Consider the following 55,924-nt stretch of genomic DNA (forward strand, 5'->3'; position numbering starts at 1 on the left):
GCCCGCGCCCGGGGGCGGCTGCCGGCAGGCGGCCGGGCGCTGATCCTGTGCGGACCGGGCAACAACGGCGGTGACGGCTTCGTGGCCGCCCGGCTGCTGGCCGAGACCGGCCACGTGGTCGACCTTGTTCTCCTCGGGGACCGGGCGGCGCTGACGGGGGATGCCGCCCTGGCGGCCCAGGCCTGGACGGGAGCGGTCCAGCGGGCCGCCCCCGGCGCGCTGCCGTCCTGCGACCTCGTGATCGACGCCTTGTTCGGGGCGGGACTGTCGCGCGACCTCGACGGGGAGGCCCGTGCGCTCGTCGAAGCGGTGAATGCCGCCGGGATCCCGGTACTGGCGATCGACGTGCCGAGCGGGGTCGACGGCGATACCGGCGCGGTTCGCGGCACGGCGATCCGGGCCGTGGAGACCGTGACGTTCGTGGCGTTGAAGCCCGGGCACCTCCTGCAACCCGGGCGCGGCCTCTGCGGCCAGCTTAGCCTCGCTGAGATCGGGACGGGACCGGAGGCGCTCGAGGCCGGCCTCGCCACCGGCGCACCGCTCCACCGAAACGGACCGGACCTGTGGGCCGCGGCCTTCCCACGCCTCGATGGGGCCAGCCACAAATATACCCGCGGCCACGCCCTCGTGCTGTCGGGACCGGCGACCAAGACCGGTGCCGCCCGGCTCGCCGCCCGCGGCGCCCTGCGGGTCGGCGCCGGGCTCGTGACCGTCGCCTCGCCGACCGCGGCGCTCGCCGAGAACGCCGCGCACCTCACGGCGATCATGCTGCGGCCATGCGAGAGCGCCGACGATCTCGACGACCTGCTCACCGACGAGCGCCTCAACGTGATCCTGGCCGGCCCCGGTCTCGGCACCGGCGCGCCGACCCGGGAGCGCGTCGCCGTGGCGGCGGCGGCCGGGCGCAACCTCGTCCTCGATGCTGACGCGCTGACGAGCTTTTCCGGACAGGCGCCGCTCCTGGCCGCGCATCTCGCCGACGGCGATGCGCGCGCCGTGCTGACCCCCCATGCCGGGGAATTCGCGCGCCTGTTCGACGGCACGGACGCCATGGCGGAGACGGCCGACAAGGTCGCCCGAACACGCGCGGCAGCCGAACTCGCCGGCGCGGTGGTGGTCCTGAAAGGGGCCGACACCGTCATCGCGAGTCCCGACGGGCGTGCGGCGATCAACGACCACGGCAGCCCCTATCTCGGCACGGCCGGCTCGGGCGACGTGCTCGCTGGCCTGATCGCGGGCCTGCTGGCGCAGGGCATGGAGCCCTTCGCGGCCGCCGCCGCCGGCGTCTGGCTCCACGGGGATGCCGGCCTGCGGCACGGCCCCGGGCTGATCGCCGAGGACATTCCCGAGCTGATGCCGGCGGTGCTGCGGGACCTCGCGGCGGCCGATTTCAGGTGACCTCGAACACCGTCCACAGGCCGGTGTCGAACCGCTCCAGCACCGTGGCGCTGATCAGCCAGCGGCCGGGATTATCGGCCAGGAAGCCGATCCGGGCGGTCCGGCCTTCCAGCAGTTGGAACGTGTCGAGCCAGTAGGGCTCCCAGCCGTCGTCCAGGGGATGGAGCAGGCGGAAGCAGTGCCCGTGGAGGTGCAGCGCCTGGGGGAAGGCGGTCTCGTTGCGCAGGGCCAGGACCACAACCTGGCCCCGCTTTACCGAAAAGATCGGCTGGAGGCCCGCGACCCCGGCGGCCCCGTTCACCGACCAGATCTTCTGCGGATCGCCCGTATAGACCGGATCGGGCGTGGCGGTCTCTCTGGCGGCGTCTTTGGCGCCCGCCTTGTCCTTGGGCACAAAGGCACCGCCGGAGATCACGACATCCCGGCGCAGGGCGTTCTGGAGCTTGATCTCGGCCGGGAGGCGCTTGTTCTCGCCGATCGGGCCGATCGGCGGCCGCTTCTCGGTGATCCGGGCGCCCTTCGTGGTCACGCTCGCCAGCGTCAGGCCCTTCCCGACCAGCGCCTCGATCGTGCATCGGGCGCCCTCTTCCTCGGGGAGGTCGACCAGGAGGTCGTAGCGGGTGCCCGGCGGGAAGGGGAGGGTGGCGCGCAGGGGCTCGAACGTGTCGGTCGGCTGTCCGTCGACCGCCGCCACGTAGACCTTCACGCCCTCGAACCGGAGCCGCGTCGCCCGGGCGTTGCAGGCGTTCCCGAGACGCAGGCGGACCCGTGCCCCCGGGCGCGCCTCGATGGTCCCCGGCACGGGCTGGCCGTTGACCGTGACGAGGTTGCCGAGCCGGCCGTGGGCGGCGGCGAGGGCCGTCTGCCCGAACGGCATCAGGCTGCCGTCGTCCTGAAGGCGCCAGTCCTGCAGCACGACGCTGACATCGGCGTCGACGGAGGGCGGGTTCGTCTCCTCGACGACCAGCATGCCCGCGAGCCCGCGGCCCGACGGCTCGCTCGCTCCGCCGACGACCAGGGGGCGGATCAGGTAGGATCCGGCATCGGGCGGGGTGAACGCGTAGAGAAAGTCGCCCCCCGGCGGGATCGGCGCCTGGGTGACCCCGCCGACGCCGTCCATGGCGTTGACGATGCGCACGCCGTGCCAGTGCAGCGACAGGGGCTTGTCGGTTCGGTTCTCCACCTTCAGCCGCACCGGCTGGCCGAGCTTCACCCGGATGACGGGGGGCAGGGCCTTGCCGTCGAAACACCAGACCGCCGTGTCCGGCGCCGGCTCGGGCCTGAACCGCGCCCGGCCGGGGGCCGCCGCCAGGGAAGCGGGTTCCGGCTGCGCCGGCGCGGGCGGCGTCGTCCCGGGTGCAGACCCCGGCGGGGTTCCCGGCCCCTGAGCCCACGCCGCGCCCGGCGCGAGCCCGAAGGCCGGCACGAGCCCGAAGGCCGGCACGAGCCCGAAGGCGGCCGCGGCGGTGAGCAGGGTCCGGCGCGAGGGCGCGCCGTCGCGCGATTCGGTCGGCGGCACGGGGCGGGATGGCGGCATGGTCACTCGGCTGCGGCTCGCGACGGGTCCGCTCCTTAGCGGCGCGCGGGCTCCCGCGCCACAGGGGCAAGTTTTTTGCTGCGGGCCGTCCGGCCCATGCTATAGGGCGCGCTTCCGGCGGCCGGCGATGCGCCGGATGTCGGCGCGCGCGGGCGTGGCGGAACTGGTAGACGCGCTGGATTTAGGTTCCAGTGTCGCAAGACGTGGGGGTTCGAGCCCCTCCGCCCGCACCAGGAATTCTGCTGCGGTTGCGGTCCCCCCGGGACCCTCCGTCTCGTACCCGACATCTCGGCATCCCGGTCCGCGCGAGCACGACGCCGGCCCGGCCGGCGACCACAGGTTCTTTGAAGAGCGACGACGACGATGCAGGTGACCGAGATCAACGCCCAAGGGACTGCCACCCCTGGGCTGAAGCGCGAGTTTCAGGTTCTGCTGGCCGCCCAGGAGCTCGAAGAGCGCCTGACCAACGAGCTGTCCGGCATGAAGGACAAGGTGCAGCTCAAGGGCTTCCGCCCCGGTAAGGTGCCGGTGGCGCACCTGCGCAAGGTCTACGGCCGCTCCGTGATGGCCGAGGTGGTTCAGAACGCCGTCAACGAGGCCAACCGTCAGATCGTCACCGATAACGGCCTCAAGCTGGCCCTCGAGCCGCAGGTCGAGTTCCCGAGTGATCAGGCCGAGGTCGAGAAGGCGCTGGACGCCAAGGGCGATCTCGCCTTCAAGGTCGCCCTCGAGGTGATGCCGAGCTTCGAGCTGGCCGACCTCTCCGACGTCAGCCTGACTAAGCGCGTCGCTAAGCCCTCCGACGCAGAGGTCGACGAGGCCCTGGCGCGCATGGCCGGCCAGAGCCGTCCCTTCGCCGAGCGCGAGGAGGGCGCCGAGGCCCAGAGCGGCGACCGTGTCACCATCGACTTCGTCGGTCGCATCGACGGCGAGGAGTTCCAGGGTGGCAAGGGCGACGGCATCGATCTGGAGCTCGGGTCCGGCTCGTTCATTCCGGGGTTCGAGGAGCAGCTCGTCGGCGCCAAAGTCGGCGACAAGCGCCTCGTGAAGGTCACCTTCCCGGAATCCTACGGGGCCGAGCACCTCGCCGGCAAGGACGCCGAGTTCGACGTCACGGTCACGAAGATCCAGGCCGCCGGCGAGGCCAAAGTCGACGACGAACTCGCCAAGTCCATGGGCATGGAATCGCTGGAGAAGCTCCGCGAGGCCGTGTCGGAGGCGATCGGCCGGGATTTCGAGACCGCCTCGCGCCGACTCCTCAAGAAGGACCTCCTCGACGCCCTCGACGGCAAGTACGCCTTCGAGCTGCCCCCGTCCCTGGTGGCGCAGGAATTCGCCGCCGTGTGGGCGCAGGTGGAGCARGACCTCAAGACCCGCGGCAAGACCTTCGCCGACGAGGACACCACCGAGGAGAAGGCCCAGGCCGAGTACAGGAAGATCGCCGAACGGCGCGTCCGTCTCGGTCTCGTGCTTGCGCAGGTCGGCGAGAGCGCCGATATCAAGGTCTCGGACGAGGAGGTGAACCAGGCCCTCATCGCCCGGGTCCGGCAGTTCCCGGGCCAGGAGCAGCAGGTCTGGGACTTCTACCGGAAGAATGCGCAGGCGCTCGCGGAACTCCGCGCGCCCCTGTTCGAGGAGAAGGTGGTCGACCACGTCCTCGGGCAGATCAAGCTCGTCGAGGAGCCCGTCTCGAAAGAGGCGCTTTTCGCAGACGAGGATGACGACGACACGACCGGCGCAAAGCCGGCAGACAAGGCCGAGGCCAAGGACGAGTCCAAGACCGAAGCCAAGGCCGACTGAGTCCCGCACTGTCCGAGCGACGGCGGGCAAGGGTTAGGCGGTGGTTAAGCATCGCCGATGTTCGCTGACATGCCCGGGGCTGCCCTGATTCGCGGCAGCCCCGGGCCTCACTCCGGGGCAGGACGAGATGAGAGATCCGATCGACGTCTATAACAACGCGCTCGTGCCGATGGTCGTCGAGCAGTCGAGCCGCGGCGAGCGCGCCTTCGACATCTACTCCCGCCTTCTCCGCGAGCGCATCATCTTCCTCACCGGCCCCGTGGAGGATTACGGCGCGTCGCTGATCGTGGCGCAGCTGCTGTTCCTCGAGGCGGAGAACCCGAAGAAGGAAATTTCCTTCTACATCAACTCCCCCGGCGGCGTGGTCACCTCCGGCCTGTCGATCTACGACACGATGCAGTTCATCCGCTGCCCGGTGACGACTCTCTGCGTCGGCCAGGCCGCCTCCATGGGCTCGCTCCTGCTCACCGCCGGCGAGCCGGGTCACCGCTTCGCCCTGCCGAACGCCCGGATCATGGTTCACCAGCCGTCGGGCGGCTTCCAGGGCCAAGCGACCGACATCCTGATCCACGCCCGCGAGATCGAGGCGCTGAAGCGGCGCCTGAACGAGATCTACGTGAAGCACACGGGTCGCGACTACGACACGATCCATACGGCGCTGGAGCGCGACAACTTCATGACCGCGGACGCGGCCAAGGAGTTCGGGCTCATCGACGAGGTGATCGAGAAGCGTCCCGAGCCGGCGGCCGCCTGATCGGATCCGCGACGCCTGACTGCCGCGGCGCGGCCTTGATCCCGCCGCGGCAGCGTGTTTGCATCCGGGATCGGGTCCGTCGGTCAAAGGCGCGCAGCACACTGTTTCTTTAAACGGACCCCCTACATTCAAACGATGCGCGTTCGCCCCTTGCCGGCTGCGGACGCGAGGAATCGGAGACCGATATGAGCAAGACTGGCGGCAACGACTCCAAGAGCACGCTGTATTGCTCGTTCTGCGGCAAGAGCCAGCACGAGGTCCGCAAGCTGATTGCCGGACCGACGGTGTTCATCTGCGACGAGTGCGTCGAGCTGTGCATGGACATCATCCGCGAGGAGTCGAAATCCTCGCTCGTGAAGAGCCGCGACGGGGTGCCGACCCCGAAGGAAATCCGCCGCGTCCTCGACGACTACGTCATCGGCCAGGACTTCGCCAAGAAGGTCCTCTCGGTCGCGGTCCACAACCATTATAAGCGGCTCGCCCACGCGACGAAGCACAACGACGTCGAGCTGGCCAAGTCCAACATCATGCTGATCGGGCCGACCGGCTCGGGCAAGACGCTGCTCGCGCAGACGCTGGCCCGGATCCTCGACGTGCCGTTCACCATGGCGGATGCCACGACGCTCACCGAAGCCGGCTATGTCGGTGAGGACGTCGAGAACATCATCCTCAAGCTGCTCCAGGCGTCGGACTACAACGTCGAGCGGGCACAGCGCGGCATCGTCTACATCGACGAGATCGACAAGATCTCCCGTAAGTCCGACAACCCGTCGATCACCCGCGACGTGTCGGGCGAGGGCGTTCAGCAGGCCCTCCTCAAGATCATGGAGGGCACGGTCGCCTCCGTCCCGCCCCAGGGCGGCCGGAAGCACCCGCAGCAGGAATTCCTGCAGGTCGACACGACCAACATCCTGTTCATCTGCGGCGGCGCCTTCGCGGGGCTGGAGCGGATCATCTCCCAGCGCGGCAAGGGCACCTCGATCGGCTTCGGCGCGACCGTGCAGGCCCCGGACGACCGTCGCACCGGCGAGATCTTCCGCTCGGTCGAGCCCGAGGATCTGCTGAAGTTCGGCCTCATCCCGGAGTTCGTCGGCCGTCTGCCGGTCCTGGCGACGCTGGAGGACCTCGACGAGGCGGCCCTCAAGAAGATCCTGCAGGAGCCGAAGAACGCCCTGGTCAAGCAGTACCAGCGCCTGTTCGAGATGGAGAACGTCGACCTGACGTTCCAGGACGACGCGCTGTCGCTCGTCGCCCGCAAGGCGATCGAGCGCAAGACCGGCGCCCGCGGCCTGCGCTCGATCCTGGAGACGATCCTGCTCGACACGATGTACGACCTGCCGGGCCTGGAATCCGTCGAGCAGGTGGTCATCGGCCCGGAGGTAGTCGAGGGCAAGTCGCGCCCCCTCTACATCCACGGCGACCGCAACAAGGAAGCGCCCGCCAGCGTCAGCGCGTAAGCGCTTGGTAGGGTTGCATTAAGCGCCCGGCTCCGGCCGGGCGCGCTGCGGGGAACATCTTGAAAACGCTGCCCCCCGCAGCCACCTCAGGCTCAGCGCGGAGGCCGTACGCTCCTTCGAGGTGCGGTCCGCGTTACCAGCCGCAAAGTCCCAAAAAGCCCCGACCCTCGCGGCCCGGTCGGCCCCTGGCTGTAGGCGCGCTCCATGCATGGAGGCGTCGAACCCGGGCGTCCCTGAGAGGAAGTCAGCATGTCACAGTCGAAATCGCGCCAGCCGGTGGTCCCGGGTTCGACAGGCTCATACGCCGTCCTCCCCCTGCGCGACATCGTCGTCTTCCCGCACATGATCGTGCCCCTGTTCGTGGGCCGCGAGAAGTCGATCCGCGCCCTCGAGGAGGCCGTCCGCACCGATCGCCACATCCTGCTCGCCACCCAGATCAACGCGGGCGACGACGATCCGGCGACCGACGCGATCTACAAGATCGGCACCCTTGCCTCGGTGCTCCAACTCCTGAAGCTGCCCGACGGGACCGTAAAGGTTCTGGTCGAGGGCGTCGGCCGCGCCAAGGTCACGGGCTTCACCCGTTCGGACGAGTACTACGAGGCGACGGCGGAAGCCCTCCATGACGAACTCGGCGACCGCGTCGAGGCCGAAGCCCTCGCGCGCTCGGTGCTCTCGGAGTTCGAGAACTACGTCAAGCTGAACAAGAAGATCTCGCCCGAGGTCGTCTCTGCCGTGACCCAGATCGACGAGCCCTCCAAGCTCGCCGACACGATCGGCTCGCACCTGCTCGTCAAGATCTCCGACAAGCAGGGCATCCTGGAGACGCCCACGGTTGCGCAGCGCCTCGAGCGCGTGCTGTCGCTGATGGAGAGCGAGATCTCCGTGCTCCAGGTGGAGAAGCGCATCCGGACCCGCGTCAAGCGGCAGATGGAGAAGACCCAGCGCGAGTACTACTTGAACGAGCAGATGAAGGCGATCCAGAAGGAGCTGGGTGACTCCGAGGATGGCCGCGACGAGCTGGCCGAGCTGGAAGAGAAGATCGAGAAGACCAAGCTCTCCAAGGAGGCCCGCGACAAGGCGACGGCCGAGCTGAAGAAGCTGCGCCAGATGTCGCCGATGTCGGCCGAGGCGACCGTCGTGCGCAACTACCTCGACTGGATGCTTGGCATCCCGTGGGGCAAGCGCTCGAAGATCAAGAAGGATCTGCTCGGCGCCCAGGCGCTGCTCGACGACGATCATTTCGGCCTCGACAAGGTCAAGGAGCGGATCGTCGAGTACCTCGCGGTGCAACAGCGCGCGAACAAGCTCACCGGCCCGATCCTGTGCCTCGTCGGTCCCCCCGGCGTCGGCAAGACCTCTCTCGGCAAGTCCATCGCCAAGGCGACGGGTCGCGAGTTCGTCCGCATGTCGCTCGGCGGCGTGCGCGACGAGGCCGAGATCCGCGGTCACCGCCGGACCTATATCGGCTCGATGCCCGGCAAGATCGTGCAGTCGATGCGCAAGGCGAAGACCTCGAACCCGCTCATCCTGCTCGACGAGATCGACAAGATGGGCATGGACTTCCGTGGCGATCCTTCCGCGGCGCTCCTCGAGGTTCTGGATCCCGAGCAGAACAGCACCTTCAACGACCACTACCTGGAGGTGGATTACGACCTCTCGAACGTGATGTTCGTGACCACGGCCAACACCCTCAACATCCCGGGCCCGCTCATGGACCGGATGGAGGTGATCCGCATCGCCGGATACACCGAGGAGGAGAAGGTCGAGATCGCGCGCAAACACCTGATCCCGAACGCCCTGAAGAAGCACGGCCTCGGGACGCAGGAGTGGTCGATCGACGATGACGGGCTGATGATGCTGGTCCGCCGCTACACGCGGGAGGCCGGCGTCCGCAACCTGGAGCGGGAGCTGTCGAACCTGATCCGCAAGGCGGTGAAGGAGATCCTGATCACCAAGACCAAGTCGGTCGCGGTGAACGTGGAGACCTTGCCGGTCTTCCTCGGCCCGCCGAAGTTCCGCTACGGCGAGATCGATGCGGACGATCAGGTCGGCGTCGTGACGGGTCTGGCCTGGACCGAGGTCGGCGGCGAGTTGCTGACGATCGAGGGCGTCATGATGCCTGGCAAGGGCAAGATGACGGTCACCGGCAACCTGAAGGACGTGATGAAGGAGTCGATCTCGGCGGCCGCATCCTACGTGCGCTCCCGGGCCATCGACTTCGGCATCGAGCCGCCGCTGTTCGAGCGGCGCGACATCCACGTTCACGTTCCCGAGGGCGCGACCCCGAAGGACGGTCCGTCGGCCGGCATCGCCATGGCCACCGCGATCATCTCGACGCTGACCGGCATCCCGGTCCGCCGCGACGTCGCGATGACCGGCGAGGTGACGCTCCGCGGTCGGGTGCTTCCGATCGGCGGCCTCAAAGAGAAGCTGCTCGCCGCGCTCCGCGGCGGCATCAAGACGGTGCTGATCCCCGAGGAGAACGCCAAGGACATCGCCGAGGTGCCCGACAGCGTGAAGAACGGTCTGGAGATCGTGCCCGTCTCCCGGATGGATCAGGTGCTGGAGAAGGCGCTGGTCCGGCAGCCGGTCGCGATCGAGTGGGAAGAGCCCCTGCCGGTGGCCAAGCCTGCCCGGTCCGAGGAGGACGGGGCCGCCTTCGTGGCACACTGACCCGATGCGCGAGTGACGCGAGCCCCCGGAGCGAGAGCCCCGGGGGCTTTTTCATGCGCGGAGGGCTGGATGCGCATCCTTCTGATCAATCCCAATACCAGCACGGCCGTGACCGACCTCGTCGCGGGCTATGTTCGGGCTCAACTCGCGGGCCGGGCTGCGTTGCGCGCGGTCACGGGTCGTTTCGGCGCCCGCTACATCGCGAGCCGCTCGGCCGCCGCCATCGCGGGCCATGCCGCCCTGGACGCCCTCGCGGAGCACGGTTCGGATTGCGATGCGGTCTATCTGGCCTGTTTCGGCGATCCCGGCCTTCTGGCCCTGCGGGAGCTCTCGCGGGTGCCGGTGGTCGGCATGGCGGAAGCCGCCTGCCGCGAGGCCGCCGCGCAGGGCCGCTTCGGTATCGTAACCGGCGGTCCGGCCTGGGAACCGATGCTGCGCGAGTTCGTCGGCACGCTCGGTCTGTCGGGGCCGCTTGCGGCGATCCGCACCGTTGCGCCGAGCGGCGGTGCGATCGCCGAGAACCCCGATGCCGCACTCTCGGCCCTGGCCGAAGCCTGCATCGCCTGCGCCGAACGCGGTGCTGACTCCGTGATCCTCGGTGGTGCCGGGCTGGCGGGACTTACCGCGCGCATCGCGGGCCGGGTACCGTGTCGGCTGATCTGCTCCGTGGAGGCCGGCACCCGCGCCGTCCTGGCGGCCGCGCACGGATCCATGTCGCCCCGGAGTGGGCCAGAAGCGGTGGAGAGCATCGGGCTTGGCCCCGCCCTCGCTGCCCGGCTCGTCGGCTCCTGACACCTGGGCGCACCGGGCGCCCTTGCACGGGACCGGCGCCATGCCGTAACGGTCCACGACCGGGCGGTTAGCTCAGTCGGTAGAGCGTCTCCTTTACACGGAGAGGGTCGGGGGTTCGAGTCCCTCACCGCCCACCATCCGTCCGGACCTGCCGCGCCACGCACCGTCTGCTTGCCGCGACGGGCGCGTTACGGGCTCGCATGCGCCGCGAGGGCCGCGCGCACCACCGCGTCGGGCCGCACATGATGCAGCATGTGTCCGACGCCGGCCAAACGCTCGAACCGCGCGCCGGGGATCATGCTGGCCGCGCGCTGCCCGTGCAGGGTTGTATTCACCACCAGATCGGCGCTGCCGCCTAGTATATGGACAGGCCGGCGCAGCGACGGATAGCCGAGGACGCTGCGCGAGAGCGCCGGCCAGAGCCAGCCGGCATCCTCGCCGTCGGCCGTGATCTGCGCGGCGCCGCCGGCGAGGGCGAAGGGAAATTGACGGGCGAAGTGTGGCGGCATCGCCTCGGGAAGGAACATGGCGTTCCACAACAGGGGCAGGAGCACCCGGTCGCTGCTCCCGCCCAGCAGGGCTGACAGAGCATCGCCGCCGAATGGCAGCGCCCGTGGCCAGAACAGCACCTGCTCGAGGCGGAGTTCCGGGAAGCAGATCGGCGCCAGGGCGACGATACCGGCGATTTCGTCCGGATGGAGCATCCCGTAGGCGAGGGCGACGGCCGCGCCGAACGAGTGACCGAGGATCACCGGCCGCTCCAGACCGAGGCGGCGCACCGCCTCGCGGATCTGCGCAGCCTGATCCCATATGTCGGCGGCGCGCCCGCGGGGCCGGCGGCTGAAGCCGTGGCCGGGACGGTCGACGGCGACGACGCGGAAATGCTCGGACAGCGCCGGCACCGGGCCGAGCCAGACGTCCTCCAGGCACATCAGCGTGCCGTGAATCACCACGAGATCCGGGCCAGTGCCGGTCTCCGCGTAGGCGATCGTCCGATCCTCGGCCAAGGACAGGATCCGGCGCGGTACGATCCGGGGATCCGTCCCGGCTTCCTGTGCGGGCCGGTCGAGGCCCGGCACGGTTAGCGACACGATAGACACTTACAGGCGCCGCCGGCGACCGGGCGAGGTGCCGATCACGGCGAGGGCGGTGGCGGCACCAACCCCGAGGAGGCCGGCTGCTGCGGCCAGGGGATGCAGGGTCGCGCGGGTGTAGGCGCTGGTCCGCATGACCGGCACGGGCGGATCGCCCCGCGTGTCGCCGGCCGCCACCGGCCCGTGCAGGGCGCCGTCGGGGTGGCGCGGCGGGCTTCCCCGCTTCTGAAGGGCTATGATCGCCGGCGCGAGGTGATCGTAGGCACCCGGCGCCAACTCCTTGCCGGCCACGAAGGCCTTGCCGGCGCCGCCGACGAAGATGTCGCGCTGCGGGCGCACGGCCGCGTGCAGGATGGCGTTCGCGACCTCTTCGGGCGGGTAGATCGGCGGCGGCAGGCTCGGCTCGCGGTCCATGTAGTTGCGTGCGCGCTGGGGCAGGGGCGTGTCGATCGAGGCCGGCTTGATCAGCGTCACCGAGACCGGCGCGTTCTCGTCCATCAGCTCCATGCGCAGGGCGTCGGTGAAGCCCTTCACAGCGTGTTTCGAGGCCGCGTACATGCCCTGGTACGGGAAGGCGAGATCCGAGGCGATGCTGCCGACGTTGACGAGGGCGCCGCCGTGCCGGCGCAGGTGGTCCGCCGCCACCAGGGACCCGTACACCGTGCCCCAGAAATTGGTCTGGATCAGGCGCTCATGGTCGGCGTCGCTGATCTCGCGCAGCCGGCCGTAGATCGTGCCGCCCGCAACGTTCACCCAGGTGTCGAAGCCGCCGAATGTGGCTGCGGCCCGATCGGCGACCGCCTGCACGTCGGCCCGCCGGCCGACATCGGCGACGACGTCGATCGCTTTGCCGCCGACGCCCTCGATCTCGGTCCGGATGCGCGCCAGGGCGTCGCCGCTGCGCGCCGCCAGCACAACCCGGGCGCCGCGCCCGGCGGCCATCCGGGCGGTGGCGAGGCCGATGCCGGACGATGCGCCTGTGATTACGATGACCTGCTCGCGGAGCGGCTTGTGCTTCATGCTCTGTCCCGGGGTCTCGATGTGCGGCGGGCTGCGGTGCCCCTACGTCCCGCTATCCACCGGGCGGACAGCATTGTTCCTGGGAAGGGGCCGGTCTTCGAGTCGCAGGCGCGCTCCGATCAGGGTTGATCCAAATGCCTGAAGGCGAACGGCCGGCTGGTGGGATGTCCGAGGCGGGCGGCCGGCGGATCTCGGTCCGTGATCCGGAAGTGGACGCTCCGCCTGCAACCCGACGTCACCTTGGATGCCGATACAGGCCGTTCCAGAACGGGGCCCAGGCCGCTTTCCGGCAGGACCGGCGGGCGATTCGATTTTACACCTAGAAGGTGCAGTTTAGGTTGTATCAAATACAATTGAAATTGCTTTCGGCCTGTACTGTCGGACCATGCATCCTGCAGTCACCGGACGGAAGGCGGCTTCGTCGGCGATCGACATCTGCCACGTGTCCCTGGACCAGGAAGCTCACAGCATGCTCGCACGCATCGGCGATTCGCTTTATCTTCGGGCTCTGCGTTCGCCGGCCTGCGGATGGCTGGTGCGCACAGCCATCGTTCTGGCGTCACGTGGCGCATCATCGCCCTGCGGCGCAGCCGCGACGATGGTCCCGGTCCGGTAGCCGAACTACGCGCGGAGGGGCGGCGCGCCTTATGCCGCCCGAGCGAGATCGCCCTCGATCGCGGCGAGCGCCCGCTCCAGCGCCGCGAAGCAGGTGGGATCGAACGCCGTGCCGAGGTCCGCGCGCATGATGCCGAGCGCCTTCTCGAGCGACATGGCCGCCCGGTAGGGGCGGTCGGCGGTCAGCGCGTCGAACACGTCTGCGACCGAGACGATGCGGATCTCGGGTGCGATCGCATCGCCTTTCAGCCCACGGGGATAGCCCTTGCCGTCCAGCCGCTCGTGGTGACTGCCTCCGATGCAGGCCATCTCGTGAAACACCGCCGCGCGGGACAGGATGGTCTCGGACAGGGCGGCGTGATTGCGCATGTCCCGCCACTCCGCATCGTCCAGCTTGCCGTTCTTGTCGAGGATCGCGTTCGAGACCCCGAGCTTGCCGACATCGTGCAGGAGCGCGGCCCGTTTGAGCCAGCGGCGGCGTTCCGCGGAAAACCCGAGTTCGGCCGCGATCATATCGGCGTAGACCGCGACCCGCTCCGAGTGACCGGACGTGAACGGGCTCTTGGCATCGATGATCTGCGCGAAGGCACGGGCGACGTCGTCGAGATAGTCCTCGTCTACGACGATCGGGCTGGCCGGTGCCAGCGCGAAGACCGCCGCCTCGACCGCGTCCGATCCCAGCGTCTCCCAGAAGCCGGGTTCGACCGCGACCGCCTCGAAGCAGGCGACGACCTGAGGATCGAACCACGTGCCCGAGCGCGCCCGCACTTCAGCGATCGCGGCCGCAGAACCGGCTGCGGTGTGAAAGACGTCGACGACCTGCGCGAGCAGCGCCACGCGTGCGTAGATCGGGATCGCGGGGCCGGCGAGACGGTCCGGTCGGCCGCTGCCGTTCCAGTGTTCGTCCAGCGCGTGGATGGCGTCGCAGACGCTCGCCGGGAAGCGGAGCTGACGGGCGATCTGTGCCCCGCGCTGACAGCGGGTCTGAATGAGATCATCGGCAATCGCGCCGCCGTTCTGCAAGATGTTGAGCACCGCGCGGAAACGTTCGGCCAAGCCTGCCTTGAGGCCCGTGTGCGAGAAGACGAAGCCCAGGACTTTTGGCAGGCTGTCGCTCACGGTCTTGAAATCACGCTTGAAGCTGAGATCGTCGGACAGGTAGAGTTCGCAGATGCGCGCGGCGTTGCTGGAGCATCCGAGATCCTTCAGCATGACCGTGTGATAGAGTTCCCAGAGCTGCAGCTCGGGGAGGCCCATGGCCCGACCTATGTGGACGCCGATCCAAGTCGCGCGCACGCAATGGCCCACGGGCTGACCCTCCGTCAGGTCGAGGGCGTGGCTCATCGCTCCGAGGACTTCCGATAGCTGAACCGTCCTGGCTCCTTCTTCGCCGCCTGACACGATCCGCATCGTTCTCGTCCAATCTCTTGCCTTATAGGCGTCGAGACTGCCTGTAGAACCTGATCAAAACGTTGCGTTGCCGTCGTGTTCAAGCCGGACGGAGACCGAGCCGACGGTACGGCAGGACCATCCGCAGCGCGGCTCGAACCGAGACGACGGCGATGGCCAGTTCGACGCCATGGCTGCTCGGCAACGGATTGGCGCGGATCCAGCCGTTGCGGCTTTCGGTCTCGCCCTCACCGATCCGCCTGCGAGCGGGCGTGCCCGACTTCTGCAAGAGATCCGAGGCGGGCGCCCTGGCTCGCGCGCTCAGTCGTCCAGGCCTCAGCGTCCGTAGATATCCTCGACGCGGATGATGTCGTCCTCGCCGGTGTAGGATCCGACCTGGACCTCGATCAGCTCCAGGGGGATCTTGCCCGGATTGGCCAGGCGATGCATCGAGCCGATCGGCAGGTAGACCGCCTCGTTCTCGTGGACCAGCACGATCCGGTCGTCGATCGTCACCTCGGCGGTGCCGCGCACCACCACCCAGTGCTCGGCCCGGTGGTAGTGCTTCTGCAGCGACAGGCGCCCACCCGGCACCACCTGGATCCGCTTCACCTGGAACCGCTCGCCGAGGTCGATCCGCTGGTACCAGCCCCACGGCCGGTACATCCGCAGATGCGCGTCCGCCTCCGGCGCGCCTGCGGCCCGCAGCGCCGTGACCAGCTCCTTGACCTGGCCCGAATGCGCCTTGGACGCCACCAGCACCGCGTCGGGGGTCGAGACCACCACGACGTCCTCCAGGCCGACCACCGCGGTCAGGCCCTCGCCCTGGCTGTGCACGAGGCTGTTCTTCGTGTCGATCAGCGACACCCGGCCGCGCACGGCGTTGCCTTCCGCGTCGTGGTCCAGCACCTGCCAGACCGCGTCCCAGGTGCCGACATCCGACCACGCAAACGACACCGGCAGCACCCCGGCCCGGGCGGTGCGCTCCATCACCGCGTAGTCGATCGAGATCCTGGGCGCCCGCGCGAAGGCCGCCGCGTCCAGGCGCACGAAGTCGAGGTCGGTCACCGCCGCCGCGTACGCCGCCTGCGCGGCGGACAGCACCTCGGGCACGAACGCCTCCAGCTCGGCCAGCATCAGGTCGGCGCGGAACAGGAAGTAGCCCGAGTTCCACAGGGCGCCGTCGGTGATCAGCGCCTCGGCGCCGGACCGGTCGGGCTTCTCGACGAACTTCTCCACCCGGGCCGCGCCCGGCGCCTCGGGGATCGGCGTGCCGCGGCGGATGTAGCCGTAATCGGTGGCCGGGCGGTCGGGCTCGATGCCGAGCGTCATCGTGTAGCCGGCCCGGGCACCTTCGGCCGCGCGCCGCACCGCGTCCACGAAGGCGTCCGTGTCGGGCACGACGTGGTCGGCCGCCAGGATCAGCACCACGGCCTGCGGGTCGCTGGCCGCGGCGTGCAGCGCCGCCACCGCCACGGCGGCGGCGGAGTCCCGGCCCTGCGGCTCGAGCAGGATGTCGGCCGACAGACCCAGCTGGTCGCGCTGCTCGGCGACGATGAAGCGGGCCTCCGCCGAGGCGATCACGGTCGCCTTCGCGAACACGGAAGCGTCCGACACCCGCGCCAGCGTCGCCTGGAAGGTCGAGGTCGTCGCGTCCACCAGCCGGGCGAACTGCTTCGGCATGCTCTCCCGAGACGCCGGCCACAGACGCGTCCCCGTCCCYCCRCACAGGATCATCGGGTGGATCAGGATCGAAGGTCGGGACATGGCGGGGTCTCCCGAGAAGTCTGGGCGGTGTGGCGCGGCCAAGCCCGCTCCGCGCGCATGCGGATGGATGTCGGCCGGTTTCCGGCTCTGCCCTTACCGTCGGGCCGGTAGCTGAACAACCTGCGCGGATTATCCGCGCGTGGACGGACTGGCCCCATCGCGGGGGATGGTTATGTCTGGCCTGTCATGAATGCGCCCGTCCCCACCCGCCCGGCCGATGATCCGGCGCCGTCGCAGCGCCGGATCCCCGCGGTGGAGCGCCTCGTCGGCGCCGCGCCGCCGGAGGTTCTCGACGTCTACGGGCGGACGGCGTTCACCGGGGCGATACGGGATATCCTCTCGGAGATCCGGGCCGGAGGCGCTCCCGTGCCGGACGCGGCGGCGATCCGGGCCGACGCGGCCGCACGGCTTGCCGCCGCGCGCCGCCCGTCGCTGCGGCCGGTCTTCAACCTGACCGGAACGGTGCTGCACACCAATCTCGGCCGCGCCCTGCTGCCCCGCTCGGCCGCCGAGGCGGTGGCCGCCGTGATGGTGCAGGCGAGCAACCTCGAATTCGACCTCGCGACCGGCGCCCGCGGCGAGCGGGACGACCACGTCGAAGGCCTGATCTGCCGCCTGACCGGGGCCGAGGCCGCGGTGGTCGTCAACAATAACGCGGCTGCGGTCCTGCTGGTGCTGAACGCCCTGGCCATGCGCAAGGAGGTGGTGGTCTCCCGGGGCGAGCTCGTGGAGATCGGCGGCTCGTTCCGCGTGCCGGATGTGATGGTGCGAGCAGGCTGCCGGCTCCGTGAGGTCGGCACCACCAATCGCACGCATCTGCGCGACTACGCGGAGGCGATCGGCCCGCGCACCGGCCTCGTGATGAAGGTGCATCCGAGCAACTACGCCATCGCGGGTTTCACGGCCGCGGCGGATCCGGCCGCCCTGCATGCCCTCTGCCGCGAGCGGGGCGTGCCGCTCGCGGACGATCTCGGCAGCGGCAGCCTCGTCGACCTCGCCGCCTACGGTCTGCCTCCCGAACCGACGATCCGGGCGGCCCTGGAGCGGGCGGACGTTGTCACCTTCAGCGGGGACAAGCTCCTCGGCGCGGTCCAGTGCGGCATCGTCGCCGGCCGGAAGGACCTGATCGCCCGGGTGCGCAAGAATCCGCTGAAGCGGGCACTGCGCGTCGACAAGATGACCTACGCGGCGCTCGAAGCGGTGCTGCGGCTCTATCTCCATCCCGAGCGGCTACGGGAGGAGTTGCCGACCCTGCGGCTGCTGACCCGCGGTCGCGACGCAATCGCCGCGCAGGCCGCGCGTCTCGCCCCCGCGGTAGCGGAGCGGCTCGCCGGCCGGGCTGTGGTTTCGGTCGCCGACTGCATCAGCCAGATCGGATCGGGCGCCCTGCCGGTGGAGACGTTGCCGAGCGCGGCCCTGGTCCTGGCCCCGGAACCTGCGGGCGGCCGGGGTGCCGGCGGGCGCTGCCAGCGCCTCGCCGGTGATCTGCGCCGGCTGCCAACGCCGGTCATCGGCCGGATCGGCGATGATGCCGTCCGCCTCGATCTCCGGACGCTCGAGGACGAGGCGGCCTTCCTCGACACCCTGTCGGCACTCGGCCAAACACCGCACCGGTGACGGAACCCTTAGGGTTGTTGAGAGAAGGGACCGTGCGGCCTGACCTTGCGCGCCGCCTTCCCATGTTATGGTATGATGACGAACCCGCGGTCGCGGTTGAGAATGGCGGCGTCTGGACCGCGATGGGCGAACGACATGGCGTACACGGCCGATCCGGTGGAGGCAGAGCGGGAGACCGATCCCCTGCTCCTCGATAACCAGCTCTGCTACGCGCTCTATGCTGCCGCGCATCGGATGACCAAGTCGTACCGGCCGCTGCTCGAGCGGCTCGGCCTGACATACCCGCAATATCTCGTTCTGCTGGTGCTGTGGGAACAGGACGGCGTGACCGTCTCGGAGATCGGTCGTCGCCTGCGTCTTGATTCCGGCACGCTGACGCCGGTGCTGAAGCGCCTGGAGGGCGCGGGCTTCCTGCTCCGGACGCGCCGCCAGTCCGATGAACGCGAGGTCGAGATCGCCCTCACGCCCGCGGGCGCCGCCCTGCGTGCCGAGGCGGTTTCGGTCCGCGAGAGCGTGATGTGCCAGCTCGAGCTCAGCGAGCCGGAGATCCGAGCCCTGCGCAAGGACCTGAGCCTCGTCATCGAGCGGCTGAGCGTCAACGACTGAGGATCGCGCGGCGCGCGGGGCTCACCGCCGCAGGCGGTTCCCCAGGACGAAGCCGTAGAGTCCCATCAGGATGATGCCGACGGCGCCTTCGAGGCCGACCAGCAGGTTGGTAACGCGGCCGGTGGGCTTGAGGCCGATCTCCGGCGGGTTCGCGGTCATCATGTTGAGCGCGCTGTAGCTCAGGAGATCGAGGGGATTGTAGGTCGGCCCCGCCTCCGGCCCCTCCAGGATGAACAGGCCGCCGGTGAGCCCGAAGAGGCCCGCGAACACAACGATCAGAAGGGCGAAGGCCCGGGCGATGCGCGACAGGCTCTCGCCGTAATCGCAGAGCCATTCGACGAAGCGGTCCGCGGTCCAGCGATAGCCGTGCCGCAGAAGACCGGCCCAGTCCCGCGCGCCCCAGGCGGTGCGGGCCTGCCGTCCGGCATGAAAGCGGCCCATCCGGCGTCCGCGCTTGTAGGCCCAGCTCGCCGCGTCGTGGCTGCCGATGCTCTTCCAGTTCTGCTCCAGGGCGAGGTAGCTCGCCTGCGCCAGCTCGTATGCGCCGGCGACCTCCTCGCCCACGGCACCGCCGAGCTGCTCGACGCTCATCCGGGTGCCGTTGAGCCACGCGCCGGCGAAGCGAGCATGCCGCAGGCGGCAGGTCGCGAGGTTCAGCCGCACGAGATCGGTGTCCGAGAGATCGGCACCCGAGAGGTCGGCGCCGTCGAGCTTCGCCCCGGCGAAGTTTGCGCCCCGCAGTCGCGAGCCGGCCAAGCTCGCCTTGGTCAGGCTGGCATCGGCGAAATCCGCGTGGGTCAGGTTGGCGTCGGCGAGCTTGGCTTCATCGAGCCGCGCCGCGCGGAATACGGTGTCGTCGGCATCAGCCCCGGAGAAGTCGGCCCCCCATAGATCGGCGCCCGCGAAGTCCGTGCCGTCCAGGAGGGCGCCGGACAGGTTGGCGAAGCGCATCGCGGCCTGCCCGAAGCGGGCATCCTCCAGCATGGCGCCCGCGAATTTTACCTGACCGGCGACGACGCCGGTGAAGTCCGCCCCCGACAGGTCGGCCTCCGACAGGTCGGCCTCCTCAAGGATCGCGCCCGTAAAGCGGGCCGAGCGCCCGAGCGCGCCCGCGAGGTTCGCCCGGCGCAGATTGGCACCGGACAGGTCGGCCTCCTCCATCCGCGCGCGGGACAGGTCGGCGCCGGCGAGCGCGAGGCCGCCGGACTCGGCATCGGCGCCGGCCCCGCCGTCCAGCGCGTCCTGCCCGGCGCTCAGCTGCGACAGGTCCGAGCCCGGCTCCTGCACGGGTGCCCCGGTGGCGATGCGGTCGAGCAGCCCGCGCAGCCGCGGCTCGGTCTGAGCGTCCCGTCGCGCGTCGGGTGGGGTCACTTGGTCCATGGTGTTCCTTGCCGGAACGCGCGACCGGACGCCAGACGCGCTGCTCAGGCCGCGCGCGGCTCGGCCGTGACCCGGACGGCGATCGCCTTCGCGGCGGGAGTCTTGGACTGCTCGTCGTGATGCCAGAGCGGCAGCAGGACGTTCAGCTCAGGATAATAGCCTGCGCAATTGCCCTCGGGGATATCATAGGCCACCACCCGCAGGCCGCCGACGCGCCTCGGCACCTGATCGTAGGCCTCGGTTGCGACTTCGACGCTGCCGCCGTCCTTCAGGCCGAGGCGGGCGATGTCCCGGCGGTTCATGAACAACACGTCGCGGGTGCCCTTCACCCCGCGGAAGCGGTCGTCGTAGCCGTAGACCGTGGTGTTGAACTGATCGTTCGAGCGCAGGGTGATCAGGTCGAGCACGTCCGGACCGCGGGCGGGAAGGTCCGGATCGGCCTCCAGACCCTCGGGCACGGCGAAGTTGGCCTTGCCGGACTCCGTCTCCCACTTCCGGTCGCGGGCGACCAGGGGCTTGAGGATCCCGCCCGGCTGGAACATCCGGCCGTTGAGGTCGTGGAACACGTTCGGGTAGGTCGCCTCGATCGCGGTGCGCACGCGACCATAATCAGCGACCCAGGCATCCCAGTCGATCCGCGGGTTCGGGGGCAGCGTCGCCTTGGCGATCTCCGCCACGATCCAGGGTTCGGAGCGCACGTGCGGCCCGACCGGGTCGGCCACGCCCCGCGAACCGTGGAATTGCGCGRTGGAGCTCTCGATCGAGACCGCCTGTGGCCCGCTCGCCTGCCGGTCGATCTCGATCCGGCCGAGACAGGGCAGGATGTAGGCGACGGCGCCGTTCACCAAGTGGGAGCGGTTGAGCTTGGTCGAGATCTGGACGGTGAGGCGCTGGCGGCGCCAGGCGGGCTCCATCCGGCCGGTATCGGGGATCGCCCGCAGGAAATTGCCGCCGAGCCCGATGAAGGCCTTCACGCGACCGTCGAGGAGGCCCTCGCAGGTCTCCACCGTGTTGAGCCCCTTCTCCCGCGGCGGCTCGAAGCCGTAGAGGTCCTTCAGCCTGTCGAGCGGCGCCAGTTCCGGCTTCTCGGTGATGCCGACGGTGCGCTGGCCCTGCACGTTCGAGTGGCCGCGCACTGGACAGATCCCGGCGCCGGGCTTCCCGATATTGCCGCGCAGGAGCAGCAAGTTGACGAGCATGCGGACCGTCTCGGTGCCCTTGCGGTGCTGGGTCAGGCCCATCCCGTAGATGCCGATCACCGCCTTCGCGCGGGCATAGACCGCGGCGGCGGCCTCCAGGGCGGTCCGGGTCAGGCCGGAGCGCCGCTCCAGCGTGGCCCAGTCCTGCCCGTCGCAGAACGTGATGAACGACTCGAAGCCGTGGGTGTGCTCGGCGATGAAGGCGTGGTCGAGCACCCGGGGCTTGCCATTGGCCTCCGCGGCCTGGTCCAGGGCGAACAGGGCCTTGCACAGCCCGGTGAGCGCCGCGAGGTCGCCGCCGGCCTTCACCTGGTGGTACTGGGTCGAGATCTTCGTGGACGAGCGGGTGAGCATCTCCACCGGCGATTGCGGGTCGGTAAAGCGCTCCAGCCCGCGCTCGCGCAGCGGGTTGAAGGTGATGATCTGCGCGCCCCGGCGCCGCGCCTCCTGGAGCGGGTGCAGCATCCGCGGGGAATTCGACCCGACGTTCTGGCCGAAGAAGAAGATCAGGTCGGTGGTCTCGAAATCCTCCAGCAGCACCGTGCCCACGGGTGCGCCGATCGATTGCGGCAGCGCCACCGAAGTGGGCTCGTGGCACATGTTGGAGGAGTCCGGCAGGTTGTTGTTGCCGTAGAGCCGCGCCAGCAGCGCCCACATGTAGCTGGTCTCGAGGGAGGCCCGTCCCGAGGCGTAGAACACCACCGAGCGCGGATCCTGCGCGCGCAGGTCCTTCAGCTCCCGGCCGATCTCGGCGACGGCCTCCGCCCAGGCGACAGGCCGGTAGCGATCCGTCGCCGGGTCGTAGCGCATCGGATGGGTCAGGCGGCCCTGCTCCTCGAGGGCGTAGTCGCTCCAGCCGAGAAGTTCCGTCACCGTGTGCTCGGCGAAGAAGTCCGGGGTCGCACGGCGGCGCGTCTGCTCCCAGGCGGTCGCCTTGGCGCCGTTCTCGCAATACTCGAAGGCCAGGGGCTTGGCGGGCTTCGCCCAGGCGCAGGAGGTGCACATATAGCCGTCCGGCTTGTTCTGCTTCAGCAGCATCGCCGAGCCGGTGACCGGCACGCCCTCGCGGGTCAGGATCTCGACGAGGGAGCGGGCCGAGCCCCAGCCGCCCGCCGGCCCGTCATAGGGCTCGATCCGGACGTCGTCGGTGTTCTGATCGGCCATGGCGCCCTCCACCCGGCACAGCGATCACCGGACCGGGGGAACGCGCGAGCGGGCGAATCGGATCACGGGCGCGGCACCGCGCCCCGGAATGGTTCCCTTGCCGCGGCCGCGGCTCTAACGTCGACGCATGGAGCGGACCGCCGGAGGAGGACATCATGGCCAGCGTCGACGTCGAGATGGTGAAGTGCGCCTGCCAGGACTGCGTCTGCGTGATTCCGGTTGCCAAGGCCGTGTCGCGGGACGGCAAAGCCTATTGCTGCGACGAGTGCGCGGACGGCCACAGGGATCACGCCGGCTGCGAGCATGCCGGCTGCGCCTGCCACGGCTAGAGCCGTTCCTGATCTTGTTGCAACGGTCTGAAGGACAGGCATCTCCGGTCGAGACAGTCGCGACGCGCCCCCCCTCTCCCGTGCGGGAGAGGGTTGGGGTGAGGGATCAGGTCTTTCCGGAAAGTACTCGCGACTCACCCTGTCCCTCTCCCGCACGAGAGAGTGGACCCGCGCCTCGCTCGGCCAGGGCACGGCTGTCGTCACCGTGCCAACCTGATCGGGAGCGACTCTGGGTCTGTTCCCGACCTCGGTAAGATCAGGCCTCCCAGAGGGTCAGGCGCTCTCGTTTTTGGCGCCGAAGGCGGACCCTGAATCCCGACGCTCTGTCGGTGTGAGACTTGCCGCTGCGGCGGGACTGGGTTTCCGAATCTTCTGCACGACCCCGGGACGACGGGCCGGGGCGGTCGCGGTCAGGAGACAGCGGCGAGCTTGTCGGCCATCGACTGATCCTTGTCCCGGCGCGTCGAGAAGATCAGCGTGAAGAAGGTCCGCTGGACGCCGAGTTCGGCGAGCTTCGCCTCGCACCGCTCGGCCAGCGCGCAGATCTCCGACAGCTCGCCCTCGATGTTGGTGCCGTTGGGATGCATCGCGGCGGTGAGGCCGCTCGACTCGATGATGTCCTTGATCGCCCGCACGTAGGGCGAGACCGACGGGCCGACGCCCATCGGCACGATGCAGAGGTCGGCCGAAACTTTCATGGTGCCTGCCTGATCCGGGAGGGGCGGCCCCGTCACGGTACCGCGACCGGCGGCGGGGCGAGCGGGCAGCCTATCGCCGGCCGCGGCGACTTTCCAGGCCGGCACCCGGACCGGCCGTCACGCGGCGCCGGTCTCCAGCGCCGCGGCGCGCACCGAGGGCAGGCACGGATTGGCGTTGTCGCTGCGCCACGCGAGCCACAGCTCCGGCCCGGTCGTGGCCGGCAGAGCGATCGGCCGGAGCCGGATGTCGGCCATGCTGTTGCCCCGGGCGCTGCCCGGCACCAGCGCGACGCCGATGCCGGCGCCGACGAGGGCCAGCATCGCGTGGACCTGGTTCACCCGCTGCACGATCCGCGGCTGCACGCCTCCGGCCTCGAACAGCCGGTCGAGGAGGTCGATGAAGTAGCGCCCACCCCGGGGCGACCACGTCACGAAGGCCTCGCCGTCGAGATCCCGCAGGGTCGGCGTACGGACTGTCGCGAGGCGATGCCCGCGCGGGACCGCGAGCAGGAACCGCTCCCGGGCGAGGGGAGCGGTCGCGATCGGGGTCTTCGGATCCTGGAGGACCGGGGCCGGTCGCAGGATCGCGAGATCGACCCGGTTGTCGCCAAGCGCCTGGATCTGCTCGTCCGAGACCATCTCCTCCAGCACGAGATCGACCTCCGGCAGCGTCCGGCGGACATGGGCCACGACCTGAGGCAGTGTCCGGTAGGCCGAGGCGGCGGTGAAGCTGAGGCGCAGCACCCCGCTCTCGCCCCGGGCGGCGCGCCGGGTGATGCGCGCGGCGTTCTCGGCCGCCGCCAGCACCCGGTAGGCCTCGGCCAGGAAGGTGCGGCCCGCCGGGGTCAGGCGCACCGCGCGCGTGGTCCGCTCCAGCAGCGTCACGCCCAGCGTCTGCTCCAGCATCTGGATCTGCCGCGACAGGGGCGACTGGGTCAGGTTCAGCCGCGCCGCGGCCCGGCCGAAATGCATCTCCTCGGCGACGGCGACGAAGCTGCGGGCGTGGCCGAGGTCGAACATTGATGCAGGATCCGGGATAATCCAGCCAAAATCAACGTTGGACGCATTTAACGCTGGCGCCTACCCCCGGACGCGACACCGAACGGTGCGATCCAGGGAGAGGAATCGATGGCGAGCATGACCCCGGCCGAGATGGCGCGCGTGCTGGGCTCCGGCCTGCTGTCCTTTCCGGTCACGCATTTCCGCGACGACCTCGGCTTCGACGAGACCGCCTATCGGGACAATCTCGGGCGCCTCGCCGACTACAAGGTGTCGGGCCTGTTCGCCGCCGGCGGCACCGGGGAGTTCTTCTCGCTGACGCCCGCCGAGATCGACCGCGTCCTGCGCGCCTGCGTCGAGGAGACCCGCGGACGGACCCCGGTCATCGCCCCCGCCGGCCAGGGCACCGCCCTGGCGGTCGAGATGGCGCGGGCCGCCGAGGCCGCCGGCGCGGACGGGATCCTGCTGCTGCCGCCCTACCTCGTCGGATCCGAGCAGGTGGGCCTCGCCGCCCATATCGAGGCGGTGTGCCGGGCGACCTCCCTGGGGATCATCGTCTACAACCGCGCCAACGCCCAGCTGAACGAGCAAACGCTCGCCGGCCTGTGCGAGCGCTGCCCGAATCTCGTCGGCTTCAAGGACGGCGTCGGCGACGTCGAGCTGATGACCCGGGTCTACGCCGCGCTCGGAGACCGCCTGACCTATATCGGCGGCCTGCCCACCGCCGAGACCTTCGCGCTGCCGTACCTGGAGATGGGCGTCACCACCTACTCCTCGGCGATCTTCAACTTCCTGCCCGAATGGGCGCTGTCCTTCTACGACAGCGTCCGCCGCCGGGACCGCGACGCCGTCTACCGGGAGCTGCGCGCCTTCGTCCTCCCCTACATCGCGATCCGCAACCGCAAGCGCGGCTACGCCGTCTCGATCGTCAAGGCGGGCATGAGCGCCGTCGGCCGCCACGCCGGGCCGGTCCGGCCGCCGCTGACCGAGCTCGACGCGGCCGAGCGCGCCGAGCTGACGGCCCTGATCGGCGACCGCCGCTGAGCCCCCGCAACACGCACAACGACGGACCCGCCGAGCCAACCGCGGCCACGACCCGCTTCCCGGATCAACCGGGCGGCGACGAGCCAGGGAGAACGTCCATGAGTGCCAGTTCGACCGGCGCGCCGAGCACCCTGCTCGCCGCCGCCGATGCGGGTCGCCGCACCCGCGTCCGCCTGCTGATCGTGGCGATGCTGTTCGCCGCCACGACGATCAACTACGCCGACCGCGCGACCATCTCGATCGCCGGGCCCGACATGGCCAAGGAACTCGGCCTCTCGCCGGTCCAGATGGGCTACGTCTTCTCGGCCTTCGCGTGGTCCTACGTCCTCGCCCAGATCCCGGGCGGCTGGCTCCTCGACCGCTACAGCGTCAAGTGGGTCTACGCCGCCGCCGTCGCCCTGTGGTCGGGCTTCACGCTGGTCCAGGGCGCCGTCGGCTTCTTCACCGGCCTGACCGCGGTGATCCTGCTCTTCGCCCTGCGGCTGGCCGTCGGCCTCACCGAGGCGCCGGTCTTCCCCGCCAACGCCCGGATCGTCGCCGCGTGGTTCCCGACCCGGGAGCGCGGCATGGCCTCGGCGTTCTTCAACTCGGCGCAGTACTTCGCCACGGTGCTGTTCACGCCGCTGATGGCGTGGATCGTCCACAATTTCGGCTGGCACCACGTCTTCACCAGCATGGGCCTGCTCGGCCTCGTCTTCGCGGTGGTGTGGCTGCGCGTCGTTGACAGTCCGAAGAACCACCCGTCGATGAACCAGGCGGAGCGAGACTACATCGAGGCCGGCGGCGCGCTGCTCGACATGGACGGCCAGAGCCGGACCAAGCAGGGCGATGCCGGCCGGACGCTGCGCCAGCTGCTCGCCAATCGCATGCTGCTCGGCATCTATGTCGGCCAGTACTGCATCACCGTGCTGACCTACTTCTTCCTGACCTGGTTCCCGGTCTACCTCGTCAAGGAGCGCGGCCTGTCGATCCTGCAGGCGGGCTTCGCGGCGGTGCTGCCGGCGCTGTGCGGCTTCATCGGCGGCATCCTCGGGGGCGTGATCTCCGACCTGCTCCTGCGCCGCGGCTTCTCGCTGACAGCGGCGCGCAAGATCCCGATCGTCGGCGGCATGCTGCTGTCGATGAGCATCATCGGCTGCAACTACGTCCAGACGGACGCGGTGGTGGTCGGGCTGATGGCGCTCGCCTTCTTCGGCAAGGGCATCGGGGCGCTCGGCTGGGCGGTCGTCGCCGACACCTCCCCGCGGGAGAGCGGCGGCCTCTCGGGTGGCCTGTTCAACACCTTCGGCAACACCGCCGGCATCACCACGCCGATCGCCATCGGCTACATCGTCCAGAGCACGGGCTCGTTCAATGGCGCCCTGGTCTTCGTCGGCCTGAACGCCCTCGTCGCCTGCTTCTGCTACCTCGTGGTGGTCGGCGAAATCCGCCGCGTCGAGCTCAAAGCCCACTGACCCGCGGCCCGGGCCGGTCCGCCGCGACCGGCCCCGTTCCGATCCCGCCTCGCGCCCGGCGCAGACCGGCCGGGGGCTCCCGAGGAGGATTCCATGCCGAACGACAGCCGCCACGCCGCCCGCCACACCCCGACCGTGACCGCCATGAATGTCGTGCCGGTGGCCGGCCACGACAGCATGCTGCTCAACCTCTCGGGCGCGCACGGGCCGTACTTCACCCGCAACCTCGTGATCCTCACCGACTCCACCGGCGCCACCGGCCTCGGCGAGGTTCCCGGCGGCGAGGGCATCCGCAAGACCCTGGAGGATGCCCGGGACCTCGTGGTCGGGCAGCCGCTCGGCGCCTGGAACGCGGTGCTCAACGCCATGCGGGCGCGCTTCGCCGACCGCGACGTCGGCGGGCGCGGCCTGCAGACCTTCGACCTGCGCGTCACCATCCACGCGGTGACGGCCGTCGAATCCGCCTTCCTCGACCTGCTCGGCCAGTACCTCGACGTGCCGGTCGCGGCGCTCCTGGGCGAGGGCCAGCAGCGCGACGCTGTCGAGATTCTGGGCTACCTGTTCTACGTCGGCGACCGCACCCGCACGGATCTCGATTACCGCGCGCCGACCGCCCGCGACGGCTGGTTCCGCCTGCGCGACGAGGAGGCGCTGACCCCGGAGGCCGTCGCCCGGCTCGCCGAGGCCGCCTACGACCAGTACGGCTTCAACGACTTCAAGCTGAAGGGCGGCGTGCTGCGCGGCGAGGAGGAGATCGCCGCCGTCACTGCGATCCACGAGCGGTTCCCCAAGGCGCGGGTCACGCTCGACCCGAACGGCGCGTGGTCCCTCGCGGAAGCGATCCGCCTCTGCAAGGGCCAGGGCCACGTCCTGGCCTACGCGGAGGATCCCTGCGGCGCCGAGGGCGGGTTCTCGGGCCGCGAGATCATGGCGGAGTTCCGCCGCGCCACCGGCCTGCCCACCGCCACCAACATGATCGCCACCGACTGGCGGCAGATGAACCACGCGATCCAGCTCGGCGCCGTCGACATCCCGCTGGCCGACCCGCATTTCTGGACGCTCGCCGGCTCGGTCCGGGTGGCCCAGCTGTGCCGCGATCACGGTCTCACCTGGGGCTCGCACTCGAACAACCATTTCGACGTGTCGCTCGCGATGTTCACCCACGTGGCCGCGGCCGCGCCCGGCAACGTCACGGCGATCGACACCCACTGGATCTGGCAGGACGGCGAGCGCCTGACCAGGGAGCCGCTGGCGATCCGCGGCGGCCTCGTGCGGGTGCCAGAGCGGCCGGGCCTCGGCATCGAGCTCGACATGTCGGCGGTCGAGGAGGCGCACGCCCTCTACCGCGACCACGGCCTCGGCGCCCGCGACGACGCGGCCGCCATGCAGTTCCTGATCCCGGGCTGGACCTTCGACAACAAGAAGCCCTGTCTGGTCCGCTGACGGCCGGCCCGGGCGCGCGCCTCAGACGCGCGAGCTCGGGCGGTAGAACGGCTCGTGCCGCGACGGGTCGATGTAGTCGGCGTAGAAGCGGCGGGCATGGGGCAGCAGCGCCTTCGAGAGCTGGCGCCGCTCGACCTCGTCGTCCGACAGCGCCCGCGACAGGTCGTCGTGGAGCGCCTTCAGGGCGGCGTCCTTGTCGACCCGGGTGAAGCGCCCGTCGGCGTAGAGTACCTCGCCCTCGCACAGCACCGTGGTGACGCCGCCGGTCTTGGCCCGCTGGATCACCGCGTCGAGGAGCGGCGTCTCCGGGTCGAGATACGGGTAGGCGATCTGGTCCCAGTCGATCAGGACCATGTCGGCGCCCTTGCCGACCTCGATCGTGCCCAGGCTGTCGCCGTACGGCGTGGTGCGGGCGCCGCCGACGGTCGCCATGCGCAGCACCTGCGCCATGCTCGGCACGTCGGCCTCGTCCATGCCGGGCACCCGGTGGGCGCGCAGCACGAGGCGCATCTCCTGCAGCATGTCGCGGTCGTCGTTGATCCCGGCCTCGTCGAGGCCGATCGCCGTGTTGATCCCCTTGGCCTCGAAGCGGTTGAGCGCCGCCACGCCCGAGCGCAGCCGGAAGTTCGACGAGCAATTGTGGCAGATGCAGGTGCCGGTCGCCGCCACCCGGTCGATGTCGGCTTCGTTGAGCCAGACGCCGTGGCCGAGCGTCAGGCGGAGCCCCAACATGCCGAACCGGTCGAGGTACTCGACGGCGGTTCCGCCGCCGCGCTTTTCCGCGTAGGCCTTCTGGTAGGCGGTCTCCACGAGGTGCATGTGCATCGGCACGTCGTAGGATTCGGACAGGCCGGCCAGCCCTTCGAGGGCCGCGTCGGAGCACCAGTGGAGGTTGGCCGGCGCGAGCTGGATCTTCGCCCGCGACGCGCCCTCCTGGGCGGAGTGCAGGCTGCGGAACAGGGAGAAATTGTCCTCCAGGGACATCTGGAAGCGCTCGAACCAGCGCTTCATCGGGTCCTGCAGCGGCGCCGGCAGGCTCGCCACGAAGTCCATGTCGGCCTGGTAGACGAGGCGGTTCTGGTCGCGGACCGCGAAGCAGTACGAGACCCGCATGCCGATGTCGCGGTAGGCCCGCAGCACCTCGTTGGAGCGCGCCTCGACCTCCTCCAGGCTGCCGGGCATCCAGCCGTGGATGTGCTGGACCGTGGTGATCCCGGAGCCGACCATCTCGAAGGCCGAGTACAGGGTGTCGAGGTAGAGGTTCAGGTTGCGCGTCACCATCCGGGTGACGAACCACAATTCGAGCGGCATGTCGGGGGAGCCGAGCTGCACCGGCGTCAGGCCGACATGGTGGTGGCCGTTGACGAAGCCCGGCAGCAGGATCTCGCGGCCCGAGCCGATCACGGGGGCGTCGGGGTAGCGGGCGTGCAGGTCCGCGTAGGTGCCGACCGCCGCGATGATTCCGTCCTTCTGAAGGACCGCGCCGTCGGCGATCTCCTCCCAGCGGTCGTGATCGAGGGTGCGGGTGATCATCCGCCGGCTGCGGATCAGCGATGTGGCCATGGTCGTGTCCGTGTTGGGGATTGGGGTCAGACGAGCGCTTCCTGCTCGGCGAAGGCCCGGTCGACCTCGTCGCGCAGGAGCTCGGTGAGGTGCCGCCGCATCGCCTCGGCCTCGGGCGAGAACGGGTCGCGCGGGCGGGCGAGGTCGTTGCGGACGATGGTCTTGATCCGCCCGGGACGGGCGGTGAACACCACGACCCGGTCGGCGAGCGCGACCGCCTCGTCGATGTGGTGGGTCACGAACAGCACCGAGGCGCCGCTGTCGCGCCAGACGTCGAGCAGGAAGTCCTGCATCTTCTGGCGGGTCTGGACGTCGAGCGCCGCGAAGGGCTCGTCCATCAGCAGCACCTTCGGGCGCATGGCGAGCGCGCGCGCCACCGCCACCCGCTGGCGCATGCCGCCGGACAACTCGTCCGGCCGCTTGTCGAACGCCTCGGCGAGGCCGACGCGCTGGAGCGCGGTCCGCGCGATGCTCCGGCGCTCGGCCTCCGGCACGCCCTTCAGCGACAGGCCGAAGCTGACGTTCTGCCAGACGCTCAGCCAGGGCAGGAGCGAGGTCTCCTGGAAGATCAGGCTGCGCTCCGGCGAGGGGCCGGTGACGGCCTCGCCGAACGCCAGGAGCTCGCCCCCGGAGGCGGCCTCCAGCCCGGCGATCAGGTAGAGCAGCGTGCTCTTCCCGCAGCCCGACGGCCCGAGGAACACCACGAACTCGCCGGGCCGCACGGTGAGGTTGATGTCGCGCAGCGCCTCGTGGGCGCGGGCGGTGCCGCCCGCCCAGACCTTGGCGACGCCGCGGCAGGAGACGGCGTCGTCGGAGCCGAGATCAAAGGCCAAGGGATCAGAGGCCAAGGGATCAGAGGCCAAGGGAGGACCCCGCGTCGCGCGGAAGCCAGTACAGCAGCCGTCGCTGCACCACCCGGAACAGCAGGTCGAAGGCGAAGCCCAAGAGGCCGATCAGCGTGATGGTGAAGAACACGAGCGACGGGTTGAAGGTGTTGCGCGCCAGCATGATCACCTGGCCGAGCCCGTAGCCGACGCCGGTCGCCTCGGCGACGAGCACCACCATCCAGGCGCCGAACAGGTTGAGGCGCAGCACCGCGAGCAGCCCCGGCAGGATCGCCGGCACGATCACCCGCGCGTAGATCTGGCGCTTCGTTGCCCCCATGGTCCGGGCGACGTTGATGTAGTTCCGGTTGACCCCGTCGATCTGGTGAATGGTCGAGAGGACCATCGTGAAGAACAGGGCGATGAACACCATGAAGATCGCCGGGGCGTTGCCGATCCCGAACATGAAGATCGCCACCGGCAGCCACGCGATCGGCGAGACCGGCGCCAGGAGCGTGATGGTCGGCAGTGTCAGCCGCTCGAACAGCGCGACGTAGCGGATCGCGACGCCGACCAGGATCGACAGGGTCGCGGCCAGGGCGAGGCCCGCCAGCACCCGGCCCGTGGAGGCGAGCACCGTGATCAGCACCGCCATGGCGGGGCTCGGGCCGGCATTCATGCCGGTGCCGATCTGCCAGCGCTGGGCGGTGTTGAAGAAGCGCGCCTGCTCGGCGAGGTTGCCGAGGAAGATGTGCGGCGGCGGCAGCAGCTTGGCGTCGGCGATGCCGAAGGCCCAGAGCAGTTCCCAGAGGCCGGCGAAGCAGCCGACCGAGACCAGCATCCAGCCGGTCCGCTGCAGGAGCGGGACGAAGCCGTCGGGCAGCGCGAGGCGCTGACCGAACGGGAGGCGCGGCCGGACGTGCGGGACGGCGGCGCGGGCGAGGAAGATGGCCATCCGTTCAGGCCGACTTCAGCTTGAGCTTGCCGTAGAGGTCCGGGTTCTCGGCGATCACCTGCTCCAGCAGGGTCCAGTCGATCGCGTCGCGGCCGGGCTTCTTCTTGATGTAGCCCATCTCGGCGACGGAATCGGTCCGGTCGAGGATGAACTGCGTCTGGTTGCGGGCGTCGACCACCGAGGGCTGCCGGCCCATGGCGAGCTGGGCGTTGCTCATCGAGGTCTTGTAGTAGGAGCCGACGAGCTTGTTCAGGGCGGCCTGGGGGTCGCCCTCTGCCAGGGCCTGGGCCTTCATCATGCCCTTGATCAGCGCCTTCACGGCGGCCGGGTTCTTGGCGATCAGCTCGTTGCGGACCGCCAGCACGCAGTCGGTGTAGCCCTTGCCGTAGATGTCGGTGCCGTCGGAGAGCTTCACGGCGCCCTTCACGTCGGTGAGGAGCGCGGTGCCGTAGGGCTCGATCGTCGAGATGATGTCCAGCGCCCCGGCGCGGAACGCCTCCACGGCTTCCGGCGTCGAGCCCATGTAGCGGACCGTGATGTCCTTGAAGGCGACGCCGTTCTTCTTCAGCCAGTCGTAGGGCAGCACCTCAAGCGTATCGAGCTGGAAGGTGCCGAGCGTCTTACCCTTGAGCTTCTCCGGGCTGTCGAGGCCCGGCTGGGCGACCAGCACGCAGCCCTCGATGCCGCCGCCGGCCACGATCTTCACCGGGGCGCCCGCGTCGTAGAGCGCCATGAAGCTCGTGTAGGGCATCACGCCGGCATCGACCTGGCCCATGCCGAGGAAGGTGACCTGATCCGAGAAGGTCGGCGTGTTGACGAAGTCGATGGTCAGCCCGTCATCCTTGGCGAGCTGCATCGCCTCGGCCAGGAAGAAGTTCAGGTTGCAGAAGCCGGTGCCGTGGGTCGCCCGGATGCCGGTGGCCGCCGCGGCCGGGCTGGTCAGGCCCGGACCCACCGCCAGGGTCAGCGCTGCGGCGGTCCCGCCGAGGAAGCGCCTGCGGCTGGGCTTGAACCGCGTGAAATCCGGGACGCGATAATCGCCGTGACGGTCGCACATATCGACTCTCCTCAGAGGGCGGATCGCGCGATCCGCCGGACGGCGCGTGCCGGTGCTGAAACGGAGGGATCGGAGCTCGGGACAGGCTCAAGGCAGTCGCGGAGATCCGGTCGCCCGGCACCTCACCACATCGACGGCACGCCAACCTCTAGCCGCCGCCGGGGCGACGCTGCGCTGGTGAATACGAACCAAGAAGCGTGCCAGATGCGGGGATCGGCCGTATTGGCGGCGCGCCTTGCCCGTCGGCGCTGTCGAAGACCTGCACCGCTCCGTCCTTGCGAGCGGAGCGAAGCAATCCAGCCGCGCCACGCCTCCGGACGTCGGACTGCCCGGGGTCACGTCGCTGCGCTCGTGATGACGGACGTGTCGCACCGACCGGTCCGACGCCCGCGAAAGCGGCGGAATGCCGCCGGCGTATTCAGCCGGACTCTTCGAACGATGCCGGGCCGGCCTCAGCCGCGTGAAGAACGCGCCGCCCATTCCCGGCGCAGGATGGCGTACTGCAGCGTGTTCTCGAAGATCGGGTTGCCCTGATCGTCCTCCGCGAAGGCGATGAACTCGCGGAACAGACCCTCGGGGCGCATCCCCAGCGCCTCGCACAGGCGGCGCGAGGCGGCGTTGTCCTCCTCGACATAGGCGTAGAGCCGCCGCGCCCGCCGCTCGGAGAACAGGTATCCGAACAGAGCGGTCGCGGCCTCGCGGGCGTAGCCCGCGCCGCCGTAGGCGGCGTTGAAGTTCCAGCGGAGCGAGAAGGTGTCGGGCGGTTCGGGCAGGCAGAACAGGTCGCCGATCAGCCGGTCGGACGCGGCCAGACACACGGCCACGTGCTCGTCGTCGCGGCCGCGCCGATCGGCCTCCGCCCGCGCGTCGGCCGGCGTGTCGAGGCGGCCGCTCAGGAAGCAGCGCGCCCGCGGCCTGTGCAGGTAGGCGAACAGGTCGGCGGCGTCGTCCGGCCTGAAGCGCCGCAGGATCAGGCGGTCGGTCCGGATGGCGATCATCGGGCTTCCGGACGCGGCCGCCCTACGCGGCCACGAGGTTGAAGGTGCGGTCGGCCGGCGCGAGGCTCACCCGCCGCCCCCAGTCGAAGGGGACGAAATCCTGCTCGATCCCGTCCGAGAACACCACGCCGCCCTCGTTCATCCGCGACACCACCGTGAGGGGCGATCCGGCGAACTTGCCGCCGCGCAGGTCGGTGCCGGTGGCGACACTCGGGAACGGCTCGCGCACCCAGTAGCCGAAGGCCGCCTCCTCGATGCCCACTTCCACGGTGAGGTGCGTCGCCTCGCTGATCGAGCGCGCCCAGCCGGTCAGGCCGGTGCCCGAGGCCACGATCAGACCGCTTGACGCGTGGTCCTCCGCCCGCGCCCCGTCGTCGATGCGGTAGCGCGCCGACTGGTGGCTGCGGTGGCCGACGAAGATCTCGTTCAGGGCGAGGAGCCGCTCGCCGCCGTCGAAGGTCGCCTGCACCATGGTGCGCCGCTGCAGGGGGACGGCGCCGGCCGCGCTGGCGGGCAGCAGGGCGCGCAGGGCCTCGACCCGCGCCCGGGCCAGCACGCCGTCGTAGAGGTCGGGCGCCGGGTTGACGCCGACCACCGGCTGCCCGTCGAGGTACTTGGCGACGTTGGCCACGAGCCCGTCCTGCCCCACGGCCACGACCACGTCCTCGGGGGCGAACAGGAAGCGGTCGAGGTCGGGGCGCCGCACCAGGGCCTGCCGCCAGTCCAGGGGCACGGCGGACCGGGCCTCGGCGAGCACGGCCTGGAACTGGGCGTGGCGCGCCTCGACCTCCGCGAGCGTCTGGCCCCGGCTCTCCAGGAAGAACCGGACCTGGCCGCGGGTCGCGTGCCGGGCGATGAGCAGCGCGTAATCCGTGTCGCGGATCACGAAGACCACGCGGGGGGTGACTGCCGACATGACGGGCCTCCTCAGCGGGGCGCGAGCCGCGGGGAAACCGCGCCCCGGAACTCGCCGAGGACGGCCGCCAGCAGGTCGGGCGTGACGTTGACGTGCTCGATGGTCTCCAGCTTGCCGGCGAGTTCCCGGGCCGCCAGCCCGAGCAGGACGGCGGGCGGCATGTCCCGGTAGATTGCGGCGCGGCGCTGCTCCGCCTCGGCCCGGGCGCCCTCGACGAGCCGGATCCGCTCGGCCTCCGCGGCCGCCTCCAGGCCGCGGGCCTCGGCGACGCCGGCGGCGCGGTCGCGGGCGTTCTCGGCTTCCTGCGCGATCAGCACGGTCTCGCGCCGGGCCAGCTCGGTCTTCGTCGCGAGCTCGTTCTCGGCGATGGCGCGCTCCTTCTCGACCGCTAGGGCGCGCCGCGAGAAGGTCGCCTCGTCGGCCTTCTGCTGCAGGGCCTCGAAGGTCGGCGTCTGCAGGGCGCGCTCCAGCTCGCTGGTCGGCGCGAGGTTGGTGAGCCGCACCGACACCGCCGCGACGCCGATCTCGGCCAGCGCCGGGGCGTCGGACAGCACCCGTTCCAGCACGGCGCGCAGCGGCTCCGGCCCGGCGTCGAGGAGGGCGCCGATCGGGCTCGCCCCGAGATACTGGAGCGCCGCCTGGCTGGCGATGCCGCCGAGGCGGGCCTCGATCCGCTCGATCGGCTCGCCCTGCAGGCGCCCGGTGCGGAGGTCGATCGAGAAGTCGACCCGGCTCGCCAGCAGCTCCGGATCGACGACGTGCCAGCCGATCGTCCCCTGGACCACGACGGTCTGGAAGTCCCGGCTGCGGCCGCGGACGAAGAGCGTCATCTCGCGGTCGTCCACCGGCACCTCGCTGATGCTGGCGGTCTCGGGCCGGAACCAGAAGACCAGACCCCGCCCGCTCTGCCGGACGCGGCCGTTGCGGAAGCGGATGACGTGGCTGCTCGCCTCGCTCCGGAGCTGGGCGATGACGCCGATGTTGCGGACCGTGGCCATGATGGTCTCCTCGAAGCGCTCTCCGCCGAAGTGGATGCCGGTTCGGCTCAAGAGGGCGCGGTGAAACAAAGGCTTAGAACTGGCCTGACCTGTCGAAGCGGAAGAGTTCGGCGGGGCGGAACGCCGTCCCGGTCTCGCGGGCGCCCGTCGGCGCGATCCAGCCCCGGTCGCGCATGCGGCGGCGGAAGGCGGATTTGTTGAGGGGCGCGCCGCGGATCGCCGCGTGCACATCCTGGAGCTGCCGGAGGGTGAAGCTCTCCGGGAGTAGCGCGAAGCCGACATCCGTGTAGTCGAGCTTGCCGCGCAGCCGCTTCACGGCCAGCGCGAGGATGTCGGCGTGGTCGAAGGCGAGGGCGAGGGGGGCGCAGTCCTCCGCCTCGGCCGAGACCGGGCCGCCGGCCTCGCCCGACCACGGCACGACCAGCGTCGCCGCCGCGAGCCCGGCGCCGCTCGCCAGGGCCTCGGCGACGGCCACCTCCGGCAGCAGCGCCAGGTAGGCGACCGAGACGATCCGCATCCGCGGATCCCGGTCCACGGCGCCGAAGGTGTAGAGCTGCTCGAGCCGCGCCCGCCCGATCCCGGCCTTGTCGCGCAGGACGCGCACCGCGGCGGCGTCGAGGGTCTCGGCGATGCCCACGAACCCGCCCGGCAGCGCCCAGAGGCCTGCCTGCGGCTGCTGGCTCCGCCGCAGCAGGAGAGCGGCGAGCCGGCCCGCCCAGATCCCCAGCAGGACGAGATCCACCGCCAGGGCGGGCCGCTCGTAGGCCGCAGGATCGTAGGAAGCCAGGAACTCGGATTCGGTCATCGGTCTTTTCTGCTCATGTTGAGCATAACTAAGACGCAGATTGCGCATAGGTCAAGCCGAGGGTGGATCCGCCGGGAAGCGCCGAGGGGCGCACAGCTCCGCACCGGCTCCGCACAGATCCGCCCGGGCGCGGCCGGCCGGTGCGGTCCGAGCCTGGAAAAGGGCGAAGCTTCTCGTGGCGACGGAGGGGCTGGCGCGGGAGCTTCAGCGGCGAGCCGGCCCCGATCCGCCGGCGCAGGAGGTTTCCCCGATGCCGTTCTTCGCTCCACGATCCGCGGTCGAGCCGCCCCGCAACGCCGCGCTGTCGCCGCTCTTCCTCGCGCTGCTCGCGCTCCTCGTCATGCTAGCCTCGGCCCACGCGGAGCCGGGTCGAGATCGAGGTGGCCTCACGCTGCGCGGGCCGGCCGGCACCGCGCCGGTCGAGGCCGTCCAGCTCGCGACCGACATCAGCGTCGACGTCAGCGGCCCGACCGCCCGGGCCACCGTCACCCAGGCCTTCCGCAACGTCACGGCGGACTGGGTCGAGGGCACCTACGTGTATCCCCTGCCGGAGGACGCGGCCGTCGACGGGATGAAGCTCGTCGTCGGCTCCCGCGTCATCGTCGCCGAGATCCGCGAGCGGGCGGCGGCCAAGCGCGCCTACGAGGCCGCGAAGGCGGCCGGGCAGTCGGCGGCGCTGACCGCGCAGGAGCGGCCCAACGTCTTCACCAACGCGGTCGCCAATATTGGCCCCGGCGAGACGGTGGTGGTCCAGATCACCTATCAGCAGACGATCCCCGTCTCCGGCGAGACGCGGACGCTGCGCCTGCCCCTCGTGGTCGCGCCCCGCTACACTCCCGCCCCCGCCTCCGTGGACGCGGTCTCCCTCGACGGCGTGGCCGAAGCGGCCCGCGACCCGGTTCCGGATCGCGCCCGGATCAGCCCGCCGGTGCTCGACCCGGCCCTGTCCCTGCCGACCAACCCGGTCGCCGTCACCGTGCGGCTCCAGGCGGGTTTCGCGGTCGGCGCCGTTCAGAGCGCCACCCACGCGATCCGCGTGACCGAGACCGGCCCGGAGGCGCGGACCGTCACGCTCGCCGAGGGCGTCGTCCCGGCCGATCGCGACCTCGAGCTGACCTGGGCGCCGATCCCCAGCCGGGTGCCCGGCCTCGGCCTGTTCCGCGAGACCGTGGCGGGCCGGACCTACCTGCTGGCCACAGTGAACCCGCCGACGATCGAGGCCGACGCGGCCGCCCGGCCAGCGCGCGACGTCACCTTCGTCATCGACAATTCCGGCTCGATGTCGGGCGCCTCGATGCGGCAGGCCAAGGCCGGGCTGCTGGCCGGCCTCGGCCGCCTGACCCCGCGGGACCGCTTCAACGTCATCCGCTTCGACGATACCTGGGACGCGCTGCATCCCGAGCCGGTCCCGGCGACGCCGGCGGCCCTGGCGGAGGCTGAAGCCTTCGTCGCCGCCCTGGAGGCCCGCGGCGGCACCGAGATGCTGGCGCCGCTCAAGGCGGCCCTGGCCGATCCCCACCCGGAGGACGGGCGCGTGCGCCAGGTCGTGTTCCTCACCGACGGCGCCGTCGGCGACGAGGAGCGGATCTTCGCGGCGATCCACGCCAATCTCGGGCGCACGCGCCTGTTCATGGTCGGCATCGGCTCGGCGCCCAACGGCCACCTGATGCACCACGCCGCCGAGATCGGCCGCGGCAGCTTCACGGAGATCCGCGACCTCGCGCAGGTCGGCGAGYGGACCCGCGCGCTCTACGAGAAGCTGGAATCCCCCGCCGTCACCGACCTGACCGCGACCTTCTCGGTCCCGGGCGTCACGGTCACGCCGGGCGCGCTGCCCGACCTGTATCGCGGCGAGCCGCTGGTCTTCGCCGCGCTTCTGCCGGGGGCGTCGGAAGGAACCGTCACCGTCTCGGGCCGGGTGGGCGGCAGGACCTGGACCCGGACGCTTCCCCTCGCCGAGGCGGGCGCGGGGGCCGGCATCTCCAAGGTCTGGGCGCGCTCCCGGATCGGCGAGACCGAGACGGCGCGCATCACCGGGCGCCTCGGCGCGGACGCGGCCGACGCCACCATCCTGGCGCTGGCCCTGGAGCACGGCCTGACGACGCGGCTGACCAGCCTCGTGGCGATCGACGCCACCCCGCGCCGCGCGCCGGGCACGCCCCTCGTCGCCGCCGACCTGCCGCTGAACCTGCCGGCGGGCTGGGACTTCGCCAAGGTGTTCGGCACGGACCGGCCGGGCGTCGCGCCCGCCGACGAGGAAGCGGCGCGGATCGTGCCGATCCGGGCCGAGGGTGCGGCCGTCGACCTGCCGCGGACCGGGGCCGGGATCCTGGCGCGGCTCGGCCTGGGCCTGCTCCTCGCCCTGCTGGGCCTCCTGCTGGGCGCCGGCCTGACGGTCGGCGGCCGGCGGACCGGGGACGCGCGATGAGCCGCCGTCCGGTGACCGGACTGGGGAGGGCGCTGGCCGCCCTCCTCACTCTCGCGGGGCTCGGGCTCGCCGCGCAGGCCGCCTGGATCCCCGCCAAGGCCGCCCTGGCGCAGGTGCTGCTGGAGCGCGCCTTCGCCCGCACCCTGGCCGAGGGCCGGCCCGCCCGGCCCTGGCCCTGGGCCGATACCGAGCCGGTCGCCCGGCTCACCCTCGCGGGCCGCAGCTACGTGGTGCTGCGGGGCGGGAGCGGGCAGGCCCTGGCCTTCGGCCCCGGCCACCTGGACGGCACCCCGGAGGCCGGCGCGCCCGGAATCGCGGTCATCGCCGCCCACCGCGACACGCAGTTCGCGGTGCTGGGGCAGCTCGGTCCCGGCGATCCCGTCGCGGTCACCGGCCGCGACGGCCGGACCCTCCGCTTCCGCGTCACCGGCACGCGGGTGGCGCGCTGGGACGCCTCGGGCATCGACCCGCAGGCCCCCGGGCGGCACCTGGACCTCGTCACCTGCTGGCCCCTGGAGGCGCTGCAGGCCGGCCCGCTCCGGCTGATCGTCGAGACCGAGCTTGATCCGGAGGCGGGGCGTTCCTGACGGCTCGGCGTGGACAGTCAGCTTGGCCGCGCTTGCGCAAATGTGCGGTTTCGTGCGGATCTGTGCGGGTCAAGCCCGTGCGAGCCGTGCCTGTGAGCGAGATCGAACTGTCCGAGGCGCAGAGCCGCGCCATTGCCCAGACCGTGCGCGAGGCGCTGGCCCGCCGGCGCATCTCCCGGCAGACGCTGGCCGAAGAGGCCCGGATCAGCATCTCGACCCTGGAGAAGGCGCTCGCCGGTCGCCGGCCCTTCACCCTGGCGACGACGATCCGCCTGGAGGAGGCCCTCGGCCAGTCCCTCCGCCAGGAGCCGGGGCGACCGGCGCCGGAGGCGGCCCGCCACGCGCCCGACGAGCTCGGCTCCTACTCGCGGGAGAGCGTGGCCTGGATCGAGGGGCGCTACCTCACCCTGCGACCCTCGTTCGGGTCCGCGGGCGCGATCTTCGCCTACCGGACCGAGATCGCCTGGGATTCGGACGCGGCCCGCCTCGTGTTCCGCGAGGCCGAGCGGCTCGATGCCCCCTTCGCGCAATCCGGCAGCGTCGCCGTGCCGAGCCAGTCGGGCATGATCTACCTGGTGACCAACTGGCACGGGCAGCACCGCCTCGCGGTGCTGTGCCGCCCGAACATCCAGGGCGAGATGTACGGGGTCCTGACCACCCTCCACGCGGGGCGCGGCACGCAGCTGACCCCGGCGGCGGCGCCTCTGGCGCTGCTGCCCGAGCAGGCGGGCGCGCACGGGTACGGGCGGATCGGGCCGGAGGAGCCGGGCTACGCCCCGTACCGGGCCTCTCTCGCCCGGGTGCACGACGACGGCTACGCAACCTTCTTCAAGGGTGTCGCCTGACGGGATCTGATAGGGAGTGGCCCGGAGGCGCGGAGCGCGGCGGGCTTGGAGCGGGTACCGGGAATCGAACCCGGGTATTCAGCTTGGAAGGCTGCTGCTCTACCATTGAGCTACACCCGCGCGGGCGGACCGTTAGCACGCCGCTCCGCCCGTGAGAAGGTGGGTTCAGGCCAGACCCAGCGCGGCGCGGGCCTCCGCGGGGGTGGCGACGCGGCGGCCGTGACGGGCCACCGCCGCGGCGGCGAGCCCGACCAACTCGGCGTTGCTGGCCGCGAGGCGGTCCTTCGTCACCCGGATGTTGTCCTCCAGGCCGGTGCGGACCGCGTCGGCGCCGCGGGCGAGCGCCCAGTCCATCACGATCGCCTGGTTGCGGCCGATCCCGGCCGCCGTCCAGGTCGCCTCCGGTAGGATCCGCCGGGTCTCCGCGAGCAGGATGTCGAGGAGGTGCTCCTCGGCCGGCATCGCGTTCTGGACGCCCATGACGAACTGTACGTGCGGGCGCGCGTCGATCAGGCCCGCCGCCACGAGGCGCTTGGCGCCGTGCAGGTGCGAGAGGTCGAAGATCTCGATCTCGGGCCGGACGCCGTACTGCTTCATCTGGCTGGCGAGGTCCGTCACGAGGCTCGCGGAATTCTCGTAGACGATCGTCGGGAAGTTCACCGAGCCGGTGGACAGGGAGGCCATGTCGGGCCGGTGCTTGAGCGAGAGACCGCGGGCGGCCGGATCGCGCCCGCGCCCGCCCGTCGAGAACTGCACGATCATCCCCGGGCAATGCTTGCGCAGCCCCTCCTGCACGGCCGCGAACTTGTCCGGGTCGGAGGAGGGCGACTCGTCGTCGTTGCGAACGTGGATGTGGCAGAGCGTGGCGCCCGCCTCGAAGGCTTGGTGCGTCGACTCGATCTGCTCGGCGACGGTGACCGGAATGGCCGGGTTGTCTTTTTTGCGCGGCACGGAGCCGGTGATCGCCACCGCGATGACCACGGGCGCGTCGCTCCGGGATCCTGCCATTCGCCTGTCCTCCCTGCCTCAACGGGCTTCCGCGACCGGGATAGCGCCGTGGGATCCGGATCTGAACCGCCCGGCGCGGGCGGCAGGTCCGTGTGCGGGACATCTCCGGCCAGATGACAGCCTGGACTTGTGTCTCGCGGGCGCTTGCCGCACCTCTCGCTCCGCGAGGCACACGATGAACGACACCGTCCTGGTCCTGAACGGGCCGAACCTGAACCTGCTCGGCAAGCGCCAGCCGGAGATCTACGGCCGCGAGACGCTGGCCGACGTCGAGGCCCTGTGCCGGGAGACCGCCGCGGGCCTCGGCCTCGCGGTCGATTGCCGCCAGAGCAATGCCGAGCACGTGCTGATCGACGCGATCCACGAGTTTCGGGTCGGCTCGGCCGGCATCGTCATCAACGCGGGCGCCTACACCCACACCTCGGTGGCGCTCCTCGACGCGCTGAACACCTGCGAGGTGCCGGTGATCGAGTGCCACATCTCGAATGTCCACCGCCGCGAGGCCTTCCGCCACCACTCCTACATCTCCCTCGCGGCCACGGCCGTGCTGGCTGGGTTCGGGATCCACGGCTACGCGCTCGCCATCCGGCACCTCGCGCATCTGCGGGCCGACAAGCCCCCGCGGGTCGACGGGACCGCTTGAGGCGCGGATAGCGCCGCGATCAGGGTTGACGCTGGCGGAGACAGGGCGGAGGAGGGCGGTCAGGCCTCATTTCCACGCACGCTCCCCGGCCGGACCGGTCCTCTCGGCCCCGGAGAGCGCCCCAAGCGGAGCGCGCACGCCGCATGACCAGTCCCTTCCTGCCCCTCGACCGGACAGTGATCGCCCGGGAGGCGGCCAAGATGTTCCTCGAGATCGAGGCGGTGCTCTTCTACAAGGACGAGCCGTTCAAGTTCACCTCGGGTTGGGCGAGCCCTGTCTACACCGACAGTCGGAAGATCATCTCGTTCCCGCGCCTGCGCTCGGCACTGATGGACTTCGCCACCGCCACGATCGTGCGGGAGATCGGCTACGAGAAGCTCACGCACATCGCGGGCGGCGAGACCGCCGGCATCCCCTTCGCGGCCTGGATCGCCGACCGGATGATGCTGCCGATGCAGTACATCCGGAAGAAGCCCAAGGGCTTCGGCCGCAACGCCCAGATCGAGGGCGAGATCGTCGAGGGCGCCCGGACGCTGCTCGTCGAGGACCTCGCCACCGACGGGCGCAGCAAGGTCAATTTCTGCAAGGCCCTGCGCGATTCGGGCGCCCAGGTCGATCACTGCTTCGTGCTGTTCTACTACGACATCTTCCCCGACAGCGCCGCGCTGATGGAGGAGATCGGCATCAAGCTCCACTATCTCACCACCTGGTGGGACGTGCTGGCGGTGGCCAAGGAGATGGGCACCTTCGATCCGAAGACGCTCGACGAGGTCGAGCGTTTCCTCAACGCGCCGGCCGCGTGGTCGGCGGCCCACGGCGGCATCTCCGCCTTCGGCCAGGCCTGAGGGACAAATCACGATGGGCGTCGCCGAGCTGTTTCCCGCCGAGCGCCAGGAGGCGAAGCCGGTCGAGCGGATCACGATCCGCCGGCCGGACGACTGGCACATTCACCTGCGCGACGGCGCGATGCTAAAGGCGGTGCTGCCCTACACGGCGGCGCAGTTCGCCCGGGGCATCATCATGCCGAACCTCGTGCCGCCGGTGACCACGGTCGCGGCCGCGCGGGCTTACCGGGACCGGATCCTCGCCGCGCTGCCGGCCGGCATGGATTTCACGCCGCTGATGACCTGCTACCTGCGGGACGACACCGATCCGGACGAGATCGAGCGGGGCTTCGCCGAGAAGGTCTGGGTCGCCGCCAAGCTCTACCCGGCTGGCGCGACCACGAACTCGCACGCGGGCGTCACCGACCTCAACGGGATCGCGCCCGTGCTGGAGCGCATGGAGCGGATCGGCATGCCGCTGCTGATCCACGGCGAGGCGACCGACCCGGAGATCGACATCTTCGACCGCGAGGCCGCCTTCATGGAGGGCAGCCTGATCCCGCTGCTCGGCCGCCACCCGGGGCTGAAGGTCACCGTGGAGCACGCCACCACGGCGGAGATCCTCGACGTTGTCCGGGAGCACCGGAGCCGGTGCGCGGCCACGATCACCCCGCACCACCTCGTGATCAACCGCACCCACATCTTTCAGGGGGGCCTGCGCCCGCACCTGTACTGCCTGCCGGTGGCTAAGCGCGAGCGGCACCGGCTCGCCCTGCGCAAGGCCGCGACTTCCGGCGAGGCCTGCTTCTATCTCGGCACCGACACGGCTCCCCATGTCCGCGGCGCCAAGGAGGCGTCCTGCGGCTGCGCCGGCGTGTTCTGCGGGCCTTCCGCGCTCCAGACCTACGTGCAGGTCTTCGACGAGGAAGGGGCGCTGGACCGGTTCGAGGCCTTCGCGTCGCTGAACGGCGCCCGCTTCCACGGGCTGGAGCCGAATGCCGGGACCGTCACCCTGGAGCGCCGGGAGGGCCGCATCGCCGAGGCCGTCACAGTCGACGACACGGCGGTGGTTGTGTTCCGGGGTGAGGAGACGCTGCCGTGGTCGGTGGCGTGACGGCCGCAAAAAGGCTGCAAGCCGTCACCGCTTCGCTGCGCTCGCAAAGACGGTCATCAGCAATCCATCCTTTTAGCTAAAGCCATCTTTGCCTGGATCCGACCTCCGGTTACCGATCTTCCGTCGATCCGGAGGAGGGCAAGATGCAGGACGCGCGACAGGACGGCATCACGGCCATGGGCGCGGTAGACCTCGCCGCCGCCATCCGTGGCCGCGTGATCTCCTGCGTGGAGGTCATGCGCGCCTATCTGGAGCGGATCCATCGGATCAACCCGCAGGTGAACGCCCTCGTGGGCCTCGCCGACGACGCCGCGCTCCTGCGCGAGGCCGAGGCCGCCGACGCCGCCCTGGCGCGCGGTGATGCCATCGGCCCGCTGCACGGTTTCCCGCTGGCCGTGAAGGATCTCGACCCCGTCCGCGGCCTGCGATTCACCCAAGGCTCGCCGATCTTCGCCGACCGGATCGCCGAGACCGACTCGATCATGGTGACGCGCCTGCGCGCCGCCGGGGCGATCTTCATCGGCAAGACCAACATCCCCGAGTTCGGCCTCGGCTCGCATAGCTTCAACCCGGTCTACGGGGCCACCGGCAACGCCTACGATCCGGCCAAGACGGGGGGCGGGTCGAGCGGCGGCGCCGCCGTGGCGGTGGCCCTGCGGATGCAGCCGGTCGCCGACGGCAGCGACCATGCCGGCTCCCTGCGAAACCCCCCGGCGTTCAACAATTGCTACGGCCTGCGTCCGAGCTGGGGCCGGATTCCCGCCGAGGCCAAGGACGTGTTCAGCCCCGGCCTCGGCGTGCTCGGCGCCATCGGCCGCACGCCCGCCGATATCGGCCTGATGCTGTCCGTCCAGGCAGGCTACGATCCGCGTTGCCCGAACGCCATCCGCCAGGACCCGTCCGGTTTCGCGACGCCCCTCGCCCGGGACTTCCGCGGGACCCGAATTGCGTGGCTCGGCGATTGCGGAGGCCAGATCCCGTTCGATCCCGGCGTGCTCGACCTCGGTCGCTCCGCGCTCGCCACCTTCGTGGAGATCGGCTGTAGCGTCGAGGAGGCGGTGCCGCGCTTCGACATGGAGCAACTCTGGCAGGACTGGCTGGTGCTCCGCGCCCTGACGGTCGCGGCGGCGCTCCGTCCGTTCTACGACGAGCCCCGCCACCGGGCTCTGCTCAAACCGGAGGCCGCCTGGGAGGTGGAGCGGGGGCTCGCCCTCGGAGCCGATCGGATCATCGCGGCCCTGGAGGGCCGCACGCGCTGGTACGAGACCCTGCGGCGCTTCGCGGAGGCCTACGACTACCTCGTGATGCCGAGCGCGCAGGTCTTTCCCTTCGACAAAGCGTTGCGCTGGCCCGAGACGGTGGGCGGGCAGGCGATGGACACCTATCACCGCTGGATGCAGATCACGATCCCGGTGACGATGTCCGGCTTGCCGTCCCTCGATGTGCCGGCGGGTTTCGGAGAAAGCGGTCTGCCCACCGGCATCCAGATCGTTGGCCCCAACCACGGCGAACTCGCCTGCCTGCAGCTCGGCGCGGCCTACGACGCCGCGAGCAACTGGGTCCGGCGCTACCCGCCGCCGCTCGCGTGAGCAGCGCCGGGAATAGAAACCGCGCGCCCGGCCTGACGAACGCGTTGACCAGCCTCACATGCTCCGCTATGAGGCCCAACACTTCACGCGCGACCGGTGTCGATCCAAATCGGATCGCTGGCCGCCGCGAGGCGAGTTCGGATATCCGATGACCACGATCCTTATTGTAGCGGTAGCGTCACCGACGGGGCGGCCCTGAGATAGGGCCGCAATCCGAGTGGTGGCGCATGCAGGGTCCCTCGGGACCCTTTTTTATTGCCCGCTTCAGGACGGAGCGGGACCGGCGCAGACGGGATACCGAAGCGGACGGCACGTTCGGGCGAGGCGGGGACCGCCCCGCATGACGAGGGTGCGGTGGGAGAGGGCGGGGCAAGGCGGCGGTCTGAGGACCGCGGTGGCTCCGGAGAGCGCGAGGAGACGAGCATGAGCGGCGAGGTCATGACCGGGGCCGAGATGGTCATCCGGGCCTTCCAGGATCAGGGTGTCGACACGCTGTTCGGGTATCCGGGTGGCGCCGTACTTCCGATCTACGACGCGCTCTTCCACCAGAACGCCGTCAAGCACATCCTCGTCCGCCACGAGCAGGGCGCCGTCCACGCGGCCGAGGGCTACGCGCGCTCGTCCGGCAAGGTCGGCTGCGTCCTCGTCACCTCGGGTCCCGGCGCCACCAACATCGTCACCGGGCTGACCGACGCGATGCTGGATTCGATCCCGCTGGTCTGCATCACCGGCCAGGTCCCGACGCACCTGATCGGCACCGACGCGTTCCAGGAATGCGATACGGTCGGCATCACGCGCCACTGCACGAAGCACAATTACCTGGTCAAATCGATCGACGACCTGCCGCGCATCCTGCACGAGGCGTTCTACGTCGCCGCCAATGGCCGGCCGGGTCCGGTCGTCGTCGACCTGCCCAAGGACATCCAGTTCGCCTCCGGCCTCTACGAGCGCCCGGAGATCGCGAGCCACAAGACCTACCGCCCGGCCGTGAAGGGCGATTCCGACCGGATACGCGCGGCCGTCGAGCTGATGGCGACCGCGCGCCGGCCTGTCTTCTACACCGGCGGCGGCGTGATCAACTCGGGTCCGGAGGCCTCCCGCCTGCTGCGCGAGCTCGTCCGCGAGACCGGCTTCCCGATCACTTCGACGCTGATGGGCCTCGGCGCCTATCCGGGTACGGACGAGAAGTTCCTGGGCATGCTCGGCATGCACGGGACCTACGAGGCCAACCTCGCGATGCACGAGTGCGACGTGATGATCTGCGTCGGCGCCCGGTTCGACGACCGGATCACCGGCCGGCTCGACGCGTTCTCGCCCTTCTCCAAGAAGATCCACATCGACGTCGACGCCTCCTCGATCAACAAGGTGGTCAAGGTCGATATCGGGATCGTCGGCGACTGCGCCTCGGTGCTGGCCGACATGCTGGAGGCGTGGCGCGCCCTGCCGTCGCGGCCCGAGAAGTCCAACCTCGAATCGTGGTCCCAGAAGATCAGCACCTGGAAGGCGCGGGACTGCCTCGCCTACTGGCCGTCGGGCACGATCATCAAGCCGCAATACGCCGTGCAGCGCCTCTACGAGGCCTGCAAGGCCCGCGAGACCTACATCACCACCGAGGTCGGCCAGCACCAGATGTGGGCCGCCCAGTACTTCAAGTACGACGAGCCGAACCGCTGGATGACCTCCGGGGGCCTCGGCACGATGGGCTACGGCCTGCCGGCGGCGATCGGCACGCAGCTCGCGCATCCGGACGGGCTCGTGATCGACATCGCCGGCGAGGCCTCGATCCTGATGAACATGCAGGAGATGTCGACGGCGGTGCAGTACCGCCTGCCGATCAAGGTCTTCATCCTGAACAACGAGTACATGGGCATGGTCCGGCAGTGGCAGGAGCTGCTTCACGGCTCGCGCTACTCGCAGAGCTACTCGGAGAGCCTGCCGGACTTCGTCAAGCTGGCGGAGGCCTACGGCGCCAAGGGCATGCGCTGCGAGAAGCCGGGCGACCTCGACGGCGCCATCGCCGAGATGCTCGCCCATGACGGCCCGGTGATCTTCGACTGCATCGTCGACAAGACCGAGAACTGCTTCCCGATGATCCCATCGGGCAAGGCGCACAACGAGATGCTCCTGTCCGATTACCTCGGCGAGACCGGCGTCGAGCTCGGCGACGTGATCTCCGAGGAAGGCAAGATGCTGGTGTGAGGACGGGCGGCCCGGCGTCACCGCCGGGCCGCGATCCGCCGCTGCGGCGGCGATGGGTCGAGCGACGAGGACGAGGCCGGCGATGAACGCGATGAACACCCACTACCCCGATGCCGTCCGCGTCGAGCCGGTGAACCGGCACACGCTGGCGGTGATCGTCGACAACGAGCCCGGCGTGCTCGCCCGCATCTCGGGTCTGTTCTCCGGTCGCGGCTACAACATCGAGAGCCTGACCGTCTCCGAGACCGAGGAGGCGCGCCATATCTCGCGCATCACCATCGTGACCACCGGGACGAACGCCGTGATCGAGCAGATCAAGGCGCAGCTCGACCGGCTGGTGCCGGTGCACCGGGTCGTGGACCTGACGCTCCAGGGCAACGCCCTCGAGCGCGAGATCTGCCTCGTGAAGGTGAAGGGCGAGGGCGAGCATCGGAGCGAAGCGCTACGTCTCGCCGCCGCCTTCGGCGCCAAGACTTTGGACGCCACGCTCAACTCCTTCGTGTTCGAGCTGACCGGCGCCACCGAGGATGTCGACCGGTTCGTGCGCCTGATGAGCGTGATCGGGCTGGTGGAGATCTGCCGGACCGGCATCTCCGCGATGGGGCGCGGGGCGGAGCCGCTGTAGGTCTCGCAGGACGGTCTTGCCTACACCTGTCGACGTCGGACGGGCGATCGTCCCTGCATGTACGCTCCTCAACGGCCGATCACGTCTGCTATGATGTGGTCTCCGCAAGGGAGGCATTGCGATGGAAGCCAAGGTCGTCCGGTGGGGCGATGACTTCGCCATCAAGCTCACGCCCGTGGAGGCCGAAGAACTCGGCGTCCGTGAAGGCACGACCGTAGAGGTGAAAAGGGCAAGCTCGCCCGCGCCGCGCCCTGTCGTGAACGGGGAGCCCGTCATGACGCTCGCCGAGATGATCGCCGAGATGGAACGCCTCGGCCCCTCGCATCGACCGGAACTGGTCGATTGGGGACCGGATGTCGGTTCAGAGATCATCCGTGACGACTGATTCCGAACCGCTTGAAGCCGGCACCCTCGTCTGGGTTGATCTCAGGCCGAGCCTGGGCCGCGAGCAGGATGGCGTGCGACCGGCCGTTGTCGTATCGAGCAGAGACTTCCACAGGCTGAACGCAACGGCCATCGTCTGCCCGATCACCGGCAACGTGAAACCGTGGCCGACCAAGGTCATCCTGCCGCCCGGCCTCGCGGTCTCCGGCGCCGTCCTGACCGATCAGATCCGGTGTCTCGATCGCGCCAAGCGCGGCTTCCGTCGTGTTGGAGCTGTAACGGACGAAGTTCTGCTCGCCATCCGTATCAAGCTTCATGAGTTGATCGGGATTGCGGTCGTCCCACCGCTCGCGCCGTACCCCAACCAGGAGTCACAGTGACCGCCCGCACCCTCTACTACGCCCCCGGCGCCTGCTCGCTCGCCGCCCACATCATCCTGGAGGAATCCGGGCTGCCCTACGAGGGCGTCAAGCTCGATCTCGCCGCGGGCGACCAGCGGCGGCCGGAATACCTGTCCATCAACGACCGCGGCCGCGTGCCGGCGCTGACCGAGGACGGCTGGGTACTGACCGAGTGCGCGGCCATCATGCGCCACGTCGCCCGTCAGGTGCCGGACAAGGCGCTGTGGCCCACGGATCTCCGCGAGCAGGCCGCCGCCGACGAGTGGCTCGGCTGGCTCGCCTGCAACCACCACATCACCTACGCCCATGTCCGCCGCCCTGAGCGCTACACTGAGGACGAGAGCGCCTTCGACGGCATCAAGGCCAAGGCCGCCAACACCTACGCGGATCTCGCCACCATGACCGAGGTGCGCCTCTCGCACGGCGGCTGGGCCGTGGGCGACCGCTTCAGCGTCGTCGATGCCTACCTGACGGTCTTCTGGTTCTGGGCCAACGGCCCGGTGCTTCGGTTCGACATGGCCGGGCGCTTCCCGGCGTGGACCAGCCATGCGCGCCGCGTCGCCGAGCGACCGGCCGTGCAGGCCGTCTTCGCCCGCGAGGGGCTGCCGCTCCCGCGCTGACGGCGTCCGGTCGCGGCCCTCTTGCCGCGGCCGTCGAATCGGCCTACAGCGCGTACCGTACGGTACGGTACGCAATTCGCGATGATGCAGGCCAGCGCCACAGCAGAGCAGGACGCCCCGTCGGCACGCCAGCAGGCGGTGCTCGACGCCGTGCTCGGCCTGATGGTCGAGGACGGCGAGCAGCTCACCATGGACGCGGTTGCGCGCCGGGCGAGCTGCTCGAAGGAGACGCTCTACAAGTGGTTCGGCGACCGGGACGGGTTGCTGACCGCGACGGTGCGCTGGCAAGCCTCCCGGGTCCATGCCGGGACTGATAGCGCTCAGGTGCTCGACGGCGCGACCCTGCGGGAGCGCCTGCAGGACTTCGCCGTGACGTGGCTGGAGGTCATCACCGGCCCGACCTCGGTGGCGCTGAACCGCATCGCCATCGCGCATGCGGGCACGCGCAAGAGCAATCTCGGCGGCATCGTGCTCGCGAACGGCCGCTTCGCCATCGGCGAGCGGGTGAAGCCCGTGCTGGAGGCGGGGCGCGCCGCCGGCCTGCTCACCTTCGCCGACAGCGAGGCCGCCTTCCGCACCTTCTTCGGCCTCGTCGGCCGGGATATCCAGATTCGCCTTCTGCTCGGCGAGACCCTCGACCTCGACGGGGCCGAGATCCGGCGCGATGCGGGCCGCGCCGTCGAGCAGTTCCTGGCCCTCTACGGCCGGGCCAACCCCGACCCGAAACACCGAACTTAAGAGGAGACAGACATGCGGGTGTATTACGATCGCGACGCCGACCTGAACCTGATCAAAGGCAAGAAGGTCGCCATCGTCGGCTACGGCAGCCAGGGCCACGCCCACGCGCTCAACCTGCGCGATTCCGGCGTGAAGGACATCGTCATCGCGCTCCGCGAAGGCTCCGCCACCGCCAAGAAGGCCGAGCACGAGGGCTTCAAGGTCCTGTCGGTCGCCGAGGCCGCCAAGTGGGCCGACGTGGTGATGATGCTCACCCCCGACGAGTTGCAGGGCGACATCTACCGCGAGTCCCTCGAGGGCAACATGAAGCAGGGCGCCGCGCTCCTGTTCGCCCACGGACTCAACGTCCACTTCAACCTGATCGAGCCGCGCAAGGACCTCGACGTCCTTATGGTCGCCCCGAAGGGTCCGGGCCACACCGTGCGCTCCGAGTACCTCCGCGGCGGCGGCGTGCCGACCCTGATCGCCATCGCGCAGGACGCGTCCGGCAACGCCCACGACCTCGGCCTGTCCTACGCCTCGGCGAATGGCGGCGGCCGCGCCGGCATCATCGAGACAACCTTCAAGGAGGAGTGCGAGACCGACCTGTTCGGCGAGCAGGCCGTGCTCTGCGGCGGCCTCGTCGAGCTGATCAAGGCCGGCTTCGAGACCCTGGTCGAGGCGGGCTACGCCCCCGAGATGGCCTATTTCGAGTGCCTCCACGAGGTGAAGCTGATCGTCGACCTCATCTACGAGGGCGGCATCGCCAACATGAACTACTCGATCTCCAACACGGCCGAGTACGGCGAGTACGTCACCGGCCCGCGCATCGTCACGCCCGAGACCAAGGTCGAGATGAAGCGCGTGCTGAACGACATCCAGTCGGGCACCTTCACCCGCAACTGGATGCTGGAGAACAAGGTCAACCAGACCTCGTTCAAGGCGACCCGCGCCAAGCTCGCCGCCCACCCGATCGAGGAGGTCGGCGCCAAGCTCCGCGGCATGATGCCGTGGATCTCCGAGAAGGCGCTGGTCGACAAGACCCGCAACTGATCGCTTCGGATGACGACGCGGCCGGGCTTCGCTCGGCCGTCAGGGGCTCGGTCACGCGAAGGCGTGACCGGGTTTGCTCTTTTCCGTGGCGCACCCTTTCCCGGACGCCTGAAACGCAGTGGAAGGTGATCCGGGAACCAGCACAAGAAGCGCCGCGAAAGCGGCACAGGTTGTTGCAGGCAGACGCTTCGCGAAGTCTCTCGCTGGATCCCGGGTCGCATTCCGCTGACGCTCCCTGCGCCCGGGAAAGGGGCGCGCGTGAACGGTCTCACGGCTGGCCCGTCTGGCCGCGCCATATTGTGTCTGGGCAGGCAGGATCACCCGCCCAACGCCCAGGTTGCCGAAGGCGACCCTCATGACCATAAGCCCCGCAGCGGTCCCACCCCTACGAGGACCGGCACGCGGAGAGGACACCCATGGCATCGCTCTATTCCGACGCGCACCGGGCGCTGCAGGAGGAGTTCGGCACCACCAAGCTCGCCGTGCGCCTCGACGAGGACTGGGTCCACGAGAGCATCCAGCCGGACGAGGCCGCCTTCATCGGCTCCCGCGACATGTTCTTCCTCTCGACCGTCGATCCGGACGGGATGCCGACCGTCTCCTACAAGGGCGGCCCCACCGGCTTCGTGAAGGTGCTCGACCCCGGCACGCTGGTGTTCCCGGGCTTCGACGGCAACGGCATGTTCTACTCGATGGGCAACATCGAGGGTCAGGCCAAGGTCGGCCTGCTGTTCATCGACTTCGAGACGCCGCACCGCATCCGCGTGCAGGGCCACGCGACGCTGCTGCGCGACGACGCCCTGATGGCCGAATACACCGAGGCCAAGTACCTCGTGAAGGTCGCGGTGACGAAGATCTGGATCAACTGCCCGCGCTACATCCACAAGTACCGGAAGCTCGAGCAGAACAAGTACGTGCCGCGGCCCGGACGCGAGACCCCGCTCGCCGCCTGGAAGCGCCTCGACCTCGCGGGCGACGTGATCAGCGACGCCGACAAGGCCCGCGTCGCCCAGGAGGGCCGGCTGGAAGTCTCGGAGTACGAGGCGCTGATGGCCCGCGGCGAGGCCTGAGCCGCTACCGCGCCCGCGCCACGATGAACACCCGCGGGAAGGCGAGCAGGCGCCGCCCGTCGCTGCGCGGCGGGTAGGCGGCGTCGATCGCGCGGGTGTAGGCCGCCAGGAAGCCGGCCCGCTTCTCCGCATCCAGCGGGTCGAGGAACGGCCGGAGCCCGGTCGCGCTGACCCACTCCACGATGGCGGCGGCGTCCGCCATGCGGTGGTGGTAGGCGGTGCGCCAGACATCGACCTCGGCGGCGCGCGGCGCCAGCAGGTCGTAGTAGGCGGCGGGTTCCAGCATCCGCCCGAGGCGGCCGGCAATGGCCGGGCCGCCGATCGCGGCCGCCCAGGCGCCGTCCGCCGCGACCGCGCGCATCAGGCGGTGGGTGGGTTCGGAGAGGTTGTCGGGCATCTGCACGGCGAGGACGCCGCCCGGGGCGAGGAGGCCGAACAGCCGCGGCAGCAGGCTCGCGTGGTCCGGCAGCCACTGGAGGACGGCGTTGGCGTAGATCAGGTCCGGGGCGCGCTCGGGCACCCAGGTCGCGGCGTCGGCCTGCGCGAAGGCGAGGCCGGGCAGGCGGGCGCGGGCGCTCTTCAGCATGGCGGGCGACGTGTCGAGGCCAATCACCTCGGCGTCCGGATAGCGCGCCGCGATCAGCGCGGTGGAATTGCCCGGCCCGCAGCCGAGATCGACGGCCAGACGCGGCGCGTCGAGGGGCACGCGGGCGAGGAGCTCGGCGGCGGGGCGGGTCCGCTCGTCCTCGAAGTGGGTGTAGAGGGCGGGGTTCCAGTCGGCCATCACACCCTTTTGTCCGATCCGTTCAGCAGCCGAGCCGGTCGGCGAGGTCTGCCAGGTCCCGCGCCGCGTGGGTCACTGGCACCGTCGGCGCGGTCTCGCCGCCGGCCGGGCCATGCTCGTGCGGGCGGGCGATGTGGGCTGTGGCGAGCCCGTGGCTCGCGGCCGCCGCGAGGTCGTTCGCGTGGGCGGCGACCATCATGGTCTCGCCCGCCGCGAAGCCGAAGGCCGCGACGGCGTCGCGGTAGAGCGCCGGCTTCGGCTTGTAGTCGCGGGAATAGCCGGCGCCGAGGATGGCGTCGAAGATCAGGCCGTTGCGGCGGGCGAGGTCGGCCATCAGCCGGACAGGCCCGTTGGAGTTCGGCGCCAGGAGGTGCTTCTCGCGCAGGCGATGCAGCGCGTCCGGCACCTCGGGCCACGCGTCGAGCCGGTGCCACGCCTGGACCAGCTCGCCCCGCACGGCCTCGGAGACGCCCGCGATGCCGAACTGCGCCAGCACGTCGGGCAGCGATTCGGCCTGGAGCGTGTCGAGGTCGACGTAGGGTCGGGCGCCGGAGCGCACCGTCTCCATCGAGGGATTGTACCGCGCCCGCCACGCGTCCGCGAAGGCGCCGGCATCGAGGTCCGGCGCGAGGGGCGCGAGCAGCCGAGCCGCCTCGCGGGCGACGCCGGAGCGCCAGTCGACCAGCGTCCCGAAGACGTCGAAGACCAGCGCCCGGACGGTCACCGCACCGCCTGGAGGCTCGGACCGCGCCGGACGAAGCCGACGATGTCCTTGACCGCATCGAGCGTCTGCGCCGCGATAATCTCGGCCCGGGCGGAGCCATCGGCCAGCACGGCGTCGATATGGCCCGGATCGGCGGTGAGGCGGCGCATCTCCCCGGCGATCGGCGCGAGGCTCGTCACCGCGAGGTCGGCGAGCGCCGGCTTGAAGGCCGAGAATTGCGCCCCGCCGTAATCGCGCAGCACCTCTTCGCGGGTGATGCCGGCGAGCGCGGCGTAGATCCCCACGAGGTTGTCGGCCTCGGGCCGCTCCTTCAGCCCCGCCACATCGGAGGGCAGGGGCTCCGGATCGGTCTTGGCCCGGCGGATCTTCTGGGCGATGGCGTCCACGTCGTCCGTGAGGTTGATGCGGGAATTGTCGGACGGGTCCGACTTCGACATCTTCTTGGTGCCGTCGCGCAGGGACATGACCCGGGCGGCCGGGCCGCCGATCAGCGGCTCGGTGATCGGGAAGAACGCGTCGCCGTGGCCGTGCGCGGCGATCGAGCCCGAAAAATCGGTGTTGAACTTCTGGGCGATGTCCCGGGTCAGCTCCAGGTGCTGCTTCTGGTCCTCTCCGACGGGCACGTGCGTCGCCCGGTAGGCCAGGATGTCGGCGGCCATCAGGACCGGGTAGTCGTAGAGGCCGATCGAGGCGTTCTCCCGGTCCTTGCCGGCCTTCTCCTTGAACTGGGTCATGCGGTTCAGCCAGCCGAGGCGGGCGACGCAGTTGAACACCCAGGCGAGCTCGGCGTGCTGCGGCACCTGGCTCTGGTTGAACACGATCGACCGCTTCGGATCGATGCCGGCGGCGAGGAAGGCGGCCGTGACCTCGCGGATCTGGCCGCGCAGTGCCTCAGGGTCCTGCCAGACGGTGATCGCGTGCAGGTCGACCACGCAGTACAGGCACTGCGCGTCGCGCGCCTGCATCTCCACGAAGCGCTTCACGGCCCCGAGATAGTTGCCGAGATGCAGGTTGCCGGTGGGCTGGACGCCCGAGAAGACCAATTCGGTGAACGCGGCCATCGGCGCCGATCCTGAGCAAGGGAAGACCGGGGCTCCGCGCCGTCCGGGCGCGGGGTTACTCGCACCCGTAGGCCGGAATGGTCAAGGACGCGCTCACGGCTCCCGCGTGGGCAGCTTCGCGCTGGGGCAGAGGTCGACCAGCACGCAGCGCCCGCAGGCCGGGCGCTGATGATGGCAGACCTTCTGGCCGTGCAGCATCAGGATCTCGTGATTGTCGTAGAGATCCTGCGCGCTCCAGTCGGCGGGGAGCTGCGCCCGCAGGATCTGGTGCGCCGGGCCGACATCGACCCGCCCGCCGATCAGCCCGAGGCGCTGGGCGACCCGGTGATGGTGGCTGTCCACCGGCAGGGCCGGCATCCGCAGGGTGGAGAAGGACAGGACCGCCGCGCTGGTCTTCGGCCCGACGCCCGGGATCGCCTGCAGCCACGCCCGCGCGGCCTCGACCTCCATGTCGGCCAGGAAGGCGAGGTCGAGGCTGCCGCACCGGGCGCGCAGCGCCCGGAGCACGTCGCGGATGCGCGGCGCCTTCAGCTCCGGCCAGGTCACGCCCGCGATGGCGGCCTCGATCTCCGGCACCTCCGCGTCGATCACCGCCTCCCAGTCGGTGAAGCGCGCGCGCAGGGCCTTGAAGGCCCGGCCGGACTCGGCGTTGCGGGTCCGGTGCGACAGGAGCGAAGAGATGAGTTCGCTGACCGGATCCAGGCTGTGGAAGTACGGGATCGGGCAGCCGTAGACCGGGCAGAGCCGGGCATGGACCGCGAGCGCCTTCTCGGCGAGGGCGGGATCCGTGACGGCGGGGGCCGGCTTGCGGCGCGGATGCGGGGCGGTCCCGGTTCTAAGATCGGCGGCGGGCATGTCGGGCGAATCCGCGAGCCCGTATCGCTGTTCCTGGCAGTTCGA

At 70.3% G+C, this 55,924-nt stretch carries 50 protein-coding genes and 3 tRNA genes; 29 read left to right on the forward strand and 24 right to left on the reverse strand.

Features of this window, described 5'->3' with window-relative positions; genetic code table 11:
- The coding region (locus tag AC1DXK_RS01420; protein WP_477296582.1) for an NAD(P)H-hydrate dehydratase at positions 1-1,398 on the forward strand (1,398 nt) is incomplete at its 5' end.
- Here the strand turns inward: AC1DXK_RS01420 and AC1DXK_RS01425 are convergent.
- On the reverse strand, positions 1,391-2,935 hold the full coding sequence (locus tag AC1DXK_RS01425) for a multicopper oxidase family protein (protein ID WP_477296584.1): 1,545 nt from the start codon (positions 2,933-2,935) through the stop codon (positions 1,391-1,393). The genes AC1DXK_RS01420 and AC1DXK_RS01425 overlap by 8 nt on opposite strands.
- A 148-nt stretch (positions 2,936-3,083) precedes the next feature.
- Here AC1DXK_RS01425 and AC1DXK_RS01430 point away from each other — a divergent pair.
- The 7 genes from AC1DXK_RS01430 (at position 3,084) to AC1DXK_RS01460 (ending at position 10,551) form a co-directional block, all read left to right on the forward strand.
- A tRNA-Leu gene (locus AC1DXK_RS01430) sits at positions 3,084-3,168 on the forward strand.
- A 130-nt stretch (positions 3,169-3,298) separates the two neighbouring features.
- On the forward strand, positions 3,299-4,735 hold the full coding sequence (tig, locus tag AC1DXK_RS01435; RefSeq protein WP_457105843.1) for a trigger factor: 1,437 nt from the start codon (positions 3,299-3,301) through the stop codon (positions 4,733-4,735).
- A gap of 127 nt (positions 4,736-4,862) precedes the next feature.
- Positions 4,863-5,489 (forward strand): ATP-dependent Clp protease proteolytic subunit, encoded by a 627-nt coding sequence (locus tag AC1DXK_RS01440; RefSeq protein ID WP_012322036.1) that lies wholly within the window; start codon positions 4,863-4,865, stop codon positions 5,487-5,489.
- A 185-nt stretch (positions 5,490-5,674) separates the two neighbouring features.
- A complete protein-coding gene (gene clpX / locus AC1DXK_RS01445) occupies positions 5,675-6,946 on the forward strand; it encodes an ATP-dependent Clp protease ATP-binding subunit ClpX (RefSeq protein ID WP_043385521.1) in 1,272 nt (423 codons plus the stop codon).
- Positions 6,947-7,195: 249 nt separating this feature from the next.
- Positions 7,196-9,622: an endopeptidase La gene (gene lon, locus AC1DXK_RS01450; protein ID WP_457105844.1), complete on the forward strand. Its 2,427-nt coding sequence runs from the start codon at positions 7,196-7,198 to the stop codon at positions 9,620-9,622.
- A 69-nt stretch (positions 9,623-9,691) separates the two neighbouring features.
- Positions 9,692-10,414 (forward strand): aspartate/glutamate racemase family protein, encoded by a 723-nt coding sequence (locus AC1DXK_RS01455; protein WP_457105845.1) that lies wholly within the window; start codon positions 9,692-9,694, stop codon positions 10,412-10,414.
- 61 nt (positions 10,415-10,475) lie between these two features.
- Positions 10,476-10,551 (forward strand) — tRNA-Val (locus AC1DXK_RS01460).
- Between the two features lie 51 nt (positions 10,552-10,602).
- Here AC1DXK_RS01460 and AC1DXK_RS01465 read toward each other — a convergent pair.
- From AC1DXK_RS01465 to AC1DXK_RS01485, 5 genes are all read right to left on the reverse strand, one after another.
- Positions 10,603-11,514, reverse strand: coding sequence for an alpha/beta fold hydrolase (locus AC1DXK_RS01465; RefSeq protein WP_457105846.1), 912 nt, complete (start codon positions 11,512-11,514; stop codon positions 10,603-10,605).
- Positions 11,515-12,528, reverse strand: coding sequence for an SDR family oxidoreductase (locus tag AC1DXK_RS01470; protein ID WP_457105847.1), 1,014 nt, complete (start codon positions 12,526-12,528; stop codon positions 11,515-11,517).
- 645 nt (positions 12,529-13,173) lie between these two features.
- Positions 13,174-14,553: an HD-GYP domain-containing protein gene (locus AC1DXK_RS01475; protein WP_477296588.1), complete on the reverse strand. Its 1,380-nt coding sequence runs from the start codon at positions 14,551-14,553 to the stop codon at positions 13,174-13,176.
- Between the two features lie 79 nt (positions 14,554-14,632).
- Positions 14,633-14,821 (reverse strand): hypothetical protein, encoded by a 189-nt coding sequence (locus AC1DXK_RS01480; protein ID WP_457105849.1) that lies wholly within the window; start codon positions 14,819-14,821, stop codon positions 14,633-14,635.
- A 47-nt stretch (positions 14,822-14,868) separates the two neighbouring features.
- A complete protein-coding gene (locus AC1DXK_RS01485; RefSeq protein WP_477296589.1) occupies positions 14,869-16,299 on the reverse strand; it encodes a mannose-1-phosphate guanylyltransferase/mannose-6-phosphate isomerase in 1,431 nt (476 codons plus the stop codon).
- A 186-nt stretch (positions 16,300-16,485) separates the two neighbouring features.
- Here AC1DXK_RS01485 and selA point away from each other — a divergent pair, with 186 nt between their 5' ends.
- Both selA and AC1DXK_RS01495 read left to right on the forward strand, forming a co-directional pair.
- Positions 16,486-17,916: an L-seryl-tRNA(Sec) selenium transferase gene (gene selA / locus AC1DXK_RS01490; RefSeq protein ID WP_457104709.1), complete on the forward strand. Its 1,431-nt coding sequence runs from the start codon at positions 16,486-16,488 to the stop codon at positions 17,914-17,916.
- 135 nt (positions 17,917-18,051) lie between these two features.
- A complete protein-coding gene (locus tag AC1DXK_RS01495) occupies positions 18,052-18,522 on the forward strand; it encodes a MarR family winged helix-turn-helix transcriptional regulator (protein ID WP_457104710.1) in 471 nt (156 codons plus the stop codon).
- Between the two features lie 21 nt (positions 18,523-18,543).
- Here AC1DXK_RS01495 and AC1DXK_RS01500 read toward each other — a convergent pair whose 3' ends face one another.
- Both AC1DXK_RS01500 and AC1DXK_RS01505 read right to left on the reverse strand, forming a co-directional pair.
- Complete coding sequence (locus AC1DXK_RS01500) at positions 18,544-19,902, reverse strand: pentapeptide repeat-containing protein (protein WP_457104711.1); 1,359 nt, start codon at positions 19,900-19,902, stop codon at positions 18,544-18,546.
- A gap of 44 nt (positions 19,903-19,946) precedes the next feature.
- Positions 19,947-22,265 carry an FdhF/YdeP family oxidoreductase gene (locus tag AC1DXK_RS01505; RefSeq protein WP_477296591.1) on the reverse strand — a complete coding sequence of 773 codons (2,319 nt, stop codon included), beginning with the start codon at positions 22,263-22,265 and terminating at the stop codon, positions 19,947-19,949.
- Between the two features lie 155 nt (positions 22,266-22,420).
- Here AC1DXK_RS01505 and AC1DXK_RS01510 point away from each other — a divergent pair, with 155 nt between their 5' ends.
- Positions 22,421-22,594 carry a metallothionein gene (locus AC1DXK_RS01510; RefSeq protein ID WP_457104713.1) on the forward strand — a complete coding sequence of 58 codons (174 nt, stop codon included), beginning with the start codon at positions 22,421-22,423 and terminating at the stop codon, positions 22,592-22,594.
- Positions 22,595-23,004: 410 nt separating this feature from the next.
- Here the strand turns inward: AC1DXK_RS01510 and AC1DXK_RS01515 are convergent, their stop codons facing one another.
- Both AC1DXK_RS01515 and AC1DXK_RS01520 read right to left on the reverse strand, forming a co-directional pair.
- A complete protein-coding gene (locus AC1DXK_RS01515) occupies positions 23,005-23,292 on the reverse strand; it encodes an MTH1187 family thiamine-binding protein (protein WP_457104714.1) in 288 nt (95 codons plus the stop codon).
- A gap of 117 nt (positions 23,293-23,409) precedes the next feature.
- Positions 23,410-24,312 (reverse strand): LysR family transcriptional regulator, encoded by a 903-nt coding sequence (locus AC1DXK_RS01520; RefSeq protein WP_457104715.1) that lies wholly within the window; start codon positions 24,310-24,312, stop codon positions 23,410-23,412.
- Between the two features lie 108 nt (positions 24,313-24,420).
- Between AC1DXK_RS01520 and kdgD the strand changes: the two genes are divergently transcribed.
- From kdgD to gudD, 3 genes are all read left to right on the forward strand, one after another.
- Positions 24,421-25,335, forward strand: coding sequence for a 5-dehydro-4-deoxyglucarate dehydratase (kdgD, locus tag AC1DXK_RS01525; protein ID WP_457104716.1), 915 nt, complete (start codon positions 24,421-24,423; stop codon positions 25,333-25,335).
- Positions 25,336-25,433: 98 nt separating this feature from the next.
- Entirely contained in the window at positions 25,434-26,789 is a 1,356-nt protein-coding gene (locus AC1DXK_RS01530; protein ID WP_457104717.1) for an MFS transporter, read from the forward strand.
- A 93-nt stretch (positions 26,790-26,882) separates the two neighbouring features.
- Complete coding sequence (gudD, locus tag AC1DXK_RS01535) at positions 26,883-28,232, forward strand: glucarate dehydratase (RefSeq protein WP_457104718.1); 1,350 nt, start codon at positions 26,883-26,885, stop codon at positions 28,230-28,232.
- Positions 28,233-28,253: 21 nt separating this feature from the next.
- On the opposite strand, the gene AC1DXK_RS01540 is transcribed toward gudD, so the two are convergent.
- The 8 genes from AC1DXK_RS01540 to AC1DXK_RS01575 all read right to left on the reverse strand — a co-directional run bounded on the left by AC1DXK_RS01540 (position 28,254) and on the right by AC1DXK_RS01575 (position 36,348).
- A complete protein-coding gene (locus tag AC1DXK_RS01540; RefSeq protein WP_477296595.1) occupies positions 28,254-29,795 on the reverse strand; it encodes an amidohydrolase family protein in 1,542 nt (513 codons plus the stop codon).
- Positions 29,796-29,821: 26 nt separating this feature from the next.
- Complete coding sequence (locus tag AC1DXK_RS01545; protein ID WP_457104720.1) at positions 29,822-30,628, reverse strand: ABC transporter ATP-binding protein; 807 nt, start codon at positions 30,626-30,628, stop codon at positions 29,822-29,824.
- 19 nt (positions 30,629-30,647) lie between these two features.
- Positions 30,648-31,574, reverse strand: a complete 927-nt coding sequence (locus tag AC1DXK_RS01550) for an ABC transporter permease (RefSeq protein ID WP_457104721.1) — start codon at positions 31,572-31,574, stop codon at positions 30,648-30,650.
- A gap of 4 nt (positions 31,575-31,578) precedes the next feature.
- Positions 31,579-32,631: an ABC transporter substrate-binding protein gene (locus AC1DXK_RS01555; protein WP_457104722.1), complete on the reverse strand. Its 1,053-nt coding sequence runs from the start codon at positions 32,629-32,631 to the stop codon at positions 31,579-31,581.
- A gap of 452 nt (positions 32,632-33,083) precedes the next feature.
- Positions 33,084-33,629 (reverse strand): GNAT family N-acetyltransferase, encoded by a 546-nt coding sequence (locus tag AC1DXK_RS01560; RefSeq protein WP_457104723.1) that lies wholly within the window; start codon positions 33,627-33,629, stop codon positions 33,084-33,086.
- Between the two features lie 22 nt (positions 33,630-33,651).
- Positions 33,652-34,545 carry an NAD(+)/NADH kinase gene (locus AC1DXK_RS01565; RefSeq protein ID WP_457104724.1) on the reverse strand — a complete coding sequence of 298 codons (894 nt, stop codon included), beginning with the start codon at positions 34,543-34,545 and terminating at the stop codon, positions 33,652-33,654.
- Between the two features lie 11 nt (positions 34,546-34,556).
- On the reverse strand, positions 34,557-35,543 hold the full coding sequence (locus tag AC1DXK_RS01570) for an SPFH domain-containing protein (protein ID WP_457104725.1): 987 nt from the start codon (positions 35,541-35,543) through the stop codon (positions 34,557-34,559).
- A gap of 73 nt (positions 35,544-35,616) precedes the next feature.
- Entirely contained in the window at positions 35,617-36,348 is a 732-nt protein-coding gene (locus AC1DXK_RS01575; protein WP_457104726.1) for an NUDIX hydrolase, read from the reverse strand.
- A 250-nt stretch (positions 36,349-36,598) separates the two neighbouring features.
- Between AC1DXK_RS01575 and AC1DXK_RS01580 the strand changes: the two genes are divergently transcribed.
- From AC1DXK_RS01580 to AC1DXK_RS01590, 3 genes are all read left to right on the forward strand, one after another.
- The gene (locus AC1DXK_RS01580; protein WP_477296600.1) at positions 36,599-38,776 is read left to right on the forward strand and encodes a marine proteobacterial sortase target protein; all 2,178 of its coding nucleotides are present in this window, start codon (positions 36,599-36,601) and stop codon (positions 38,774-38,776) included.
- Positions 38,773-39,363 (forward strand): class GN sortase, encoded by a 591-nt coding sequence (locus tag AC1DXK_RS01585; protein WP_457104728.1) that lies wholly within the window; start codon positions 38,773-38,775, stop codon positions 39,361-39,363. Before AC1DXK_RS01580 ends, AC1DXK_RS01585 begins: the two co-directional genes overlap by 4 nt.
- A gap of 92 nt (positions 39,364-39,455) precedes the next feature.
- Positions 39,456-40,208, forward strand: a complete 753-nt coding sequence (locus AC1DXK_RS01590) for a helix-turn-helix domain-containing protein (protein ID WP_457104729.1) — start codon at positions 39,456-39,458, stop codon at positions 40,206-40,208.
- Between the two features lie 46 nt (positions 40,209-40,254).
- Here the strand turns inward: AC1DXK_RS01590 and AC1DXK_RS01595 are convergent.
- Positions 40,255-40,328, reverse strand: a tRNA-Gly gene (locus AC1DXK_RS01595).
- Positions 40,329-40,373: 45 nt separating this feature from the next.
- A complete protein-coding gene (locus AC1DXK_RS01600; RefSeq protein WP_457104730.1) occupies positions 40,374-41,216 on the reverse strand; it encodes a 3-oxoadipate:acetyl-CoA acetyltransferase in 843 nt (280 codons plus the stop codon).
- A 175-nt stretch (positions 41,217-41,391) separates the two neighbouring features.
- Here AC1DXK_RS01600 and aroQ point away from each other — a divergent pair, with 175 nt between their 5' ends.
- The 12 genes from aroQ to AC1DXK_RS01660 all read left to right on the forward strand — a co-directional run bounded on the left by aroQ (position 41,392) and on the right by AC1DXK_RS01660 (position 52,455).
- A complete protein-coding gene (gene aroQ / locus AC1DXK_RS01605) occupies positions 41,392-41,859 on the forward strand; it encodes a type II 3-dehydroquinate dehydratase (protein WP_477296602.1) in 468 nt (155 codons plus the stop codon).
- A gap of 143 nt (positions 41,860-42,002) precedes the next feature.
- Positions 42,003-42,704 carry an orotate phosphoribosyltransferase gene (locus AC1DXK_RS01610; protein ID WP_457104732.1) on the forward strand — a complete coding sequence of 234 codons (702 nt, stop codon included), beginning with the start codon at positions 42,003-42,005 and terminating at the stop codon, positions 42,702-42,704.
- Between the two features lie 13 nt (positions 42,705-42,717).
- Positions 42,718-43,797, forward strand: a complete 1,080-nt coding sequence (gene pyrC / locus AC1DXK_RS01615; RefSeq protein ID WP_457104733.1) for a dihydroorotase — start codon at positions 42,718-42,720, stop codon at positions 43,795-43,797.
- 143 nt (positions 43,798-43,940) lie between these two features.
- Positions 43,941-45,386 carry an amidase gene (locus AC1DXK_RS01620; protein ID WP_457104734.1) on the forward strand — a complete coding sequence of 482 codons (1,446 nt, stop codon included), beginning with the start codon at positions 43,941-43,943 and terminating at the stop codon, positions 45,384-45,386.
- Between the two features lie 423 nt (positions 45,387-45,809).
- Positions 45,810-47,585, forward strand: coding sequence for an acetolactate synthase 3 large subunit (locus tag AC1DXK_RS01625; protein WP_457104735.1), 1,776 nt, complete (start codon positions 45,810-45,812; stop codon positions 47,583-47,585).
- Positions 47,586-47,667: 82 nt separating this feature from the next.
- On the forward strand, positions 47,668-48,210 hold the full coding sequence (gene ilvN, locus AC1DXK_RS01630; protein WP_210032530.1) for an acetolactate synthase small subunit: 543 nt from the start codon (positions 47,668-47,670) through the stop codon (positions 48,208-48,210).
- 121 nt (positions 48,211-48,331) lie between these two features.
- Positions 48,332-48,595, forward strand: a complete 264-nt coding sequence (locus AC1DXK_RS01635; protein ID WP_457104736.1) for an AbrB/MazE/SpoVT family DNA-binding domain-containing protein — start codon at positions 48,332-48,334, stop codon at positions 48,593-48,595.
- Positions 48,585-48,974: a type II toxin-antitoxin system PemK/MazF family toxin gene (locus AC1DXK_RS01640; RefSeq protein WP_457104737.1), complete on the forward strand. Its 390-nt coding sequence runs from the start codon at positions 48,585-48,587 to the stop codon at positions 48,972-48,974. The genes AC1DXK_RS01635 and AC1DXK_RS01640 overlap by 11 nt, the downstream gene beginning before the upstream one ends.
- Positions 48,971-49,615, forward strand: coding sequence for a glutathione S-transferase family protein (locus AC1DXK_RS01645; protein WP_457104738.1), 645 nt, complete (start codon positions 48,971-48,973; stop codon positions 49,613-49,615). Before AC1DXK_RS01640 ends, AC1DXK_RS01645 begins: the two co-directional genes overlap by 4 nt.
- Before the next feature lie 81 nt (positions 49,616-49,696).
- Complete coding sequence (locus tag AC1DXK_RS01650) at positions 49,697-50,353, forward strand: TetR/AcrR family transcriptional regulator C-terminal domain-containing protein (RefSeq protein WP_457104739.1); 657 nt, start codon at positions 49,697-49,699, stop codon at positions 50,351-50,353.
- Positions 50,354-50,365: 12 nt separating this feature from the next.
- Positions 50,366-51,385 (forward strand): ketol-acid reductoisomerase, encoded by a 1,020-nt coding sequence (ilvC, locus tag AC1DXK_RS01655; protein ID WP_457104740.1) that lies wholly within the window; start codon positions 50,366-50,368, stop codon positions 51,383-51,385.
- Positions 51,386-51,801: 416 nt separating this feature from the next.
- Entirely contained in the window at positions 51,802-52,455 is a 654-nt protein-coding gene (locus AC1DXK_RS01660; RefSeq protein ID WP_457104741.1) for a pyridoxamine 5'-phosphate oxidase family protein, read from the forward strand.
- Positions 52,456-52,459: 4 nt separating this feature from the next.
- Here the strand turns inward: AC1DXK_RS01660 and tam are convergent, their stop codons facing one another.
- The 4 genes from tam to AC1DXK_RS01680 all read right to left on the reverse strand — a co-directional run bounded on the left by tam (position 52,460) and on the right by AC1DXK_RS01680 (position 55,879).
- Positions 52,460-53,239: a trans-aconitate 2-methyltransferase gene (gene tam, locus AC1DXK_RS01665; protein ID WP_477296607.1), complete on the reverse strand. Its 780-nt coding sequence runs from the start codon at positions 53,237-53,239 to the stop codon at positions 52,460-52,462.
- Between the two features lie 22 nt (positions 53,240-53,261).
- The gene (locus AC1DXK_RS01670; protein WP_457104743.1) at positions 53,262-53,963 is read right to left on the reverse strand and encodes a haloacid dehalogenase type II; all 702 of its coding nucleotides are present in this window, start codon (positions 53,961-53,963) and stop codon (positions 53,262-53,264) included.
- Positions 53,960-55,024 carry a tryptophan--tRNA ligase gene (gene trpS, locus AC1DXK_RS01675; protein ID WP_457104744.1) on the reverse strand — a complete coding sequence of 355 codons (1,065 nt, stop codon included), beginning with the start codon at positions 55,022-55,024 and terminating at the stop codon, positions 53,960-53,962. The genes AC1DXK_RS01670 and trpS overlap by 4 nt, the downstream gene beginning before the upstream one ends.
- A 93-nt stretch (positions 55,025-55,117) precedes the next feature.
- Positions 55,118-55,879, reverse strand: a complete 762-nt coding sequence (locus AC1DXK_RS01680; RefSeq protein ID WP_457104745.1) for an endonuclease III domain-containing protein — start codon at positions 55,877-55,879, stop codon at positions 55,118-55,120.
- Positions 55,880-55,924 lie beyond the last annotated feature (45 nt).

It is taken from the genome of Methylobacterium sp. P3_A11 (genome assembly GCF_056403155.1).

Excerpts from the sequence above, each read along its gene's own strand:
- AC1DXK_RS01570 (WP_457104725.1), bottom strand. The coding sequence starts at position 35,543 with ATGGCCACGGTCCGCAACATCGGCGTCATCGCCCAGCTCCGGAGCGAG.
- AC1DXK_RS01600 (WP_457104730.1), bottom strand. The coding sequence starts at position 41,216 with ATGGCAGGATCCCGGAGCGACGCGCCCGTGGTCATCGCGGTGGCGATC.
- AC1DXK_RS01560 (WP_457104723.1), bottom strand. The coding sequence starts at position 33,629 with ATGATCGCCATCCGGACCGACCGCCTGATCCTGCGGCGCTTCAGGCCG.
- AC1DXK_RS01635 (WP_457104736.1), top strand. The coding sequence starts at position 48,332 with ATGGAAGCCAAGGTCGTCCGGTGGGGCGATGACTTCGCCATCAAGCTC.
- AC1DXK_RS01550 (WP_457104721.1), bottom strand. The coding sequence starts at position 31,574 with ATGGCCATCTTCCTCGCCCGCGCCGCCGTCCCGCACGTCCGGCCGCGC.
- AC1DXK_RS01540 (WP_477296595.1), bottom strand. The coding sequence starts at position 29,795 with ATGGCCACATCGCTGATCCGCAGCCGGCGGATGATCACCCGCACCCTC.
- AC1DXK_RS01555 (WP_457104722.1), bottom strand. The coding sequence starts at position 32,631 with ATGTGCGACCGTCACGGCGATTATCGCGTCCCGGATTTCACGCGGTTC.
- AC1DXK_RS01660 (WP_457104741.1), top strand. The coding sequence starts at position 51,802 with ATGGCATCGCTCTATTCCGACGCGCACCGGGCGCTGCAGGAGGAGTTC.
- gudD (WP_457104718.1), top strand. The coding sequence starts at position 26,883 with ATGCCGAACGACAGCCGCCACGCCGCCCGCCACACCCCGACCGTGACC.
- AC1DXK_RS01620 (WP_457104734.1), top strand. The coding sequence starts at position 43,941 with ATGCAGGACGCGCGACAGGACGGCATCACGGCCATGGGCGCGGTAGAC.
- selA (WP_457104709.1), top strand. The coding sequence starts at position 16,486 with ATGAATGCGCCCGTCCCCACCCGCCCGGCCGATGATCCGGCGCCGTCG.
- AC1DXK_RS01500 (WP_457104711.1), bottom strand. The coding sequence starts at position 19,902 with ATGGACCAAGTGACCCCACCCGACGCGCGACGGGACGCTCAGACCGAG.
- trpS (WP_457104744.1), bottom strand. The coding sequence starts at position 55,024 with ATGGCCGCGTTCACCGAATTGGTCTTCTCGGGCGTCCAGCCCACCGGC.
- AC1DXK_RS01425 (WP_477296584.1), bottom strand. The coding sequence starts at position 2,935 with ATGCCGCCATCCCGCCCCGTGCCGCCGACCGAATCGCGCGACGGCGCG.
- AC1DXK_RS01475 (WP_477296588.1), bottom strand. The coding sequence starts at position 14,553 with ATGCGGATCGTGTCAGGCGGCGAAGAAGGAGCCAGGACGGTTCAGCTA.
- AC1DXK_RS01680 (WP_457104745.1), bottom strand. The coding sequence starts at position 55,879 with ATGCCCGCCGCCGATCTTAGAACCGGGACCGCCCCGCATCCGCGCCGC.
- AC1DXK_RS01625 (WP_457104735.1), top strand. The coding sequence starts at position 45,810 with ATGAGCGGCGAGGTCATGACCGGGGCCGAGATGGTCATCCGGGCCTTC.
- tam (WP_477296607.1), bottom strand. The coding sequence starts at position 53,239 with ATGGCCGACTGGAACCCCGCCCTCTACACCCACTTCGAGGACGAGCGG.
- AC1DXK_RS01440 (WP_012322036.1), top strand. The coding sequence starts at position 4,863 with ATGAGAGATCCGATCGACGTCTATAACAACGCGCTCGTGCCGATGGTC.
- AC1DXK_RS01575 (WP_457104726.1), bottom strand. The coding sequence starts at position 36,348 with ATGACCGAATCCGAGTTCCTGGCTTCCTACGATCCTGCGGCCTACGAG.
- AC1DXK_RS01515 (WP_457104714.1), bottom strand. The coding sequence starts at position 23,292 with ATGAAAGTTTCGGCCGACCTCTGCATCGTGCCGATGGGCGTCGGCCCG.
- clpX (WP_043385521.1), top strand. The coding sequence starts at position 5,675 with ATGAGCAAGACTGGCGGCAACGACTCCAAGAGCACGCTGTATTGCTCG.
- AC1DXK_RS01495 (WP_457104710.1), top strand. The coding sequence starts at position 18,052 with ATGGCGTACACGGCCGATCCGGTGGAGGCAGAGCGGGAGACCGATCCC.
- AC1DXK_RS01520 (WP_457104715.1), bottom strand. The coding sequence starts at position 24,312 with ATGTTCGACCTCGGCCACGCCCGCAGCTTCGTCGCCGTCGCCGAGGAG.
- ilvN (WP_210032530.1), top strand. The coding sequence starts at position 47,668 with ATGAACGCGATGAACACCCACTACCCCGATGCCGTCCGCGTCGAGCCG.
- aroQ (WP_477296602.1), top strand. The coding sequence starts at position 41,392 with ATGAACGACACCGTCCTGGTCCTGAACGGGCCGAACCTGAACCTGCTC.
- AC1DXK_RS01470 (WP_457105847.1), bottom strand. The coding sequence starts at position 12,528 with ATGAAGCACAAGCCGCTCCGCGAGCAGGTCATCGTAATCACAGGCGCA.
- AC1DXK_RS01455 (WP_457105845.1), top strand. The coding sequence starts at position 9,692 with ATGCGCATCCTTCTGATCAATCCCAATACCAGCACGGCCGTGACCGAC.
- AC1DXK_RS01510 (WP_457104713.1), top strand. The coding sequence starts at position 22,421 with ATGGCCAGCGTCGACGTCGAGATGGTGAAGTGCGCCTGCCAGGACTGC.
- ilvC (WP_457104740.1), top strand. The coding sequence starts at position 50,366 with ATGCGGGTGTATTACGATCGCGACGCCGACCTGAACCTGATCAAAGGC.
- lon (WP_457105844.1), top strand. The coding sequence starts at position 7,196 with ATGTCACAGTCGAAATCGCGCCAGCCGGTGGTCCCGGGTTCGACAGGC.
- pyrC (WP_457104733.1), top strand. The coding sequence starts at position 42,718 with ATGGGCGTCGCCGAGCTGTTTCCCGCCGAGCGCCAGGAGGCGAAGCCG.
- AC1DXK_RS01650 (WP_457104739.1), top strand. The coding sequence starts at position 49,697 with ATGATGCAGGCCAGCGCCACAGCAGAGCAGGACGCCCCGTCGGCACGC.
- AC1DXK_RS01565 (WP_457104724.1), bottom strand. The coding sequence starts at position 34,545 with ATGTCGGCAGTCACCCCCCGCGTGGTCTTCGTGATCCGCGACACGGAT.
- kdgD (WP_457104716.1), top strand. The coding sequence starts at position 24,421 with ATGGCGAGCATGACCCCGGCCGAGATGGCGCGCGTGCTGGGCTCCGGC.
- AC1DXK_RS01530 (WP_457104717.1), top strand. The coding sequence starts at position 25,434 with ATGAGTGCCAGTTCGACCGGCGCGCCGAGCACCCTGCTCGCCGCCGCC.
- AC1DXK_RS01610 (WP_457104732.1), top strand. The coding sequence starts at position 42,003 with ATGACCAGTCCCTTCCTGCCCCTCGACCGGACAGTGATCGCCCGGGAG.
- AC1DXK_RS01585 (WP_457104728.1), top strand. The coding sequence starts at position 38,773 with ATGAGCCGCCGTCCGGTGACCGGACTGGGGAGGGCGCTGGCCGCCCTC.